54 protein-coding genes (2 of these 54 only partly in view) are annotated in these 57671 nt (G+C 61.9%); 27 read left to right on the top strand and 27 right to left on the bottom strand.

The annotated features are described in order from the left end of the window. On the top strand, positions 1-1458 hold the 3' portion of the coding sequence (locus V6M87_RS12385; protein ID WP_332876935.1) for a putative bifunctional diguanylate cyclase/phosphodiesterase. 1113 nt of this gene lie to the left of the window's left edge; the window shows 1458 of its 2571 coding nt (coding positions 1114-2571); the start codon falls outside the window, past its left edge; the stop codon is at positions 1456-1458. On the opposite strand, the gene V6M87_RS12380 is transcribed toward V6M87_RS12385, so the two are convergent. Then, positions 1445-2455 carry an RNA methyltransferase gene (locus V6M87_RS12380; protein ID WP_332876934.1) on the bottom strand — a complete coding sequence of 337 codons (1011 nt, stop codon included), beginning with the start codon at positions 2453-2455 and terminating at the stop codon, positions 1445-1447. The genes V6M87_RS12385 and V6M87_RS12380 overlap by 14 nt on opposite strands. A 17-nt stretch (positions 2456-2472) precedes the next feature. After that, on the bottom strand, positions 2473-3573 hold the full coding sequence (gene apbC / locus V6M87_RS12375; protein WP_332876933.1) for an iron-sulfur cluster carrier protein ApbC: 1101 nt from the start codon (positions 3571-3573) through the stop codon (positions 2473-2475). Between the two features lie 139 nt (positions 3574-3712). On the opposite strand from apbC, the gene metG reads away from it, so the two are divergent. From metG to V6M87_RS12340, 7 genes are all read left to right on the top strand, one after another. Continuing rightward, complete coding sequence (metG, locus tag V6M87_RS12370) at positions 3713-5872, top strand: methionine--tRNA ligase (RefSeq protein ID WP_442920584.1); 2160 nt, start codon at positions 3713-3715, stop codon at positions 5870-5872. Positions 5873-5949: 77 nt separating this feature from the next. After that, positions 5950-7266 carry an enoyl ACP reductase FabMG family protein gene (locus V6M87_RS12365; protein WP_332876932.1) on the top strand — a complete coding sequence of 439 codons (1317 nt, stop codon included), beginning with the start codon at positions 5950-5952 and terminating at the stop codon, positions 7264-7266. 86 nt (positions 7267-7352) lie between these two features. After that, positions 7353-7562, top strand: a complete 210-nt coding sequence (locus V6M87_RS12360; protein WP_332876931.1) for a DUF3460 family protein — start codon at positions 7353-7355, stop codon at positions 7560-7562. A 1-nt stretch (position 7563) separates the two neighbouring features. Continuing rightward, entirely contained in the window at positions 7564-8400 is an 837-nt protein-coding gene (locus V6M87_RS12355) for a segregation and condensation protein A (RefSeq protein WP_332876930.1), read from the top strand. 36 nt (positions 8401-8436) lie between these two features. Beyond that, entirely contained in the window at positions 8437-9276 is an 840-nt protein-coding gene (gene panC / locus V6M87_RS12350) for a pantoate--beta-alanine ligase (RefSeq protein WP_332876929.1), read from the top strand. Then, positions 9276-9818 carry a GNAT family N-acetyltransferase gene (locus tag V6M87_RS12345; RefSeq protein WP_332876928.1) on the top strand — a complete coding sequence of 181 codons (543 nt, stop codon included), beginning with the start codon at positions 9276-9278 and terminating at the stop codon, positions 9816-9818. The genes panC and V6M87_RS12345 overlap by 1 nt, the downstream gene beginning before the upstream one ends. 181 nt (positions 9819-9999) lie before the next feature. Continuing rightward, a complete protein-coding gene (locus tag V6M87_RS12340) occupies positions 10000-11997 on the top strand; it encodes a CocE/NonD family hydrolase (RefSeq protein ID WP_332876927.1) in 1998 nt (665 codons plus the stop codon). 235 nt (positions 11998-12232) lie between these two features. On the opposite strand, the gene V6M87_RS12335 is transcribed toward V6M87_RS12340, so the two are convergent. The 16 genes from V6M87_RS12335 to flhD form a co-directional block, all read right to left on the bottom strand. Then, positions 12233-12871, bottom strand: a complete 639-nt coding sequence (locus V6M87_RS12335) for a GNAT family N-acetyltransferase (RefSeq protein ID WP_332876926.1) — start codon at positions 12869-12871, stop codon at positions 12233-12235. Between the two features lie 12 nt (positions 12872-12883). Continuing rightward, a complete protein-coding gene (locus V6M87_RS12330; protein ID WP_332876925.1) occupies positions 12884-14092 on the bottom strand; it encodes an EAL and HDOD domain-containing protein in 1209 nt (402 codons plus the stop codon). Between the two features lie 79 nt (positions 14093-14171). Further along, positions 14172-14807, bottom strand: a complete 636-nt coding sequence (gene cheZ / locus V6M87_RS12325; protein WP_332876924.1) for a protein phosphatase CheZ — start codon at positions 14805-14807, stop codon at positions 14172-14174. A 2-nt stretch (positions 14808-14809) separates the two neighbouring features. Next, the gene (gene cheY, locus V6M87_RS12320) at positions 14810-15208 is read right to left on the bottom strand and encodes a chemotaxis response regulator CheY (RefSeq protein WP_332876923.1); all 399 of its coding nucleotides are present in this window, start codon (positions 15206-15208) and stop codon (positions 14810-14812) included. A 126-nt stretch (positions 15209-15334) separates the two neighbouring features. Beyond that, positions 15335-16402 carry a protein-glutamate methylesterase/protein-glutamine glutaminase gene (locus V6M87_RS12315; RefSeq protein ID WP_332876922.1) on the bottom strand — a complete coding sequence of 356 codons (1068 nt, stop codon included), beginning with the start codon at positions 16400-16402 and terminating at the stop codon, positions 15335-15337. Positions 16403-16428: 26 nt separating this feature from the next. Further along, on the bottom strand, positions 16429-17034 hold the full coding sequence (cheD, locus tag V6M87_RS12310; protein ID WP_332876921.1) for a chemoreceptor glutamine deamidase CheD: 606 nt from the start codon (positions 17032-17034) through the stop codon (positions 16429-16431). Positions 17035-17090: 56 nt separating this feature from the next. Beyond that, positions 17091-17945 (bottom strand): CheR family methyltransferase, encoded by an 855-nt coding sequence (locus V6M87_RS12305; RefSeq protein WP_332876920.1) that lies wholly within the window; start codon positions 17943-17945, stop codon positions 17091-17093. A 62-nt stretch (positions 17946-18007) separates the two neighbouring features. Further along, on the bottom strand, positions 18008-18505 hold the full coding sequence (locus V6M87_RS12300; protein WP_332876919.1) for a chemotaxis protein CheW: 498 nt from the start codon (positions 18503-18505) through the stop codon (positions 18008-18010). A gap of 3 nt (positions 18506-18508) precedes the next feature. After that, on the bottom strand, positions 18509-20710 hold the full coding sequence (gene cheA, locus V6M87_RS12295) for a chemotaxis protein CheA (RefSeq protein WP_332876918.1): 2202 nt from the start codon (positions 20708-20710) through the stop codon (positions 18509-18511). A gap of 48 nt (positions 20711-20758) precedes the next feature. Continuing rightward, positions 20759-21124 (bottom strand): response regulator, encoded by a 366-nt coding sequence (locus V6M87_RS12290; RefSeq protein WP_332876917.1) that lies wholly within the window; start codon positions 21122-21124, stop codon positions 20759-20761. 47 nt (positions 21125-21171) lie between these two features. Further along, positions 21172-21720: a chemotaxis protein gene (locus V6M87_RS12285; RefSeq protein WP_332876916.1), complete on the bottom strand. Its 549-nt coding sequence runs from the start codon at positions 21718-21720 to the stop codon at positions 21172-21174. A 28-nt stretch (positions 21721-21748) separates the two neighbouring features. Continuing rightward, positions 21749-22744 carry a flagellar motor protein MotB gene (gene motB / locus V6M87_RS12280; RefSeq protein ID WP_332876915.1) on the bottom strand — a complete coding sequence of 332 codons (996 nt, stop codon included), beginning with the start codon at positions 22742-22744 and terminating at the stop codon, positions 21749-21751. Between the two features lie 49 nt (positions 22745-22793). After that, complete coding sequence (motA, locus tag V6M87_RS12275) at positions 22794-23654, bottom strand: flagellar motor stator protein MotA (protein WP_332876914.1); 861 nt, start codon at positions 23652-23654, stop codon at positions 22794-22796. A 133-nt stretch (positions 23655-23787) separates the two neighbouring features. After that, entirely contained in the window at positions 23788-24486 is a 699-nt protein-coding gene (locus tag V6M87_RS12270; protein WP_332876913.1) for a class I SAM-dependent methyltransferase, read from the bottom strand. A 106-nt stretch (positions 24487-24592) separates the two neighbouring features. Further along, positions 24593-25171, bottom strand: coding sequence for a flagellar transcriptional regulator FlhC (gene flhC, locus V6M87_RS12265; protein ID WP_332876912.1), 579 nt, complete (start codon positions 25169-25171; stop codon positions 24593-24595). A gap of 55 nt (positions 25172-25226) precedes the next feature. After that, positions 25227-25544 (bottom strand): flagellar transcriptional regulator FlhD, encoded by a 318-nt coding sequence (gene flhD / locus V6M87_RS12260; protein WP_332876911.1) that lies wholly within the window; start codon positions 25542-25544, stop codon positions 25227-25229. 499 nt (positions 25545-26043) lie between these two features. Here flhD and V6M87_RS12255 point away from each other — a divergent pair, with 499 nt between their 5' ends. Further along, complete coding sequence (locus V6M87_RS12255) at positions 26044-26595, top strand: RBBP9/YdeN family alpha/beta hydrolase (RefSeq protein WP_332876910.1); 552 nt, start codon at positions 26044-26046, stop codon at positions 26593-26595. A gap of 14 nt (positions 26596-26609) precedes the next feature. On the opposite strand, the gene V6M87_RS12250 is transcribed toward V6M87_RS12255, so the two are convergent. Next, positions 26610-28058 (bottom strand): aminotransferase-like domain-containing protein, encoded by a 1449-nt coding sequence (locus tag V6M87_RS12250; RefSeq protein ID WP_332876909.1) that lies wholly within the window; start codon positions 28056-28058, stop codon positions 26610-26612. A gap of 134 nt (positions 28059-28192) precedes the next feature. Here V6M87_RS12250 and V6M87_RS12245 point away from each other — a divergent pair, with 134 nt between their 5' ends. Then, positions 28193-29095 (top strand): DMT family transporter, encoded by a 903-nt coding sequence (locus V6M87_RS12245; protein WP_332876908.1) that lies wholly within the window; start codon positions 28193-28195, stop codon positions 29093-29095. Positions 29096-29156: 61 nt separating this feature from the next. Here the strand turns inward: V6M87_RS12245 and htpG are convergent, their stop codons facing one another. Beyond that, entirely contained in the window at positions 29157-31079 is a 1923-nt protein-coding gene (htpG, locus tag V6M87_RS12240; RefSeq protein WP_332876907.1) for a molecular chaperone HtpG, read from the bottom strand. 121 nt (positions 31080-31200) lie between these two features. Here htpG and V6M87_RS12235 point away from each other — a divergent pair, with 121 nt between their 5' ends. The 11 genes from V6M87_RS12235 (at position 31201) to V6M87_RS12185 (ending at position 43103) form a co-directional block, all read left to right on the top strand. Then, positions 31201-31674, top strand: a complete 474-nt coding sequence (locus V6M87_RS12235; RefSeq protein ID WP_332876906.1) for a GNAT family N-acetyltransferase — start codon at positions 31201-31203, stop codon at positions 31672-31674. Positions 31675-31917: 243 nt separating this feature from the next. Next, a complete protein-coding gene (locus V6M87_RS12230; protein WP_332876905.1) occupies positions 31918-32379 on the top strand; it encodes a RidA family protein in 462 nt (153 codons plus the stop codon). Between the two features lie 123 nt (positions 32380-32502). After that, positions 32503-33702 carry an aminotransferase-like domain-containing protein gene (locus V6M87_RS12225; protein ID WP_332876904.1) on the top strand — a complete coding sequence of 400 codons (1200 nt, stop codon included), beginning with the start codon at positions 32503-32505 and terminating at the stop codon, positions 33700-33702. Between the two features lie 175 nt (positions 33703-33877). Then, positions 33878-35218 carry a diguanylate cyclase gene (locus tag V6M87_RS12220; protein ID WP_332876903.1) on the top strand — a complete coding sequence of 447 codons (1341 nt, stop codon included), beginning with the start codon at positions 33878-33880 and terminating at the stop codon, positions 35216-35218. Positions 35219-35267: 49 nt separating this feature from the next. Beyond that, complete coding sequence (dapC, locus tag V6M87_RS12215) at positions 35268-36479, top strand: succinyldiaminopimelate transaminase (RefSeq protein WP_332876902.1); 1212 nt, start codon at positions 35268-35270, stop codon at positions 36477-36479. Between the two features lie 21 nt (positions 36480-36500). Continuing rightward, entirely contained in the window at positions 36501-37328 is an 828-nt protein-coding gene (gene dapD / locus V6M87_RS12210) for a 2,3,4,5-tetrahydropyridine-2,6-dicarboxylate N-succinyltransferase (RefSeq protein WP_332876901.1), read from the top strand. A gap of 117 nt (positions 37329-37445) precedes the next feature. Continuing rightward, complete coding sequence (locus V6M87_RS12205; RefSeq protein ID WP_332876900.1) at positions 37446-38588, top strand: PilT/PilU family type 4a pilus ATPase; 1143 nt, start codon at positions 37446-37448, stop codon at positions 38586-38588. Between the two features lie 54 nt (positions 38589-38642). After that, positions 38643-38993 carry an arsenate reductase gene (locus V6M87_RS12200; protein WP_332876899.1) on the top strand — a complete coding sequence of 117 codons (351 nt, stop codon included), beginning with the start codon at positions 38643-38645 and terminating at the stop codon, positions 38991-38993. Continuing rightward, on the top strand, positions 38990-40126 hold the full coding sequence (dapE, locus tag V6M87_RS12195; RefSeq protein ID WP_332876898.1) for a succinyl-diaminopimelate desuccinylase: 1137 nt from the start codon (positions 38990-38992) through the stop codon (positions 40124-40126). Before V6M87_RS12200 ends, dapE begins: the two co-directional genes overlap by 4 nt. 12 nt (positions 40127-40138) lie before the next feature. After that, entirely contained in the window at positions 40139-41023 is an 885-nt protein-coding gene (prmB, locus tag V6M87_RS12190) for a 50S ribosomal protein L3 N(5)-glutamine methyltransferase (RefSeq protein ID WP_332876897.1), read from the top strand. A gap of 70 nt (positions 41024-41093) precedes the next feature. Further along, complete coding sequence (locus V6M87_RS12185; RefSeq protein ID WP_332876896.1) at positions 41094-43103, top strand: ATP-binding cassette domain-containing protein; 2010 nt, start codon at positions 41094-41096, stop codon at positions 43101-43103. A gap of 4 nt (positions 43104-43107) precedes the next feature. On the opposite strand, the gene V6M87_RS12180 is transcribed toward V6M87_RS12185, so the two are convergent. Continuing rightward, positions 43108-43566 carry a chemotaxis protein CheW gene (locus tag V6M87_RS12180; RefSeq protein WP_332876895.1) on the bottom strand — a complete coding sequence of 153 codons (459 nt, stop codon included), beginning with the start codon at positions 43564-43566 and terminating at the stop codon, positions 43108-43110. A 128-nt stretch (positions 43567-43694) separates the two neighbouring features. Between V6M87_RS12180 and V6M87_RS12175 the strand changes: the two genes are divergently transcribed. Both V6M87_RS12175 and arfB read left to right on the top strand, forming a co-directional pair. Beyond that, on the top strand, positions 43695-44738 hold the full coding sequence (locus V6M87_RS12175; RefSeq protein ID WP_332876894.1) for an HDOD domain-containing protein: 1044 nt from the start codon (positions 43695-43697) through the stop codon (positions 44736-44738). Next, complete coding sequence (arfB, locus tag V6M87_RS12170) at positions 44735-45133, top strand: alternative ribosome rescue aminoacyl-tRNA hydrolase ArfB (RefSeq protein WP_332876893.1); 399 nt, start codon at positions 44735-44737, stop codon at positions 45131-45133. Before V6M87_RS12175 ends, arfB begins: the two co-directional genes overlap by 4 nt. Before the next feature lie 9 nt (positions 45134-45142). Here the strand turns inward: arfB and V6M87_RS12165 are convergent, their stop codons facing one another. Then, positions 45143-47029, bottom strand: coding sequence for a flagellar assembly protein A (locus V6M87_RS12165; protein WP_332876892.1), 1887 nt, complete (start codon positions 47027-47029; stop codon positions 45143-45145). A gap of 249 nt (positions 47030-47278) precedes the next feature. Continuing rightward, the gene (locus V6M87_RS12160) at positions 47279-47587 is read right to left on the bottom strand and encodes a hypothetical protein (RefSeq protein WP_332876891.1); all 309 of its coding nucleotides are present in this window, start codon (positions 47585-47587) and stop codon (positions 47279-47281) included. A 347-nt stretch (positions 47588-47934) separates the two neighbouring features. Here V6M87_RS12160 and ompR point away from each other — a divergent pair, with 347 nt between their 5' ends. The 4 genes from ompR (at position 47935) to V6M87_RS12140 (ending at position 51658) form a co-directional block, all read left to right on the top strand. Then, positions 47935-48705 carry an osmolarity response regulator transcription factor OmpR gene (gene ompR / locus V6M87_RS12155; protein ID WP_442920583.1) on the top strand — a complete coding sequence of 257 codons (771 nt, stop codon included), beginning with the start codon at positions 47935-47937 and terminating at the stop codon, positions 48703-48705. Positions 48706-48794: 89 nt separating this feature from the next. Then, complete coding sequence (locus tag V6M87_RS12150) at positions 48795-50084, top strand: sensor histidine kinase (RefSeq protein WP_332876943.1); 1290 nt, start codon at positions 48795-48797, stop codon at positions 50082-50084. 134 nt (positions 50085-50218) lie between these two features. Then, on the top strand, positions 50219-51163 hold the full coding sequence (locus V6M87_RS12145; protein ID WP_332876890.1) for an alpha/beta fold hydrolase: 945 nt from the start codon (positions 50219-50221) through the stop codon (positions 51161-51163). Between the two features lie 114 nt (positions 51164-51277). Then, positions 51278-51658 (top strand): DUF4124 domain-containing protein, encoded by a 381-nt coding sequence (locus V6M87_RS12140; RefSeq protein ID WP_332876889.1) that lies wholly within the window; start codon positions 51278-51280, stop codon positions 51656-51658. A 5-nt stretch (positions 51659-51663) separates the two neighbouring features. Here V6M87_RS12140 and V6M87_RS12135 read toward each other — a convergent pair whose 3' ends face one another. From V6M87_RS12135 to V6M87_RS12120, 4 genes are all read right to left on the bottom strand, one after another. Further along, entirely contained in the window at positions 51664-54534 is a 2871-nt protein-coding gene (locus V6M87_RS12135; protein ID WP_332876888.1) for an EAL domain-containing protein, read from the bottom strand. A gap of 473 nt (positions 54535-55007) precedes the next feature. Continuing rightward, positions 55008-55787, bottom strand: a complete 780-nt coding sequence (locus V6M87_RS12130) for a hypothetical protein (protein ID WP_332876887.1) — start codon at positions 55785-55787, stop codon at positions 55008-55010. An 80-nt stretch (positions 55788-55867) separates the two neighbouring features. After that, positions 55868-56662 carry an ethanolamine ammonia-lyase subunit EutC gene (gene eutC / locus V6M87_RS12125; protein WP_332876886.1) on the bottom strand — a complete coding sequence of 265 codons (795 nt, stop codon included), beginning with the start codon at positions 56660-56662 and terminating at the stop codon, positions 55868-55870. Position 56663: 1 nt separating this feature from the next. Further along, on the bottom strand, positions 56664-57671 hold the 3' portion of the coding sequence (locus V6M87_RS12120; protein WP_332876885.1) for an ethanolamine ammonia-lyase subunit EutB. It continues 378 nt past the right edge of the window; 1008 of the gene's 1386 nt are visible here — the last part of the coding sequence; the start codon falls outside the window, past its right edge — the gene reads right to left on this strand; the stop codon is at positions 56664-56666.

Genomic DNA, 57671 nt, shown 5'->3' with positions numbered 1-57671 from the left:
ATCGCGCCGCCAAGCGCGGCCGGGAGCGACGCACACACGATGTGTGCCGAGGGCGCCCAGCGCGCGCGCCTGTTCGAGGATGCCCATGCCGACCTGCTGACCGGCCTGATGAACCGGCGTCTGTTGCGCGAGCGCCTGCAACACGCCATGCACCGTGCCGACCGCGGCAGCCGGCCCCTCGCCCTGCTACTCATTAATATCAACAAGTTTCGCGAGATTAACGAAGCGTTCGGCGTGGCAGCGGGTGATGCGGTGCTGGTGCACGCCGGCACCCAACTGCGTGGCGCCTTGCGTGAAGGCGACGCCGTCGCGCGCTGGGGCGGTGACGAATTCATCGCGGTGCTGGAAGATGTCGGTGACGAGCTTGCCGCACGCCAGGTCGCCACCAAGATCATCGAGCGCTTTGCGGCGCCACTGCCATTGGGAAATAGCGCCCAGCGCAATTGCTTCATTACGCTGAGCATTGGCATCGCCCTCTATCCGGGCGCGGATAGCAGCCTTGATGCCCTGCTGCGCCGTGCCGAACAGGCACTGGGACGGGCCCGCACCAACGGCGGACACAGCATCGACATGGCCCGCGGCGCTGGCACCGGACCGCAGGACGAACGACTGGCACTAAAAGATGGCCTGCGCACCGCGCTGGCCGAGAATCAATTGTTACTGGAATACCAGCCGCAAGTCGACCTGGCGACGCGCCGGGTGATCGGCGTCGAAACCCTGATTCGCTGGCAGCATCCGCAATTCGGCCGCATCGAGCCGGCGCGCTTCATCGGGCTAGCCGAAGAAACCGGGCTGATCGTGCCGATCGGCGACTGGGTCCTGCGCAGTGCCTGCGCCCAGCACCGGGCTTGGGTCGATGCTGGCTTGCCGGCCATTAAGATTGCAGTGAACTTGTCGGCGCGCCAGCTGAAAGACCCGGACCTGGTGACGCGCATACTGCAACTGGTGGCCCAGGCCGGCATTTCACCCCGCTGCCTCGACCTGGAGATCACCGAAGGCGTGCTGATGGATGACCTGGCGCGCAACCGCCGTACGCTCGCCGCCTTGCGCGCGGCCGGCCTGCAAGTGTCGATTGACGACTTTGGCACCGGCTACTCGAGCCTGAACTATCTGAGCGAACTGCCGATCGACATTTTGAAAATGGATGGCCAGTTCGTGCGCCGCCTGGGTGCGCCCGACTCGGACAAGCACGATGAGCGCACCACGCGCGCGCTGGCCATTGCCGGCGCGATCGTGACGATTGCGCACAAACTGGAATTGAAAGTGATTGCCGAAGCGGTGGAAACGGAAGTGCAGTACGCGGCACTGGCCCAGCTTGGCTGCGACCAGGCCCAGGGCTTTCTATTTCACCGGCCGATGCATCCCGATGCGGTGGCCGCGCTGCTGGTGGCGCGGCCGCGGCTGGTGGTCGAACGTGACCTGCCCATCGGCGACCTGACTGCGTTCAGGCTGCCTTGATGGCAATCACCCGGGCACGCAACTGGCCGCAGCCGCCGTCGACATCCTGCCCCGCCGAATCGCGCAGTTTGGTCAGCACGCCGCGCCCATGCAAGGCGCTGGCAATGGCTCGCGCCTTGTCCCAACTGGGACGGCGGAACGGTAAGTCCGGAATGGTGTTGTAGGGAATCATGTTCAGTACCGCATATTTCCCGCGCAACAGGTCGACGATGCCGTCCAGCTCATCGTCACCGTCGTTGACGCCGTCCAGCAAGGTCCACTGGTATTGCACAGGATAGCCGGTCAAGCGCGCATATTGCTCGCCCAGCGCCACCAGTTCAGCCGGCGCCAGGCGCGGTGCGCGCGGCAGCAGGCGTTCGCGCAGTGCCGGCTTGGTGGTATGTAGCGACAAGGCCAGCGCCGGCTTGACGCGGCCGGCGCCCAGGCGCTCGAACACGCGTGCATCGCCGACAGTCGAGAAAACCAGGTTCTTGTGGGCGATATTGCCTTCCACGCCAAGCAACTCAATGGCTTCCAGAACATTGTCCAGATTGTGGGCCGGTTCGCCCATGCCCATGAACACAACTTTTTTCACGAGACGGCGGCGCCGCGCCAGCACCACTTGGGCGACGATCTCGCCGCTGCTGACCTGGCGGATCAGGCCGTCACGCCCGGTCATGCAAAACTGGCAACCAACTGCACAGCCCACCTGGCTCGACACGCATACGCCATCGCGCGGCAACAGCACGGTCTCCAGACTTTGCCCATCCTGCAAGGCCACCAACAGGCGTGCAGAGCCGTCCTCGCCGGGATGCTCGCTGACGAGTGTCACCAGGCCAGCAAGTTCCGCGTCCAGCGCCGGCAGGCTTTCGCGCACCGCTTTCGGCAGGAAGTCGACCGGCTGACGCCGGCCGCGTTCGTGCGGCGCCACCTGCACCCAGTCGCGCAGCACGCGCTGCTCGTGCAGGGGCAAGGCGCCGAGCGCGCGCAGGCGCGCCCGGATCGAATCAATTTTCACAGCGCGATCTTCAAGTCTTAATCGTTCTTGATGACGATGGTCGGGAACTTGCTGGTCATGTCTTTCGCCTTCTCGGCGATCTTGACGGCAACCTTGCGCGCGATGTCGCGGTAGATCGCGGCCACCGGGCCGGTTGGGTCAGCGATGACCGTCGGGCGGCCCGAATCGGTCTGCTCGCGGATGGCCATCGTCAGCGGCAACGCGCCGAGGAAATCGACGCCGAAATCCTTGCACATCTTCTCGCCGCCGCCATGGCCGAAAATCGCCTCGGTGTGGCCGCAGTTGGTGCAGATGTGCGTGCTCATGTTTTCCACCACGCCGAGGATCGGAATGCCGACTTTCTCGAACATTTTCAAGCCCTTGCGCGCGTCCAGCAGCGCGATGTCCTGCGGCGTGGTGACGATCACGGCGCCCGTGACCGGCACTTTCTGGGACAGGGTCAACTGGATGTCGCCGGTGCCTGGCGGCATGTCGACGATCAGGTAATCGAGTTGCCGCCAGTTGGTCTGGTCAAGCAATTGCTGCAAAGCCTGGGTGACCATCGGGCCACGCCACACCATTGGCTCATCCGGGTCGATCATGAAGCCGATCGACGACACCTGCAGGCCGTGGCTTTCCAGCGGTTCCATGGTTTTGCCGTCATGGCTTTCGGGACGGCCGGACACGCCCAGCATCATCGGCTGCGACGGGCCATAAATGTCGGCATCGAGGATACCGACGCTGGCGCCTTCGGATGCGAGCGCCAGTGCCAGGTTGACGGCGGTGGTCGATTTGCCAACGCCACCCTTGCCCGAGGCAACGGCAATGATGTTCTTCACGTTCGGCATGATTTTCAGGCCGCGCTGCACCGTGTGCGACAGGATCTTCACCGTGACATTGACACTGATGTTGCCGGCGCCAGGCAGGGCCTGCAGCGCAGTGATCACGCTGTTGCGAATCGCTGTGATCTGACTCTTGGCCGGATAGCCCAATTCGATGTCGAGCGCGATATTCGTGGCACCTGCGGCGCCATCGACCTGGATGTTCTTGACCGATTTCATCGACACGAAATCCTTGCCCGTGTTCGGGTCGAGGACTTTCGATAGGGCCGCTTTGACGTCTTCTGCTGTGATGCTCATGGAATTCTCCGGGTAAGGTAGCGCGCAGTGTAGCGCAAAACCGCTTGATGCTTCCATCGAGGTCTGGAAACTGTGGCTGCGCAATTGGCAGCATCGACTGGTAAAATGCTTATTTCCAAATATCGATAAGCGCCACACCATGACCCGCAAGCTGTTCGTCACCACTGCCCTGCCCTACGCCAACGCCGCCTTTCACATCGGCCACATGATGGAATACATCCAGGCCGATATCTGGGTGCGGTTCCAGCGCATGCAAAAGGATGCCGGCGGGAACCGCAGCGAGGTGCATTTCGTTTGCGCCGACGATACCCATGGCACGCCCATCATGATTGCGGCGGAAAAGGAAGGCATCACGCCGCAGGAATTCGTGGCAAAAATCGCGGCCGGCCGCGCTCAGTACCTGGACGGTTTCCACATCCAGTTCGACAATTGGTATTCCACCGATTCGCCGGAAAACGTCGAGCTGTCGCAAGGCATCTACCGCAAGCTGCGTGACACCGGCCTGATCGTCACCAAAACCGTCGACCGCTTCTTCGATCCGGTAAAAGGCATGTTCCTGGCCGATCGCAATATCAAGGGCGAGTGTCCGAAATGCGGCGCCAAGGATCAATATGGCGACAACTGTGAAGTCTGCGGCGCGGCCTACCAGCCGACCGAACTGGTCAATCCATTTTCCGTGTTCACCGGCTCCACGCCCGTCATGAAGCCGTCGGAGCAGTATTTCTTCGCGCTGTCCGACCCGCGCTGCTACACCTTCCTCAAGGCGTGGCTGAATACGCCGGGCCGCCTGCAGCCGGAAATGGTGAATAAAGTATCGGAGTGGCTGGGCGAGGCCGGCGAAAAACTGGCCGACTGGGATATCTCGCGCGATGCCCCGTATTTCGGCATTCCGATTCCGGACGCACCGGGCAAATTCTTTTATGTCTGGCTGGATGCGCCGGTGGGCTACCTGGCCAGCCTGAAAAATTACTGCGACAAGCATGGCATCGACTTTGAGGCCTTCCTGAAAGATCCGGCCACCGAGCAAGTCCACTTCATCGGCAAGGATATCGTCTCGTTCCACCTGCTGTTCTGGCCGGCCATGCTGAACTTTGCCGGTCACCCGGTCATCGACAAGCTGAAAGTCAATGTACACGGCCACTTGACTGTGAATAACGAAAAAATGTCCAAGTCGCGCGGCACCGGCATTTCGCCGCTGCGCTACCTGAACCTGGGCATGAACCCGGAATGGCTGCGCTATTACATCGCATTCAAACTGAATGCGAAAGTCGAAGACCTCGACTTCAACGGCGACGATTTTGTCGCGCGCGTGAACAGCGATTTGATCGGCAAATACGTCAACATCGCCAGCCGCTGCGCCGGTTTCATTGCCAAGAAATTCGATGGCAAATTGGCCAGCGAATTGTCACTGAAATCGCAGGAATGGATTTTCAAGGCATTGACGTCGAACGGCGCCGAGCGCCAGGCCAGCATCGCGGCCAATTTCGAAGCGCGTGAATATGGCAAGGCGCTGCGTGAAATCATGGAAATTGCCGACATCACGAACCAGTTCGTCGATGAAAACAAACCGTGGATCCTGGCCAAGGATACCGATAAAAACGCCGAGCTGCATGACGTTTGCACCACCGCACTGATCCTGTTCCGCCAGTTGACGATCCTGCTCTCGCCGGTGCTGCCGCAGGTGGCCGCGCGCGTGGCGGAATTTTTGGGCGATGCAACGTACTCGTGGGCCGATACGCGCGGCGACGCGGTCTTCAATACCATGGTCGGCCGCACCATTGGTGCGTACAGCCATTTGATGCAACGAATCGATCCGAAAATGGTCGAAGAATTATTTGACAAGCCGGCGGCCGTCGCTACGGCGGCCGTCGCTACGGCGGCCGTCGCCACGCCGGCCATTGCTGCGGCAGCGCTCGACGCCGGTGACATCGAAGCCGGTGACGTCGAGGAACTGGCGCCCGAAATCGGCATCGACGATTTCACCAAAATCGATCTGCGCGTGGCGAAAATCGTCAACTGCGAACACGTCGAAGGTTCCAGCAAATTGCTGCGTTTGACGCTCGACGTCGGCGAAGGCAAGACGCGCAATGTGTTCTCGGGCATCAAGTCGGCGTACCAGCCGGAAGAGTTGATTGGCAAATTGACGGTAATGGTCGCCAACCTGGCGCCGCGCAAGATGAAGTTTGGCGTCTCCGAAGGCATGGTGCTGTGCGCGTCGGCAGCCGATGAGAAAAAGAATCCGGGATTGTATTTGCTCGATCCGATGGCCGGTGCAACGCCCGGAATGCGGATACGCTAACGTTATAATGCCGTCCTTTATTTGAACCAGGCGCCCGCGGGCGCTCCTTCAAACATTTTTATATTGGTGAACAATCCATGACCGACCTGACTTCCCTGCGCCACATTCCTCAAGCTAAGTTTTTCCGCAAGGGCGATGTGTTCGTCCTGTTCGGCGAGCTGTTCGGCCGTGGCTATGTGAACGGCCTCATCGACGAGGCACGCAAGGCCGGCATGACGATCGTCGGCATCACGGTCGGCCGGCGCGACGAGAACAATGCCCTGCGCCCCCTGGACGATGCCGAACTGGCTGAAGCCGAAGCCAAGCTTGGCGGCAAGATCATCAATATTCCGCTGATGGCCGGTTTCGACCTGGATGCCCCGGAAGGCGAGCAGAACCCGACCGAAATGCTGTCCGGCGTGACGCTCAAAGGCTGGCAGGAAGAAAAGCTCGACTGGGCAAAGATCGAGGCTTGCCGCACTGTCGGCGTGCGCCGCTTCACCGAATCGGCCACGCGCACGATGGCCGAAATCGACAAGCTGGTGCCCGATGGCGCCAACGTTTTTTTCGCGCACACCATGGCTGGCGGCATTCCGAAAATCAAGGCATTCCTGGCCATTGCCAACCGCATTTATAAAGGTCGTGGCGAGCGCTTCATGTCCTCGCGCGCCCTGCTCGACAGCGACCTGGGCAAGTTGATTTTGATGAACTTCGACGAAGTCACCGCCAACACGCTGCAGCACCTGATTTCCACCAGCGCCGCCATTCGTGAGCGCGTGCAGCGCACCGGCGGCCAGGTGCGCTATACGGCGTACGGCTACCATGGCACCGAGATCCTGATCGGCGGCCAGTACCAGTGGCAGACTTACACCAATTACACCCAGGGTTACGCCAAGATGCGCCTGGAATCGGTGACCGAAGCGGCATGGGCGCAAGGCATTCCGGCGACCGTCTTCAACTGCCCGGAAATCCGCACCAATTCGTCCGATATTTTCGTTGGCGTCGAACTGTCGCTGTTCCCGCTGCTGTCCGCCCTGAAAAAAGAAGGCGGCGGCGCATGGGCAGACCAGCAATGGGCGATTTGCCAGGAATTGCTGGGCGACGGCGTGTCGCTGCAATCGATCGTCGACACCATCGAGGCTTACAACAACGACGCCACCAGCGCCGCGTTCCGCAATTTTGCGGCCTGGCCGATGGATAACACGCCGGCCCTGGCCGACATCATGATCGGCACCTCGGAAGATATCACCAGCAAGCACAAGGATAAAAAGGCGCTGATTACCGACCACCTCAGCGCCCTGGTGCTGGAAGGCGCCGGCCCCTTGATGTTTTACGGCGCGGCCGAAAAGATTGCGCCGGTGCTCTGGCTGAATCACGATATCATCGCGCGTCAGTTGAATACCCTGCATCCTTGATCGAGCAAATAAGCCAAAACGGCGCAGCTTCCCATGTAAGATGGCTGGTTGCGCCGATGCGTTTTTACGTAGCCCTATAAAAGACCATGAAATTCTCCAAACAACATTCGCTGTACCAGTCCGAGCACACCAAGTTCATCGCCGACCTGAAAGCCAAAAATCCGCAAATTGATGCAGGCCAGGTGGCCGGCCGCGCACTGCTGTGGGACAAGGCGCCGACCTCGCTCGACGAGCAGGACCGCCTGAAGGCATCGCGCCTGGCGCAGCAAGCCTACGTCTACCAGAACAAAGGATAAGATGTTGCCGGAGGCGGCCGGGCAAGACGTGCCGGCCAGTGTCGAACCCGCAATCGATGTAGTCAGCATTGCTCGCCTCTATGGCGAGCCGCTGCTGCGCTTGCCGAACGACTTGTATATCCCGCCGGATGCGCTGGAAATCTTCCTCGACGCCTTCGAGGGTCCGCTCGACTTGCTGCTCTACCTGATCCGCAAGCAAAACTTCAATATCCTCGATATCCCGATGGCGCAGCTGACGCTGCAATATCTGAAGTATGTCGACCAGATCCGCCTGCACAATCTGGAATTGGCCAGCGAATACCTGTTGATGGCAGCGATGCTGATTGAAATCAAATCGCGCATGCTGCTGCCGCAACGCAACGATGGCCCGCTCGACGACGTCGGCGACCCGCGCGCGGAACTGGTGCGGCGCTTGCTGGAATATGAACAGATCAAGGTCGCGGCCTGGGAATTGAATGCCATTCCCCAGTTCGAGCGTGATTTCCAGCGTCCCGAACTATTTGTCGAACAGGGCCTCGCGCCGCCGCTGCCGGACGTTGAACCAGGTGATTTGCAGCGCGCCTGGATGGATGTACTGAAACGCGCGCGGCTGACCGAGCACCATCGGATCGGGCGCCAGGAGTTATCGGTGCGCGAGCACATGACCGCCATTTTGCGCAAACTGCAATCGACCCGATTCGTCGAATTTGCCGATCTGTTCGATGGCCTGGCCGGCGTGCCAATCGTGGTGGTGCACTTTGTCGCCATGCTGGAGTTGGCCAAGGAAACCCTGATCGAAATTACCCAGGCCGAACCGTTCGCGCCCATTTACGTACGCCTGGCGTATTCGCCGGCGTAAGCTATCCCCGCACCGTTAAGCATTGCTGAAAATCTTATGAAAATCGTTTCCTCTATTGAAGACTTGCGCGACCAGCTCAGCGGCCAGTTGCGCACCGCGTTCGTACCGACCATGGGCAACCTGCATGAAGGCCACCTGTCGCTGATGCGCCTGGCGCGCAAGCATGGCGATCCGGTGGTGGCATCCATTTTTGTGAACCGCCTGCAGTTCGGTCCGAATGAAGATTTCGACAAATACCCGCGCACCTTCCAGGCCGACGTCGAAAAACTGGAAAAGGAAGGCGTGTACGTGTTGTTTGCGCCGACCGAAAAGGATCTGTATCCGGAACCGCAGGAATTCCGCGTGCGCCCGCCAGACGACCTCGGCGGCACGCTGGAGGGCGAATTCCGTCCGGCCATGTTCACCGGCGTGACGACCGTCGTGCTGAAACTGTTTTCGTGCGTGCAGCCGCGCGTGGCCGTGTTCGGCAAGAAGGATTACCAGCAACTGATGATCATCCGGAACATGGCGCGCCAGTTCGCCTTGCCGACCGAGATCATCGGCGCCGAAACGTTCCGGGCCGAGGATGGCCTGGCGCTGTCGTCGCGCAATATGTATCTGTCGGAAGCCGAGCGTGCCGAAGCCCCTGCCCTGTACCGCGCGCTGAACTTTGTCGCCAGCGAAATGCGCGCCGGCCACCTCGACACGTTCGAGCTGGAGCGCCGCGCGATGCTTGAATTGACGTCGCGCGGCTGGAAGCCGGACTACATCTCGGTGCGCAAGCGCATCGACCTGCAGCCGCCGTCGGCGGGCGACCTGGCCCAAGGGACGCCGCTGGTGGTGCTAGCCGCCGCCAAACTGGGTAACACGCGCCTGATCGACAACCTGGAAATTTGATGCGTCCGACTGGCGCCGTCACCGTCACCCGCTTTGCGCCGCAGCAGTGGCTGGTCTACCGCGCCCTGCGCCTGGCCTCGCTGGCCGACGCGCCGGACGCGTTCGGTGCGCAACTGGCCCAGCAGCAGGAATGGCCGGACAAGCTCTGGCAGATGCGCCTGGAGGCGGGGATTTTTTCGGCAGACGCCTGCCCCTTGCTGGCCCGGTGCGACGGCGGCCCTGCCGGCCTGATCTGGGGCAAGCTGGAAGCGGCGCACGACCCCGACGGCGGTTCAACGGAGGCGCATGTCTACCAGGTCTGGGTGGCCCCGGCGTACCGCGGCCGCGCGGTCGGGCGTGCCTTGCTCGACGCCGTCATCGACTGGGCGCGCAGCAAAAACGCCCACGCCGTCAACCTGAGTGTGGCCCTGACCGCCAGCGCCGCCACCCGCCTCTACCGACGCGCCGGCTTCGTCCCCGTCGGCAAGCCCCAACTACTGCGCGACAGCGCGCTGTTACTGACGCAACCCATGCAATTGCTCCTGCACCCTTCCCAACAATGAGGGTCAGAGTCGATTTAATTCGTAATATTTCCAATTAATTTGACACTGACCCTCATTGTTTTGCAATATTTAATTAAACCTATTTCTCAAAAATTAGGGTCAGAGTCGAATTAATTGGCAACTTTTGAAATTTCCAATCAATTCGACACTGACCCTATTTAAATCCGCCTCGAAGGAATCCATGAAGCCAAGCAGCCTGCGCCTGTCCGTTCTATCCCTTTCAATGTTGTTGATGGCGGGCGGGGTGCAAGCTGCTGTTACCACCGCTGCGATGACGGATGCTGCCAAAGAAGCGCCCTGGAGCGTACGCGAGCATTACACCAAGTACGAGTACCAGATTCCCATGCGCGATGGCGTGCGCTTGTTCACTGTCGTCTATGTCCCCAAGGACAGCAGCAAGACCTATCCCTTCCTGATGGACCGCACACCCTACAGCGTAGGCGTGCGCGTAGGTGACGACTCCCACTACGGCGTGGATTACTATCCGACTTCGCTCGGCCCGTCGCACGACTTCGAAACCTCGGGCTATATCTTCGTACGCCAGGATGTGCGCGGTCGCTTTATGTCGGAAGGTGTGTGGCAAGAGATGACGCCGCACCGCAATACCCAGCGCACCCGTGGCCAGGGTGTCGAAAGCGAGGACATGCACGACACGCTCGACTGGCTGCTGAAACATGTCGCCAACAACAACGGTAAAGTTGGCATCAACGGCATTTCCTACGGCGGCTTTTATACCTCGAGCAGCATCATCGATTCGCACCCGGCAATCAAGGCAGCCTCGCCACAAGCGCCAGTTGCCGACCTGTACATGAACGACGATTCTTATCACGGCGGCGCTTTCATGCTGGCGGCGAACTTCGATTTCTATTCGGCCTTCACGGAAGAGAAGAATCCGACGCCGCTGCCCAAGAAGCGCGAGCAGTTCGACTACGGCACCAACGACGGCTATGCCTTTTTTCTGTCGCACCTGACCATGCCGAATATCGTCGCGACGCTCAACCCGAAGCAGCAGGCCTTCCTGGTCCCGACCATCGAGCATGCGACCTACGACGACTTCTGGAAAACCCGCAATATCTTGCCCCACCTGAAAAACATCAAGGCGGCCGTATTGACTGTCGGCGGCTGGTTCGACGCGGAAGATTTGCAGGGCACCCTGAGCACCTACCAGGCCATCAAGCGCCAGAACCCGGGCATCTACAATGGCCTGGTCATGGGTCCATGGGTCCATGGTGGCTGGGCACGCAACGATGGTGCCGCGCTCGGCAACGTCAAATTTGACGCCAACACGAGCGAGCAATATCGCAAGACCATCCTGTTTCCGTTTTTTGAGCAGCACCTGAAAGGTGCGCCCAACAAGAACACCGCGCAAGTGTATGCTTTCGAGACCGGCAGCAATGTCTGGCGCCAATATCCCACCTGGCCCCCGCAGCAGGCACAGCAACGCGAACTGTACTTCGGCGCCGACGGCACGCTGAGCTGGCAGCAACTAGCCGCATCGGGTAGTCAGGCATACGACGAATATGTCAGCGATCCTAAAAAGCCAGTGCCATACATCGCCTATTCCGCTACGGGCGTGCCGCAGGAATATATGGTGTCCGACCAGCGTTTCGCGTCGACCCGGCCGGACGTGCTCACCTACCGTAGCGCCGTGCTGGAAGAAGATGTGACAATTGTCGGTCCGGTGATGCCGAAGCTGTTCGTCTCGACCACCGGCACCGACGCCGACTGGGTCGTCAAGCTGATCGACGTCTATCCGCCCGCGTATCCGGAGAGCCCGACACGCGAGTGGGGCCGCGACGTGCCGCCGCCGGATGTCTCGATGGCCGGCTACGAACAGCTGGTGCGCGGCGACCCGCTGCGCGGCAAGTTCCGCAACAGCTTCGAACAGCCGACACCATTCACACCAGGCAAGATTGAATCCGTCAACTACAGCATGTCCGACGTCAACCACACCTTCCGCCGCGGCCACCGCATTATGGTACAGGTGCAAAGTTCCTGGTTCCCGCTGGTGGACTTGAACCCGCAAACTTTTGTCGATATTCCGCACGCCAAAGCCGAAGATTTCCAAAAAGCGACGCAGCGCGTCTTCCGTGCGCCAGGAATGGCATCTGGCGTCGCCGTGCAAATTTTGCCGAGTGTAGTTAAGAACACCAATACTAGCCAGCCCGCGCCACGCTAATTCTCTCGAGCTATTGCTCAACAATTCGACACTGACCCCAATAATTCTTCGCCAAAATCAGTTGCAAAAGAATTAGGGTCAGAGTCGATTAATTTTGCAATTGATTCCGAATAAATTCCTAACGCGAATTCAATTCACGGCGTAAGTAACGGATCAATTGCTCAATAATTCGACTCTGACCCTCATTAAAAAGCAGGGGGATTTGGGCAATTGCGCAATAATTCGACACTGACCCTCATTGGGGAAGGAAGGCGGTGGCGAACGGTGCAAGGATGCGCCAGCCAAGGTGGGTGTAGAGGGCGGCACCCATCTCGGTGGCGACCAGAAGGCGCTCGGTACTGGCGGCCTGGGTGGCCAATCGGTCCAGAGACAGCATCACGGCAGTTGCCAGCCCCAGGCGGCGATGCGCCGCGTCGGTGCTGATGCGGTCGAACACGGCCGTGCCGGCATTGAGGGTAACGCGGCCGCTTGCCGCCACGGCACCAGCGCCGTCGATGACGTCGATGACGTACGCCGCGTGCTCGACTGTGAGTAGCGTGGTGTAATCCGCCGGTAGCGCTGCCGCCGACTGCATCGGGCCAGAATGCGTCATCAGGTAGCGCTGCTCCTCGATCGACCATCGCTCTGGCAACGCAGCGCGCAAGGTGGCGCAATCGACCGCGGCTTTGACGTAGATAAATGGATCGTGGATCGCGTCAGCGCATGCGCGCAGGGCGGCACCAGCATCGGCAAATACGTGGCGGCGCTGCTGGTCGGGCCAATCTACGTCGACCCGCTGCCCACCGCCCTCATGCCTCGGCAGCGGGAGGCCGCGCGAGCGGCTCCAGCCGGTCAGCCAGCGCTGCAGCAGGTCCAGGTCGCATGGCGCGGACACCGTCCCCTGCCGTCAGGCGCTGACGCTCTGGGCCCAGGCCAGGGCCGACAAGTGTGCCTTGTTGACCTCAAGTGGCGTGATGTTCAGCATCCTGGCCAGCGAGGCGACCAGGTTCGAATTGAGTTCACACGCCTCGGCCAACGCCAGGTACGGCCCGTATTTTCCGGCACGGGTGAGCAAGGCCCGCACCACTTCGTCAGGCAGCTGGATGGTATCGAGCACTTCCTTCATCGGCAGGCCCAGCAGGCGATCGAGCAGCGAGAACATGCCGGCCACGAACAGGTTTTCGGACTCGCCGCGGCCCAGTTCGGTCGCGCCCAGCAGCTCGGTCAGGCGGCCGCGCACGACGGCCGTCTCCATCAGCACCGGTGAATAGCCGCTGGTACTGGCCGTGGCCAGCAATAGCACCAGCCAGCGATACAGCGGCGCATAGCCGAGCATGGAAATCGCCTGCTTCAAGGACTGAATTTCGCGCGTCGCGCCAAAGCCCGCCGAATTGATGAAGCGCAGCAGCTTGTACGACAGCGCCGGATCGCGCTTGAGAACGTTTTCCAGCTTGTTAATGTCTTCATTGGCCTGCACCATTTGCATCAGTTGCAGGATGATGCCCTGGGCCGGATTCATGCCCTTGACCGGCACGCCGGGCCGCGGGGTCAGGTGCAGCTTGCCAACAAAGGCGTCGAGACCCAGCGCCGCGCAGGCATCGAAATCTGCCCAGGTTGACACCGGCCGACCGACCATCCGCACCGATGATTGCTTGGCCGCCGCGTACGCACGCGCCTGGGCGCCCACATCGGAGCCGGAAAACTGCACTTCCAGGTAAGACGCACTCTGATGCAAATTGGCGCCAAGGTGGCCGATATCGCTGCCGCGGATCGAGATGCCGACCCCGCCGGCGCGCAGGCCCTGCACCGCCGCGAGCACGTCGGCATTGGCCAGATCGGTCGCCTTCATCGTCAGCACGGTGCGTTCCGGTGGCAGCGCGAACAGCGCATCGGTCGACAGCATCGCGGGCACGGCATCGAGAAACAGGATCTTGTCGCGCAGCAGCCAGCCGCGTTCTTCGTCATTGACGTGCTCGGCAACGAAGCCGACCAGCGCCTCGAGGTCGGCATCGCGGATGTTTTGTTGCGCGTTCTGCTGCCAGGACAGTTCGTAGCCGATCACCCTTTGCTTTGGATCGAGCAAGGGTTCACGCACAATGAAATTCGTGTGATGCATGGTCAGTTTGCCTGGTGAAACGTAGGTGGGAACCACCGGAGAACGGTGGACAGCGTGGCCGGAACCATCCGGCACGCGGTCAGAAGCCGAGGCTGTCGAGCAGGTCGTCAACTTGGCCCTGGTCGGCCACGATATCGGTTTTTCCTTCTGGATTGATCTGCGGGCCGTTCAGCAAGCCGTTGTCGAGCTCGCGCCGCACGTCTTCCGGCGCGAAATCGACCAGCATCTGCACCAGCTGCTTCTCGAGCGTCTGGGTAATCGCAGCAACTTTGCTGATCACTTGCCCGGTCAGATCCTGGAAATCCTGCGCCATCATGATGTCCATCAAGTGGGCTTTGGTACCGCTGACGGCTGCGCGCGATGCGTCGAGCTCGGAGACCGTGCGCAGCGCCAGTGCGCGCCAGGGAGCGTTCGCGTCAGCATCGCTGTCGAGCATGGCCTGCCACTGGCCGCGTAAATCGGTGGCGCCCTGTTCGATCGTATCCTGCAGCGGCATGGCTGCATCAGTGGCATTGAGCACTTTTTGCGCCGCTTTTTCGGACAGGCGCGCCACGTAATCGAGGCGGCTGCGGGCGTCGGGAATATCGCTCGCGGCTTTCTCGATCAGTTTGTCCAGGCCAAGGCCGCGCAGGCTTTCGTGCAGCGCGCGCGTCATGTGGCCAATCCGGCTCAGGACTTCATCGTGCGAAGTAGCCGCGGCCTGCTGCTCGCCCATATTTACGCTCCAGCTTTTTCGAGTTTTTCGAAAATCTTGTTCAGTTTTTCGTCCAACGTGGCGGCGGTGAATGGCTTGACCACATAGCCGTTTGCACCGGCCTGCGCCGCGGCAATAATGTTTTCTTTTTTCGCTTCAGCAGTGACCATCAATACCGGCAACTTGCACAGCGCTGGATCGGCGCGAATCTGCTGCAGCATCGTCAAGCCATCCATATTCGGCATATTCCAGTCCGACACCACGAAATCGAAGGTTTCGCCGCGCAGCTTGGCCAGTCCCTGGACGCCGTCTTCAGCCTCGTCAACGTTGGCGTAACCCAATTCCTTCAACAGATTTTTCACAATGCGGCGCATTGTTGAAAAATCGTCCACTACTAAAAAACGCATTTTTGGATCAGCCATGAATTACTCCGTTGATTCTTTTACTCTGGTTATCGATAGACTTCGGCGTGCGATTAAGCATCCCTAAGCATAGCAGTTTTGTTGCCCTACGGCGATAAAACAACGCCGAAAAGCATGTCGAAGGGATCAAACGCGCAACGCTCTGCCGCCTTGTGTTGCCAAGTGATTAAGGACCATCCCCGGTAATGCACGCAGTGCGCCAATTTCATGATGCGCATTCAACAAGATCGCTTCGCGCGGCATGCCGAACACGACACAGGACGCTTCGTCCTGTGCATAGTTATACGCTCCTGCCTCCTTCATTGCCAGCATCCCCGCTGCGCCGTCCTTGCCCATGCCGGTCAAAATGACGCCAACCGCGTTCTTGCCGGCGGCAATCGCAGCCGAACGGAACAACACATCGACGGAAGGCCGGTGCCGGTTCACGGGATCGGTCTGTTCAATTTTGGTGACGTAATTGGCGCCCGAGCGGCTCAGCAGTAAATGCGAATGGCCTGGCGCGATATACGCGTGCCCCGGCAATACCCGTTCATTTCCGGCAGACTCGACCACGCTGATTTTGCAGAGCGAATCGAGCCGGCGTGCAAACGATGTGGTAAATCCTTCCGGCATATGCTGGGCAATCAAAATGCCCGGGCAATCCGATGGCATTTGCATCAGGAATTCGCGAATCGCTTCGGTGCCGCCGGTGGACGCGCCGATAATGATCAGCTTCTCCGACGAGGTCAGCGGATTGCGCAAGGCCGGCAGCGCGGTCAGCGGCGCGGCCGGCTGCACGCTGCGCGGGGCAATGCGCGCACGCGCGGCGGCGCGAATTTTATCGGAAATCAGGTCGGTATATTCGCGCATGCCGCTCTGGATGGAGATTTTGGGCTTGGTAACAAAATCGACCGCGCCCAGTTCCAGCGCGCGCATGGTAATTTCGGAACCGCGCTCGGTCAGCGACGACACCATCACCACCGGCATCGGACGCAAACGCATCAGTTTTTCGAGAAAATCCAGTCCGTCCATTTTCGGCATTTCGACGTCCAGCGTCAGCACATCCGGATTGGTCTTTTTAATCAATTCGCGCGCCACCAGCGGATCGGGGGCTGTGCCCACCACTTCCATGTCTGGTTGGGAATTGACGATCTCGCTCATCACGCTGCGAATCAGCGCGGAATCGTCGACGATCAATACTTTGATTTTATTCATGCTGCGTCTCTATCTTATTGGGTTCGTCAAAACAGGTCGACTTCGCCACCCACCGGTGTCGATTTGAGCTGCTTGGCATAGGCCTGCTCGCGCTGGACCAGCGTGTCGTTGTGGGTCTGGGTGAGTTTTTTGACCAGTACCTTGCCCGTGCGCGGGAAAAAATACACCTTGCGCGGCCAGATATCGTTCAGATCTTCCGCCACCACGCGCATTTTTTCGGTTTTCAGGAAATTCAGGACAAAGGCAGCATTGCGTTCGCCCACATTCATCGCAGAAAAACCACGCAGCACGGCGCCGCCGCCGAAGACTTTCGCCTCCAGGTTTTCGCGGCGGGCGCCGGCTTTCAGTAAATCGTTGATCAGCACTTCCATCGCGTAGGTGCCGTAACGCATCGACGCCGACACCGGGCTGTTGCTGTCGCTGCCACCGCCATCGGGCAACATGAAGTGATTCATCCCGCCCAGGCCGCTCACGCGGTCGCGGATGCAAGCCGACACGCACGATCCGAGCACGGTGACGATCAGCATATCTTTGTTAGTGAAATAATATTCACCTGGCAAGATCTTGGCGGCGTCGGTGTCGAAGGTGCGGTCGTAATAAACGTTGGTCGCGAAATGCTTGTTTGAATCCATGTTCGAGGCTCGGTGGTGCGCAGCGCCTCGCGGCGCGGCGGGTGTTGATGCCTGGATCAGGCGGCGCGGCTATTGAGTTCGTACACAGTTTTACCACGTAAGCGCAGCGCATCGGAGACGTACAGGAAATTTTCCGAGTGACCCGCAAATAACAAGGCGTCGGGTTTCATCAGCGGCACAAAGCGCGACAAAATCTTGCGCTGCGTGTCTTTATCAAAATAAATCATTACGTTACGACAAAAAATCACGTCGAACGGGCCTTTCAGCGGCCAGCCATCGGCCAGCAAATTCAAGGGCTTGAAGGTGATCAGCTGGCGTAGTTCAGGCCGAATACGAGCCAAGCCTTCCTGGGCACCCTTGCCGCGCAGGAAGAATTTTTTGGCCCGGGCCGGGTCCATCTTGTCGAGGCGGTCCATGCCGTAGACACCGTCCGCGCCGGTGGCCAGCACGTTCGTGTCGATGTCGGTAGCAATAATCTGCACCGGCGGCGTCAAGGTGTTGAAGGCTTCGCAGAGGGTCATGGCGATCGAATACGGCTCTTCGCCGGTGGAGGCGGCAGAGCACCACACTGTCAATGGCTCACCGGCGCGCGGGCGCACGCGCAATGCATGTTCTGCCAGCAAGGGGAAGTGATGCGCCTCACGGAAAAACGACGTCAGGTTGGTCGTCAGCGCGTTCGTGAACGATTCCCACTCGGCATCCATGCGCCCGGCTTCGAGCGCATCGAGATAAGTGACGAACGACACGATGCCGGTCGCGCGCAGGCGCCGCGCCAGGCGGCTGTAGACCATTTCCTGCTTGCTGTCGGCCAGCGAAATGCCGGCGCGCTGGTAGATCAGCCCCCGCACGCGCTCGAAGTCGCGCCGGGTGAAGTCGAATTCCTTGACAGTTTCCTGTTTATTTTGCAGCACGGTGTCTTGCCTTTACGTTGCTTGTCGCTGCGCGGAACTGTTCATGTACCACGACGCCGGACTTATGCGGCGATGTTGTCCATCAAACCCATTTCGCTAGAAGACATCAGTTTGTCGATGTCCATCAAAATCAGCATGCGTTCGTCGATGGTGCCGAGGCCAATCATGTAGTCGGAATTGAACGCGGTGCCCATTTCCGGCGCCGGCTTGATCTGGTCCGGCATCAGGGTGGTCACGTCGGAGACGCTGTCGACCACCATCCCCATGATGCGACCGCCGATATTGAGGATGATCACCACCGTGAACTGGTCGTACACCGGCGTGCCCAGCTTGAACTTGATGCGCATGTCGATGACCGGAATGATGATGCCGCGCAGGTTGATCACGCCCTTGATGAATTCTGGCGCGTTGGCGATGCGGGTGACCGCTTCGTAACCGCGAATCTCTTGCACCTTCAAAATGTCGATGCCGTACTCTTCGGAGCCAAGGGTAAAGGCGAGAAACTCGCTACCGGCGCCGTCGTGGGCTTCGGACAATTTGTTGCTGGTCTGGATGGACATCTTTTATTCCTTTGTGTGTAACAGTGTTAAAACGCCGGGGTCGTTGACCGTCGCGTCGCCGGCCAGCTGACGCGACGAGCGCAGCAAGGCCGAGACATCGAGGATCAGCGAGACGCCGCCGTCGCCCAAAATGGTGGCGCCGGAAATGCCGGTCACCTTGCGGTAATTCGATTCAAGATTTTTTACCACGACTTGTTGCTGGCCTACAAGTTCGTCGACAAACAGGGCCGCCTTGCGTCCTTCCGTCTCGACGATCACGCAAATGCCCTCGCACGGATTGGTGTAGCGGGCGTTAATGCCGAACATCAAGTGCAGCGGCACCAGCGGCAAGTATTCGCCACGCACCTTGATCACGCTCCCGGTTCCGGCGATGTCCTTGACATCTTCCGGCTTCGGTTGCAACGATTCAATCACAAAACCGAGCGGCAGGATATAGACTTCTTCGCCACACCGGATCGACATGCCGTCGAGAATGGCCAGCGTCAGCGGCAGCGATATCGAGATCGTCGTGCCGAACCCGGCCGCCGAGCGAATGTCGACCACGCCGCCCATGGCCGTGATATTGCGCTTCACCACATCCATGCCGACGCCGCGGCCAGACACATCCGTGACCTTTTCCGCGGTCGAGAAACCGGGGGCAAAAATCAGTTGCCAGACCTCGCTGTCGGGCATCGTGTCGCTGACCGGCAAACCATTCTGTTTCGCCTTGGCAAGGATGCGCTCGCGGTTCAGCCCGCCGCCATCGTCGGCCACTTCGATAATGATGTGGCCGCCCTGGTGGACTGCCGACAGGAACAATCGCCCGTTTTCCGTCTTGCCGGCAGCGGCGCGCGTGGCCGGCATTTCAATACCGTGGTCGATGCTGTTGCGCACCAGGTGCGTCAGCGGGTCGACGATGCGTTCGATCAGACCCTTGTCGAGTTCGGTTGCGGCGCCATTCGTGATGAAGTCGACCTTCTTGCCCAGCTTGGCGGCCAGGTCGCGCACCATGCGCGGGAAGCGCGAGAACACGAAGTCCATCGGCATCATGCGGATCGACATCACCGCTTCCTGCAGGTCGCGCGTGTTGCGGGTGAGTTGTCCGATTGACGCCAGCAGGCGTTCGTCCTTCATCGGGTCGAGGTGCTCGCTGCGCTGCTCGATCATCGCCTGGGTGATGACCAGCTCGCCGATCAGGTTGATCAATTGATCGACCTTTTCCACCGAGACGCGGATCGACGAGGCTTCCGCGCCGCCCGCCTTGTCTTCCTTGCGGCGTTTTTCGCCGGTCGGTTCGACCACTTCGGCCACTTCCAGCGCTGCCGGGCGTGGTTCGAGCGCTTTCGCGAGCAGCGGTTCGGCCACGATGCCGGCTTCGGCGCGGATCAATTCAATCGGCTGGAAAAAGCCGTAACCGCGCTCGTCTTCAGTGCGCAAGTCGGGCGCTGGCGGGGCCTCGTCCGTCAAGTCGAAAAAGCCGAAGCCCTGATCCGCTTCGACCCGGGCGCGCTCGGCGTCTTCGATGGCGCGCTGTTCCGGCGTGAGGGCCGGCGCTTCAAAAATTTTCAGCTGGTCGGGATCGAGCACGAACGAGCAGATCGCGACGATGTCTTCGAGCGACTCGTGGGTCGTGACGATCAACGCGCTGCGTCCGCCGTCGAGCGGCGTTTCCGACACGCGTCCCAGCAAGCCCAATTCGGCCACCAGTGCGCTGATGTCGCGCGTTTCCACTTTCGGCAATTCAATCCGGTAACGGCGCGCGCCCTCACCGGGCGTCAGGGCCGGCGCCTGCACCACCTGCAGGAACGACGGCGCCACCGCGACCGGGGCGGCGACGACGTCTTGCGACAGCTCCTGCAGCATCATGCGCACGTCGGCAACGGCATCCTGGTCGACGTCGGCGCCGTTGCGGTGCCCGTCAAGTTGCATCTTGAGAATATCTTTGGCGGCCAGGAACGCGTCGACGTGGACACCGGTCAGGGCCATTTCGCCCTTGCGGATACGGTCGAGCAAGGATTCGAGGATGTGGGTGACCTCGGTCATATCGGTCAGGCCGAACGTCGACGCGCCGCCCTTGATCGAATGGGCGGTACGGAAGATGGCGTTCAGATCTTCGGGATCGGGATTGGCCACGTCGACGCCCAGCAGCAGCCGCTCTTTTTCGGCGAGCAGCTCCTCGGCTTCATCGAAGAAGACCTGAAAAAACTGGCTGATGTCGATCGTCATGGCGTCAATCCGGGATTGCGTGGCAAGCTCATGGGCAGGCGCACCGGATTAGCCGATGACTTTTTTGACCACTTCGATCAAACGCTGCGGGTCGAACGGCTTGACCAGCCAGCCGTTGGCGCCGGCCGCACGGCCCTTCTGCTTCATTTCGTCCGACGATTCGGTCGTCAGCATCAGGATCGGGGTCTTGGCGTAGTCGGGCAGCTCGCGCAGGAGCTTGATCAGCGACAGACCGTCCATGCGTGGCATGTTCTGGTCGGTCAGCACCAGGTCGACCGCCTGCTGACGCGCCTTGTCCAGGCCGTCCTGGCCATCGACCGCTTCGATCACGTTGTAGCCCGCCGCCTTCAGGCTGAAGGCGACCATCTGGCGCAGGGAACTGGAATCGTCGACTGCGAGAATTGTTTTTGCCATGGTGGTGATGCTCCTGTTGATTATTCTTGGTGTGGATAGTTAGCGGCTCAGAACAGCTCGATGTCGCCACTGTCCAGGTGTTGTTGGTTGACCGACTTGCGCAACACGCTGCGCAACTCTAAGGACTGGATCGCCAGCGCCATGCTGACCTTGCCGAGGCGGTCGACGATCTCATCGTTGCCGGTATCCGGCATCAGATCGTCGCCATGCGCACTGAGCGTGCCGAGGAAGTCGCGTAAACCTGTTACGCGTTTCAGCGTGCGGTCGATCAACTGGCTCGTCATGTCCTGGAATTGCATGCTGGTGATGGCCGAGTTCACGTGTGCGCCGATTTCACCCGACATGCCTTGCAGGCGCGCGCTGTCCTCGTCGCTGACGGTGCCGCCGGCCAGCAGCCGGTCGATGCTGCTCTGGCGCGCACCGACCGTGTGGTGAATCGCCATGAAACTGGACGTCAGGCGTTCGACCGCTTCCTCCAGCAGGCGTTCGGTCTGCATCAAGTCGGTTTCCACTTCTGTCAAGTGACGCCCGCCATGGGCGGACACGCCCGATAGCAGGCGCTTGACGTGGGAACCGAGTATTTTTTTTCTGGTCATTCTTCTCTCCAGTCCGCTCAACCGACTGTTATTTGACGGCGGCAACTGCCGCCACCACTTTGGCCACATCCGGCGCGACGGTCGCGGCGGCGTTTTTTGTACTGGCAGGCGCATCGGCGTCATCATCGGACGATCTGTCGGTGGCGACGTCGATGGTGGAGCCGTCGCGGATCACTGCTTCTTCCGTTCTCTTGTTCATCACCACAATGCTGATGCGCCGGTTGATCGGGTTGAACGGGTCGGCCTTGTCCAGGTTGGCTGCGGAGCCGAGACCGACAACGCGCAGGATCTTGCCGTCACTCATGCCGCCGACAATCATCTCGCGCCGCGACGCATTCGCGCGGTCGCTCGACAATTCCCAGTTGCTGTAGCCGGCATCGCTCGAGTACGGCGTCGAATCGGTGTGGCCGGACAGGCCGATCCGGTTCGGCACTTCGTTCAACACGATGCCCAGCACATGCAAAATTTCTTTGGTGTACGGTTGCAATTGGGCCTTGGCCAGTTCAAACATCGGGCGGTTCTTTTCGTCGACGATCTGGATCCGCAAGCCTTCGCTGGTGATGTCGAGCAAGAGTTGATTCTTGTATTTCTTGAGCAGCGGATTGGCTTCGATGGTCGCTTCGATGCGCGATTTCAGCGCTTTCAGGCGCTCCGCTTCTTCCTTCTGCAGGGCCGCCCTGGCCGCCTTCAGATCCGCAGTTTTTTTCTTCGGTGTATCGATATCGCCCTTCTTGGTCTGGCCATCGCGCGCGGTGATATCCTTGCCGCCGCCCTTCAGGATCGAGGTGCTGTCGCCGCTGCCGGACCCGCCCGCCATCGCCACTTTCAAGGGCGTTTTGAAGAACTCGGAAATCCCGTTCATGTCGCCCTTGGCCGTCGATCCGAGCAACCACATCAAGAGAAAGAAGGCCATCATCGCGGTCACGAAGTCGGCATACGCAATCTTCCAGGCCCCGCCGTGGTGACCGCCGGCGGTTTTCTTGATGCGCTTGACGATAATCGGGCGCAAGCCTTCATCGGACATGGCGGCTCCCGGCGACGACGATCATATGGAGGGTCAAGGTCATCACGGCTTATTTGCTCTTGGCTTTCTTGATGTGATCTTCCAGTTCGGCGAAGGTCGGGCGTTCGGTCGAATACAGTACCTTGCGGCCAAATTCGACCGCCAGTGCGGGCGCGTAGCCGTTCAGGCTGGCCAGCAGCGTCACCTTGACGCACTGGTACATCTTGGTCGACTCTTCCAGCTTCTGTTCCAGCAGCGACGACAGGGGACCGACGAAACCGTATGCCAGCAAAATACCAAGGAAGGTACCGACCAGCGCGTGCGCAATCAGCATACCCAGTTCGGACGGCGGAATACCGACCGATTCCATGGTGTGCACCACGCCCATCACCGCCGCCACGATACCGAAGGCCGGCAAACCGTCACCCAGCTTGGCGATGCAATGCGCCGGGACCGCACCCTCATGGTGGTGGGTTTCGATTTCATTGTCCATCAGGTTTTCGATCTGAAAGGCGTCCATGTTGCCGGAAACCATCAAACGCAAATAATCGGTCATGAATTCGACGATGTGGTGATCGGACAGAACCCCTGGATACTTCGAGAACACGGGACTGGCTTCCGGCGTTTCGATGTCGCCTTCGATCGACATCAAGCCCTCTTTGCGCACTTTCGACAGCACGTCGAACAGCAGCGACATCATTTCCATGTACAGCTCGCGGTTGTAGCGCGAACCCTGGAGCAGGGTCGGCATCGCTTTCATGGTGGCCTTGATGGATTTGCCGTTATTGCCGACAAAAAACGCACCAAGCGCCCCGCCACCGATCATCAGCAGCTCAAGTGGCTGAAACAGTGCCGCGAGGTGGCCGCCCGCCATGGCAAACCCGCCAAATACGGAGCCGCAAACGATAATGTAACCAATTATAACTAGCAAACGACACTCCCATGGACACGGGCGCCTTGGCAACCCGCCAAGCTCAACAAGTTGAACTCAGTAAATATTTACGTAGGGAACTAGATTAGCGTGAGAATAGCCCTGAGGCAAGAAAAACTCCCCCATGTGTCTCCTAAAAGTCCCAAACGTAGAGACTGGCACCATTGTGTGTAATAGGAATGACAAGGTCTGGCGTGCGCTCGGCAATAACGAATTCATAACTCATCAGTTTGCTGCCCGTTTTCATCTCTGCAAGGCACTTGGCATACAGCGCGGGCATTGCCGCCGGTGAAAGATAACAAAAAACCACATCGAAATCGGCAAAATCGAAGCTTTCGTAGTCGCCGCGGACGAAGCGGGCGCGACTTGCAGTCAATGCTGCGCGCAACCAGCTGACGAACCACGGCAGCGGCGCCAGTTCCACGCCGGTCAGGGTCGCATCGGGGCGCCGCCGCGCCAGGTCAAGCGTAAAGCCACCCAGTCCGCTGCCGATATCGATCACCTTCAGCGGGCGACCGGCGGGCAACAACTCAGCGACGGCGCGCCAGACGCGCGCGCCGGAGGCCCAGTACGGCACCTGGGTGCGGAAGGTGGACCAGAACACGGCCAGCAGAACCATGAAGATGGTCAGGAACAGCCAGGAAGGAAGCGCCAGCGCATGCGCGCCGAGCAGCGCCAGCGGAAACAGGCACTGGATCGGCAGCCACCAGGCGGCCAGGCCGCGCCAGCGGGTCACCAGCGCGGCCAACAGCCCCTGGATAACGGCGGCGCTGGCATAGGAAGGGTGGAAGCCGGCACGGGCCAGCAGCCAGACGCTGATCAGCGTCGGCACGAAAGCGGCGCATTGGAGCAGGAACGCCTGCACGGCGGGAGCACGCCATATACGCAAAAAGGCGGGATTCACATCCCGCCCTTCGCCTGACCAGTTCTCGACGCGCTCACGCCAGTGCGAGCGCCGCCGCTGCCGCTGCCGCTGCCGCTGCCGTGGCAGCTTCTTTCGATTTGCGGGTCTTGCCGGCGCGCGAAGGCATGTGGCACAGACCGCAGACGTAACCGTTGTTCAGATCGAGTGTGTCGACCACATATTTGCCCTTGCACTTGTCGCAGCAGGCCAGGCTCAGCATGTCGCTCTGGAAGAAACGGACCAGGGTCCAGGCGCGCGTCAGCGACAGTAGCGGCTCTTCGCCCGGTTCCGGCGGCATTTGCTCGAGGTACAGTTTATAGGCCTTCATGACGGCTTCGATGCCGCTGGCGCCTGCGTACTGGACCAGAAATTTGTGGATATTGATGAACAGCGAAGCGTGGATGTTCGGCTGCCAGGTGAGGAACCAGTCGGTCGAGAAAGGCAGCATGCCTTTTGGCGGCGACATGCCGCGCAGTTCTTTATACAGCTTGAGCAGGCGTTCGCGCGACAGCGAGACTTCGGTCTCAAGCAATTGCAGGCGGGCGCCGAGTTGGATCAGTTCGATGGCCAGCTGGATTTCCTGGGCTTCCGATACCACGCTTTTTTTGCTCATGTTCGCTGCTCCTGTATGACTTGACGAATAACTGATCGAAACCGGCTTGACGCTGTCAGGCGATTTCTTCGACCGGCTGGCCAGCCATCAGGATGGCGGCGTGCGACTGGGCCAGGGAGCGGTCCTTGTTGTAGTTCGTCAGCATCGACAGGATCGCGGTGTCGTCGAAGCGGAAGCGGGCCAGCATCATGTTGCCGCCGGCGAGTTTCAGGATTTGCGAGTTGCTCATGCCTTCGATCAGTTCGGCGATGTCTGCCGAAATGCCGAGACGGAAGATTGCAGTCACCTTGTCGGCACGGATCATCTGCTGGGCCAACATCAGGTAGCTCAGGTTAGCGTCGCGGATCTCAGCCATCATGTCGTTTGCAGTCATTTCCATCTCCCAGTCATTCTGTTGATCCTGGCGCTGTTTGTATTGCCAGTGAGACAGATTGTGACTGTGCGGAAACTTCAGCGGAAGTGGCAATGCTCTGTATTTTACGTCAGCAAACGACGGATAGCCCCATAGGGGTTTGTCTGACATGCAGGGTTGCATCAGGGGCGCGCCCCTATGAAAACGAGGCGGAAACAGCAGGAGATTTTCGTGTTGCCGGGGGTAAATCACGACCAGCGCACCGGGAACTTATTTCAATTAACGTCAAGCTTTAGGGAAACTTTAGCGCTTTTGAGAAATATTTTTCGCAAATTTACGACGCTTTACACGCTCTTCCCCGTATCTCAATACCTGTAACGGCACCGCGCGCAGGAACTTTAGGGTCTTTTTGAAGTTTTTTTAAAAAATTTTGAAGCCGGCGCACTGTTCACGCGCGATGGATCCCCGCCTGCGCGGGGAGTCGTGCAATATGGCTCATTCGACACTTTTGCGAGGGCACATGAAAAACAATGTACTGGTCGTCTCCGGCTTGTGGGATTCGGGGCCGCAACACTGGCAGACCCACTGGATGACGGACCACCCTGACTGGAACAAAGTTGCCCACCGTGATTTCGCGGCACCCCAGCGCGATGAATGGGTGGCCGAACTCGATGCCGCCATCGCTGCCTGCGACGGCCCGCCCATCCTGCTGGCGCATAGCCTCGGTTGCATGCTGGTGGCGCAGTGGGCATTGTCCGGGTCGGCGCTGCAGGTGGCCGGGGCAATGCTGGTGGCGCCGAGCGATGTCGAAGCCGCTTCCTACCCGATCGACGCCAACGGCTTCGCACCAGTGCCGATGGTGGCGCTGCCCTTCCCCTCGCTGCTCGTGGCCAGTACCAATGACGAATACGCCGACATCACGCGCACGCGCGCATGGGCGCGCGCGTGGGGAAGCGAACTGGTCGAAATTGGGGATGCCGGGCACATCAATGGCGATGCGGGCTACGGGCCGTGGCCCGAGGGCGTGGCGCTGCTGGCAACGTTTACTGGAAAGCTGGCGCGCGCCGGGTAAGAAGGCGCGACGTTTCAGGACCCGCCCAGCTCCCGGTCGAAAAAGCGCACCACGGCCGGTTCGTCGAAGCATGCAAGATTGAGGCGCGTGCGCGTGGACGGCAACTGGCGCGGCGAAAACAGGCAGCCTGGGGCCAGCAACAGGCCATCGGCCATGGCCCGCTCTGCCAGAACGACGGTGTCGCGACCGGTGTCGGCCCAGACGAAAATGCCGGCTGCCGGCGTACTGTCGAGCCGCAGACCACAGCGTTCCATCTGCCGCAGCGCCTTGGCGCGCACGGCGTCGAGGCGGCCGCGCATGCGCTCGAGGTGCTTCCGGTACAAGCCCTCCGACAGGATTTTATACACCACGCGCTCGCCGATATCGCTGGTGCTGAGCGTGGCCAGCATCTTGCGGTCGGCCAGTCGCAGCGCCCATTCGGGCGAGGTTGCGATGAAACCGAGGCGCAGATTGGCCGCCAGGGTTTTCGAAAAGCCGCCCAAATAAATTACCCGCTGCAACTGGTCCAGCGCTGCCAGGCGCGTCGGCGACTGCATTGCGCCACCCGGATGAAGGTCGCTGTAGATGTCATCCTCGACGATCGTGAACCCGTATCCTTCGGCCAGGCGCAGCACCTGGAACGCCTTGGCTGCCGACAGCGACCCGGAAGTCGGGTTATGCAGCACCGAGTTGATCACGTACAGCTTGGGGCGGTGCTGCGCAGCCATCGCCGCCAGGTAGGCCAGATCAGGTCCGTCGGCCAGACGTGGGATGCCGACCACGTTCAAGCCCATCTCCGTGAACGAACCGAACATCAGATACCAGGCCGGGTCATCGACAAAGACCGTGTCGCCGGGCCGGGTGAATTCGCGCGCGACCAGGTTCAGCGCTTGCGTGACGCCGACGGTGGTGACGAATTGCTCGGGCGCTGCGCCAATATCCAGTTCGGCCAATTTTCTCTGCAATTGCTGGCGTAAGGGCAAAAAACCTTGTGCGGCGCCGTAGTTGATCAGGAGCTTGCTGCTTTGCCGACTCAGCGCGCGCAGCGCCTGCGCCAGCATGTCGCCATCCATCCACTCGGCCGGCAGCACGCCGGCGCCGGGCATGTTGGCCGAGGGCATTTGCCGGAAGGTATTGCGGATCAGCCAGACGACGTCGATGGCCGGCGCGGCGGCCGCGCTTGCGGCGCCGTCGGCTGCTGCTGCCGACCCCGTGCCGGTGTTGCGCGGTGACCGTTCGCGCACGAAAAACCCGGCACCGCGGCGCGACGTCAGGTAGCCACTGGCGACCAATTTGTCGTAGCTGGCCACCACCGTGAAGGCCGATACGCCGTGGCTGGCGGCGAACTGGCGGATCGATGGCATCCGCGCGCCGCTGCGCAGCAATTTATCGTCGATGCGGGCCGCAACCAGGCGGACGACCTGGTCGATCAGCGATTCGCCGGCGCCGCGCAGCAAGGTGCCCAAGGGCGGTGTACTGGTCATATCACCATCACAGGTTATGGATTAAGTGGAAAAGTGTATTGCAACTGTACTTGGATTGTCGCTTAGCATAGCCCTGCGACTTACCTCACGCAATCACTTTTCTGAAAGCCAAGATGCCACATCAATCCCCAGCAATGACAATCTCCGCCGCAGGACTGCCCGACGAAACCCGTGGCATGCTGCTGGGTCTGACGGGGGTGCTGATTTTCAGTCTCACATTGCCGTGTACACGGCTGGCCGTGCGCGAACTCGATCCGGCCTTCGTGGCCCTGGGGCGCGCGCTGGTGGCGGCGGTCCTGGCGGGCGCCTGGCTCTGGTGGCGCAGGGCGCCGCTGCCGCCACGTACCGCAGCGCTGCCACTGGCAGCGGTGGCGCTGGGCTGCGTGCTGGGCTTTCCCTGGCTCACCTCGATTGCCATGGGTACCCTGCCGGCATCCCATGGTGCGGTCCTGGTTGGCGTGTTGCCTTTGACGACGGCAATCTGGGCCGCGCTGCTGGGGCGCGAGCGGCCGTCCGGCGGGTTCTGGCTGATTGCCCTGGCCGGCGCAGCGGTGACGGTCGGTTTCGCCCTGCGCGAGGGCGGCGGCAGCCTGCACGGGGCCGACGCGCTGATGCTGCTGGCCATCCTGCTGGGCGGGCTCGGGTATGCGCAAGGCGGGCGGCTCGCGCAAGCGCTGGGGGGCCAGCAAGTGATCAGCTGGGCGCTGCTCCTGGCAGCCCCTTTCGCGCTGGCGCTGCTGCTCGTGCTGGCATGTTCCGGCCACGCCGCCCTGCCAGCGGCCGGGGCGGTGGCGTGGCTGGGATTCGCCTACGTGTCCGTGTTTTCGATGTTCATCGGGTTCTTTTTCTGGTATCGCGGCATGGCGCTGGGCGGCGTGGCGCGCGTAGGCCAGACCCAGCTCTTGCAACCGTTCCTGAGCTTGGCCGGGGCGGCCCTGCTGCTGGGGGAGCCGCTGGCGCTGGCGCAGTGGGGGTGCGTGCTCGCGGTGATCGTGCTGGTGGCAATGGGCCGGAAGATGGCCGTGCGGCGGGGCTGAGCGGCCGCCCAATTGAAAAGGCCGCATCGCTGCGGCCTTTTTTTAGCAGAACTGAATTGCTTTACTTGGCCGAATTGGCCAGCAACATCTCGTTCATGCGGCGCACGAACGTGGCCGGATCGCTCAGGCTGCCGCCTTCGGCCAGCAAGGCCTGGTCAAACAGGATGTTGGCCCAGTCGCCGAATGCGGCGCCGCTCGCGTCTTCATACTTCAGGCGCGTCACCAGCGGGTGGTTCGGATTGATTTCCAGAATCGGCTTCGATTCCGGCGCATCCTGGCCGGCCTGCTTGAGCATGCGCAGCAGGTTGCCCGACAGTTCATTTTCATCGGCCACCAGGCAGGCTGGCGAATCGGTCAGGCGGAACGTGACGCGCACGTCCTTGGCCTTGTCGCCCAATGCCGCTTTCATGTGGTCGACCAGTTCCTTGTACGAGGTTTCGGTCTCGGCATGTTCCTTTTTCTCGGCTTCGTCTTCCAGGCCGCCCAGGTCGAGGCCGCCCTTGGCCACCGAAACCAGTTCCTTGCCATCGAATTCGTTCAGGAACGACAGCATCCACTCATCGACGCGGTCGGTCAGCAACAGCACTTCGACGCCCTTCTTGCGGAAGATTTCCAGGTGCGGGCTGTTTTTCGCCGCCACATAATTTTCACCGGTGACGTAATAAATCTTGTCCTGGCCTTCTTTCATGCGGCCGATATAGTCGGCGATGGCCGTGATTTGCTCGGCATTGTCGTTGGCGGTGGAGGCAAAACGCAGCAGCTTGGCAATGCGTTCCTTGTTGGCGGCATCTTCGCCGACGCCTTCTTTCAATACCTGGCCGAATTCCTTCCAGAAGGTGACATATTTATCCTTGCCTTCCTGCTCATCGGAATTCGCCATTTCTTCCAGCATGCCCAGCACGCGCTTGGTCGAGCCTTCGCGAATCACTTTGACGTCGCGCGACTCCTGCAGGATTTCGCGCGAGACGTTCAGCGGCAGGTCGGCCGAATCGATCACCCCTTTGATGAAGCGCAGATAAGCCGGCATCAATTGTTCGGCGTCGTCCATGATGAACACGCGTTTCACGTACAGCTTGATGCCGCCGCGCTTGTTGCGGTCCCACAGGTCGAACGGCGCGTGGCTCGGCACGTACAGCAGCTGGGTGTATTCGCTGCGGCCTTCGACGCGGTTATGGGTGTAGGCCAGGGGCGCCTGGAAATCGTGCGACACGTGTTTATAGAACTCGTCGTACTGCTCCTTTGTCACGTCGGCGCGGTTGCGCGCCCACAGTGCCGATGCCTGATTGACGGTTTCGAATTCGTCGGTGACGATGGTCTTTTGCTGTTCTTCGTTCCATTCTTCCTTGCGCATCATGATTGGCAGGGAGATATGGTCGGAATACTTCTGGATGGTCGATTTGATCTTCCAGGCCGACAGGAATTCGTCCTCACCGTCGCGCAGGTGCAGGACCACGTCGGTGCCGCGATTGGCTTTTTCGATCGATTCGACGCTGTAGTCGCCTTCGCCGTTCGATTCCCAGCGCACGCCTTCCGACGCGAATTCACCGGCGCGGCGGGTATTCACGATGATTTTGTCGGCCACGATGAAGCCGGAATAGAAACCGACGCCGAACTGGCCGATCAGCGCGGCATCGGCCTGCTGATCGCCCGACAATTTGCCGAAGAATTCCTTGGTGCCCGATTTGGCGATGGTGCCGAGGTGCGAGATGACTTCATCGCGGCTCATGCCGATGCCGTTATCGGAGATGGTGATGGTGCGCGCTTCCTTGTCGAAGCTGACCTTGATCTTCAATTCATGGTCATTGCCGTACAGCGCATCATTGTTGATGGCTTCGAAGCGCAGTTTATCGGCGGCGTCCGATGCGTTCGAAATCAGCTCGCGCAGGAAAATTTCCTTGTTCGAGTACAGCGAGTGGATCATCAATTGCAGGAGCTGTTTGACTTCTGCTTGAAATCCAAGGGTCTCTTTTTCGGCGACGGCCATGTTGTTTTCCTCTAAGGGGTCAGGTTGTATTGATTGAAGCAATATTGGGGGATGACCAACGATTTCAAGGGCGGCAGATGAATCTCCGTGGAAACGCCGGCGCTCCTCTAGAATGTGACCCATGAAAACCCGCATCCGCCGCTACCGCCCCGCCGACCGCAAACAGGTTCTGGCCGCCTTCCGCACCAACGTCCCGGACCATTTCCCGGCCTCGGAAGAGAGCTGGTTGCGCGCCTGCCTGGACGATCCCGACGGGCCGCTGTTCGTGATGGTCGAAGGCAAGGGCAAACAGCAGCAAGTGATCGCATTCGGCGGCTACGAAATCTCGCCGTTCTACCACCTGGCCACGCTGGTGTTCGGCCTGGTACGCGCCGACCGCCACGGCGCCGGCCTCGGCCGCGCGTTGCTGAACCACCGCCTGCGCCACATGACCAAGAGCAAGCACCGCCCGCGTTACGTCACCGTCGACACCCACCCCCACACCGCCGGCTTCTTCGAACGCTGCGGCTTCATCGAAATTGCCCGCTGGCCCGGTGGCTACCGTTCCGGCCGCGACCGCGTCGACCTGCGCTTCGACCTCGACACCCTTAATTAGGGTCAGAGTCAAATTAATTGGAAACATTACCAAACAATTCGACTCTGACCCTAATTCTTTTGCAACATTGCAAATAAGTTATTGCTCAACAATTAGGGTCAGTGTCGAATTAATGAGCAACTTCGCAAATTGCCAAACAATTCGACTCTGACCCTACAGTTGGTTCTGGGGGCAGGCAGCGGTGGGCAGCGCGGCGGGCAAGTCGTACAATGGCGACTTTACTGAACCTGCCCCGGGAATCCCATGTCCGTCACCGAAAAACTCCAAGCCCTGAACATCACCCTGGCCGCGCCGGCCACGCCCGCTGCTGCATATGTCATGTATGTCCAGACCGGCAATCTGATTTTTCTGTCCGGCCACATCGCGAAAAATGCCGATGGTTCCGTGAACGTGGGCCAGCTGGGCAAGAACAAGACGACGGACGAAGGCAAGGCCGCCGCGCGCGCCATTGCAATCGACCTGATGGGGACGCTGCAGCAAGCCGTCGGCGGCGACCTCGCGCGCGTGACGCGCATCGTCAAGGTGATGAGCCTGGTCAATTCCACGCCGGACTTCACCGAGCAGCACCTGGTCACCAACGGCGCCTCCGAACTGCTCGGCGAAGTCTTCGGCGCCGCCGGCAAGCACGCCCGCTCGGCCTTCGGCGTGGCCCAGATTCCCCTCGGCGCCTGCGTCGAGATCGAAATGATTGTCGAAGTGGCGTAAGCACGCCGCAACGCCCCCTTTTCGCGGCTCGCGCCCACCCGGCACGGTCCGCCCTTTCGGCTGGCCTACCCGGCTGGCCTGCACAGACCGCCTACCGATGCGGCCCTTCTTGATGAGACACATATGAAAATCGACAATCCCAACCCGATCCAGTGGCAATTTTCGGAACGCGCCAGCCAGCTGCAAAGCTCGTTCATCCGCGAAATCCTGAAAATCACCCAGCGCCCCGACATCATTTCGTTTGCCGGCGGTCTGCCTTCGCCGCTGACCTTCCCGGTCGAACGCATGAAAGCCTCGTTCGACAAAGTGTTGTCGGAGAACGGCAAAGTCGCGCTGCAGTATGGCCCGACCGATGGCTACGCGCCGCTGCGCGAGTGGATTGCCCATTCCCTGTCCAACGAAGGCGCCCGCATCGCGCCAGAACAGATCCTGATGACCTCGGGCTCGCAGCAGGCGCTCGATCTGTTGGGTAAAGTATTAATCGACGAAGGTTCGCGCGTGCTGGTGGAAACGCCAAGCTACCTGGGCGCCCTGCAAGCGTTTTCCGTCTACCGCCCCGAATTTGCCTCGGTCGAGACCGACGACCACGGCCTGGTACCGGCCTCGATCGACGCCGTGGCCGAAGGCGCGCGCCTGCTGTACGCGCTGCCGAATTTCCAGAACCCGACCGGTCGCAGCCTGTCCGTCGCGCGCCGTATCGAGCTGGTGGAGACCTGCGCCCGCCTGGGCCTGCCGCTGATCGAGGACGATCCGTACGGCGCCCTCAGCTACAAAGGCGCGCCGTTCCCGAAAATGCTGTCGATGAACCCGGACGGCGTCATCTACATGGGCTCGTTCTCGAAAGTGCTGACGCCCGGCATCCGCCTGGGCTATGTCTGCGCCCCGCTGCCGCTGGTGCGCCGCCTGGAACTGGCCAAGCAGGCCGCCGACCTGCACACCGCGCAACTGACCCAGATGGTGGTCTACGACGTCATCAAGGACGGCTTCCTCGACGAGCACATTCCGACCATCCGCACGCTCTACAGCCAGCAGTGCCAGGCCATGCTCGACGCGCTGGACGAATTCTTCCCGACCAGCGTCCACTGGACCCGCCCCGAAGGCGGCATGTTCATCTGGGTCACCTTGCCGCAAAGCATCGATGCGATGAAGCTGCTCGACCAGGCACTGGCGGCCAAGGTGGCGTTCGTGCCCGGCGCGCCGTTCTACGCCAACGCTCCCGAAACAAATACCCTGCGCCTGTCGTTCGTCACCGTTCCACCTGAACGTATCCGTGAAGGCATTGCGATTTTGGGCAAACTGATCACGGCCAACCTGACTGAGTGATCAATCAACAACATCGTTGCAAAAATATCCATTGAAATAAAACGGATTCAACTTTATTTAACTAAAAGTTGTAACGCTGCAACGAAAATATGTAGACAAAAAGAAACAATTATTACCTTTATGTTCAGGGGGCTTGTATGATTGAGAACAAACCCGATCAGCCGAGCGCCCCTGGATGTCCATCCCCCTCTTGCCTGCAGCCGTCATTAACGCATCGCGCCAGCATGCCGTGCTTCTCGTCGATGACGAAGCCAGCCACCTGGGCGTGTTGCGCACCACCATGCTGCAGCAGGGCTACCGGACCTTCCTCGCCACCTCGGGCGAACGCGCGATCGACATCGCCCAGCGCATCAAGCCCGACCTGATCCTGCTCGACGTGGTCATGCCAGGCGTCGACGGCATCGAAACCTGCCGCCGTCTGAAAGCCCACCCGGCCACGGCGCGCATCCCGGTTATTTTCATGAGTGCGCGTACCGATACCGACGACGTCGTCGCCGGTTTCGACGCCGGCGCGGCCGATTACATCAACAAGCCCTTTAAACTGGGCGAAGTGTGCGCGCGCGTGCGCTCGCAATTGCTGATGCGCTCGGACGCCGACAGCCAGCAGCAGCAAGCCGAGCGCCTGCGCCTGATTGTCCACGGCATGGACGAAGGCCTGATGATCATCGAAGCCAACGGGCGCGTCCAGTACAGCAACCCGGCCTGCGAGCGCCACCTCGGCTACGAGCACAGCGAACTGGACGGCGCGACCCTCGGCCAGTTGCTCAGTCCCGGCGTCACCCAGGAATACCTGGCCTATTTCGCCGCCTGGAGCGCCGACCCGGAAACGGTGCACCCGCGCGGCGCGCGCGAAGTGCAAATCCGCCGCCGCGACGGCAGCGCCCGCGCGATGGACCTGACGCTCACGCCCATGTACGCCGGCGAGCCGCTCTTCATTGGCCTGTTGCACGACATCACGCACCACAAGCAGTCCGAGACCGCCCTGCAGCGCGCCGCCCTGCTCGACCCGCTGACGAAAATCGCCAACCGCCGCCATTTCGACAGTTTTTTTGAAAAGGAATGGCTGCGCGCGATCCGCTCCGGCGAGCCGCTCTCGCTGGTGGTCATCGACGTCGACCATTTCAAGCTCTATAACGACAAGCTGGGCCACGCCGCCGGCGACGCCTGCCTGCGCAAGGTCGCCGCCGCACTGGAATCGCACGCGCTGCGCCCGACCGACATCGCGGCGCGCTATGGCGGCGAAGAATTCGTGCTGCTGTTTGCCGAAACGGGCGCCGAGACCGCGCTCAAGCTGGCTGAGTCGATCCGCGCCCACGTCGAATCGCTGGCACTGCCCAACCCGCGCTCGAGCACCTCGAACTGGCTGACCATCAGCGTCGGCGTGGCCACCATGGTCCCCACCCAGCGCGACGAAGTCGAAGCATTTTTCGTGGCCGCCGACCGCGCCATGTACGAGGCCAAGGAAGCCGGCCGCAACCGGGTCGTGGCCGCCGACATGCGGGCCAGCGTTCTGTAGGAAGCACGGCGCTATAATGCGGTTTCCCTTGCACCGACTGGCGACCTTCGTGAATCCACATCTCGAGCAACTGCACCCCTACCCGTTCGAAAAGCTGCGCCTGCTGTTTGCCGGCGTTACGCCTTCCGCTGCCCACACGCCGATCAGCCTGGGCATCGGCGAACCGAAGCATCCGACGCCCGCCTTTATCCAGCGCGCGCTGACGCAGCACATCGCCGGCCTGTCGAGCTACCCCAGCACGCATGGCAGCGACGCACTGCGCGAAGCCATCGCCCACTGGCTGCAGCGCCGCTACGATGTGCCGCCCCTGAACCCGGCCACCATGGTGCTGCCGGTGAACGGCTCGCGCGAGGCGCTGTTCGGCATCGCCCATTGCGTGGTCGACGCCAGCAAACCCGATCCGCTGGTGCTGTGCCCGAACCCGTTTTATCAAATCTACGAAGGCGCCGCTTACCTGGCCGGCGCCACCCCGTATTTCGTCAACTCCGACCCGGGGCGCAACTTCGCCTGCGATTACAGCAGCGTTCCCGGCGCCGTCTGGGAACGCGTGCAGCTGCTGTACCTGTGCACGCCTGGCAACCCGACCGGCGCTACCCTGTCGCTCGACGACTGGCGCACGCTGTTCGCGCTGTCCGACCGCTACGGTTTCGTGATCGCCTCCGACGAGTGCTACTCCGAGATCTACCACGGCGCCACGCCGCCGCTGGGCGCGCTGGAAGCCGCGCACCAGTTACAACGCAGCGGCGGCGAGCGTCCGTACACCAACCTGGTGGTGTTTTCCAGCCTGTCGAAGCGCTCGAATGTGCCGGGCATGCGCTCCGGTTTCGTGGCCGGCGACCCGGTCGTGCTGAAACAGTTCCTGCAATACCGCACCTACAGCGGCGGCGCGATGGCGCCACCGGTGCAGAGCGCGTCGATCGCGGCCTGGGGCGACGAAGCCCACGTGCAGGAAAACCGCGCGCTATACAAGGAAAAATTCAACCTCATCACGCCGCTGCTGAAAACCGTGATGGACGTCGAGCTGCCCGACGCCGGCTTTTATTTGTGGGCCGACGTCAGCCGCACCAAGTTGTCCGACACTGCCTTCGCCAAGCGCCTGTACGCCGAATATAATGTCGTCGTCCTGCCCGGCAGCTACCTGGCGCGCGACGCGCACGGCATCAATCCGGGCACCAACCGGATTCGCATGGCGCTTGTCTCCGACGTCGACGAGGGCCTGGAAGCGGCCCAGCGCATTGTCCAGTTCTGCCAACAACTCTGATTTATTACCTGTAGACCTACCATGACCCAACAACTGCAAAGCATCATCGACACCGCCTGGGAACAGCGCGCCGACATCAACCCAGCCAACGCATCCGCCGAAGTGCGCGATGCGGTGGCCCACGTGATCGCCGGCCTGGACGACGGCACCTTGCGCGTGGCGCAAAAAACCGGTGCCGAGTGGGTCGTCAACCAGTGGCTGAAAAAAGCCGTGCTGCTGTCGTTCCGCCTGGAAAACAACAGCGTGATGGCGGGCGACGGCACCATGCAGTACTACGACAAGGTGCCGACCAAGTTCGCCAACTACACGGCCGAGGATTTCGCCAGAGGCGGTTTCCGCGTGGTGCCGCCAGCGGTGGCCCGGCGCGGTTCGTTCATCGCCAAAAACGTCGTGCTGATGCCGTCGTACGTCAACATTGGCGCTTACGTCGATGAAGGGTCCATGGTTGACGCCTGGGCCACGGTCGGTTCCTGCGCCCAGATCGGCAAGAACGTCCACCTGTCCGGCGGCGTCGGTATCGGCGGCGTGCTCGAACCAATGCAGGCCAACCCGACCATCATCGAAGACAACTGTTTTATTGGCGCGCGTTCGGAAATCGTCGAAGGCGTGATCGTCGAAGAAAACTCGGTCATCTCGATGGGCGTGTATATCGGCCAGTCCACCAAGATTTACGACCGCGCCACCGGCGAAGTGACGTACGGTCGCGTGCCGGCCGGCTCCGTTGTGGTGTCGGGCAATTTGCCTTCCGCCGACGGTTCGCATAGCCTGTACTGCGCAGTGATCGTCAAACGCGTGGATGCGAAGACGCGCGCCAAGACCGGCATCAACGAGTTGTTGCGCGGGATCTAAATAGCGTTGTTACGGCGCCGCATTTGCGCCGTACAAAGTTGTACCAGTGTAAGCATTTCCGTATAGTCGACCAAAATTGCCACCGGCAGTGAGTTGCAGCACCTCAGGAGAAACACGATGGCAATGGAACGACTATTCCAGCTAATGAAAGAGAAGAACGCGTCGGACATGTTCTTCGCAGTCAATTCGCCGGTACATATCAAGATCCACGGCAATTTGATCCCGATCAACCAGCACAAGCTCGGACAGGAAAACATCGTCTCGTTGCTGGAAGAAATCACGACGCCAGAGCAGATGGCTGAACTGGTCGAGAACAATGAGCTCAATATGGGGATCTCGGTGCCCAACCTGGGTCGCTTCCGCCTGTCCGCCTTCCGCCAGCGCGGCAGCATTTCGGCGGTATTCCGCTTCGTGCCGGCCGTGATTCCGCCACTGGCAGACCTTGGCCTGCCGCCCGTGCTGTCCGAACTGATCATGGAAAAACGCGGCCTGATGCTGGTCGTGGGCGCCACCGGTTCCGGCAAATCGACCACCATCGCCTCGATGCTGGACCATCGCAACGAATTGCGCGCCGGCCATATCCTGACACTGGAAGACCCGATCGAGTACCTGTTCAAACACAAGAAATCGATCGTCAACCAGCGCGAAATCGGCAGCGACGCGACCAGCTTCAGCGTCGCCCTGCGCAACTCCATGCGCCAGGCGCCCGATTGCATCCTGATCGGCGAAATCCGCGACAAGGAAACCATGGCCGCGGCGCTGGCGTACGCCCAGTCCGGCCACCTGGTGCTGGCCACCCTGCATGCCAACAACAGCTACAACGCGCTGAACCGCATCATCAGTTTTTACCCGATCGAAAACCGCCCGGCGCTATTGCAGGATTTGTCCTCAAGCGTGAAAGCCATCATCTCGCAACGCCTGATCAGGGCTGCGGCCGGCGGCACCCGCCACGCCGCTGTCGAAATCATGGTCAACACGCGCTATGTGTCGGACCTGATCGAAAATGGCGATATCGGCCAGATCAAGGACGCGATGGACCAGAGCCTGTCGCCCGGCTCGCAATCGTTCGAGACGGCGCTGGTGGAGCTGGTGCAGTCGGGCCTGGTCACGCAGGAAGAAGCGCTGGCCAATGCGGACTCCGCCACCAATTTGTTGTGGCTGCTTAACAACGGTCCCGACAGCAGCAAGAAAGACACCGCCGCACCCGTGATCGAAGACCCGACCGCGACGTCGTTCACCGAGTTCACGCTCAACAATTAAAGTACGACGACCGGGCCAGGCGCCCGGTTACTATTTCTTCTCCCCGAACCCGCAATGACCATCACCCTCTACGGCATCCCGAATTGCGACACCGTCAAGAAAGCCCGCACCTGGCTGCTTGAAAACGGCGTCGACTTCACTTTTCACGATTTTAAAAAGCAGGGTCTGGACCGCGCCACCGCGGCGAGCTGGCTGGAACAGCGCGACTGGACCGTGCTGGTCAACCGCAAGGGCACCACCTGGCGCAACCTGACCGATGCGCAGAAAGCCGCCGTCGTCGACCACGATACGGCCCTGGAACTGATGCTGGCCACGACCTCCGTCATCAAGCGTCCGGTATTGGCGGGCGCCGGCGCGCTGCAGGTCGGGTTCACGCCGGACCTGTACGCAAGCGTTTTCAAATGATGGACTCCCCTACCCTGGCGCTGGCCAAGTCCCTGATCGCCCGCTCGTCGGTGACGCCGGAGGACAAGGATTGCCAGGCGCAGCTGATCGCCCTGCTCGAACCGCTCGGTTTTGTGTGCGAGACCATCACCTCGAATGGCGTGACCAATCTGTGGGCGCGGCGCGGCAGCGCGCGGCCGCTGTTCGTCTTTGCCGGCCACACCGACGTGGTGCCCACCGGCCCCGCCGCGCAGTGGGCGTCTGAACCGTTCATCCCGACCGAGCGCGATGGCAAGCTGTATGGCCGTGGCGCAGCCGACATGAAAACCTCGATCGCGGCGATGGTCGTGGCATGCCAGGAATTCGTGGCCAGCCATCCCGACCACCACGGTTCGATCGCCTTCCTGATCACCAGCGACGAAGAGGGACCAGCCGTCGACGGCACCGCCATCGTCTGCAAACTGCTGGAACAGCGCGGCGAGACGCCCGACTATTGCGTGGTCGGCGAGCCGACGTCGTCAAGCACCCTGGGCGACATGATCAAGAACGGGCGCCGCGGTTCGCTGTCCGGCCACCTGGTCATCAAGGGCATCCAGGGCCACATCGCCTATCCGCAACTGGCCCGGAACCCGATCCACCAGGCCGCGCCCGCGCTGGCCGAACTGGCCACCGAGGCCTGGGACACCGGCAACGCCTACTATTTGCCGACTTCCTGGCAAATGTCCAACATCCACGCCGGCACCGGCGCGAACAACGTCATTCCCGGCGCGCTGTCGATCGACTTCAACTTCCGCTTTTCCACCGCCAGCACAGCCGATGAACTCAAGGCACGGGTGCACGCGATCCTCGACAAACACGGCCTCGAATACGAGCTCGCCTGGACCCTGTCCGGCCTGCCCTTCCTCACGCCGAAAGGCAGCTTGTCCGACGCCTTGTCGAGCGCAATCTTCGACGAGACGGGCGTGACAACGGAATTGTCGACCACCGGCGGGACCTCGGATGGCCGCTTCATCGCCCGTATCTGCCCGCAGGTGATAGAATTCGGCCCTCCGAACGCCAGCATCCACAAGATCGACGAACACGTCGACCTGCGTTTCATCGATCCGCTTAAGAATATCTACCGCCGCACGCTGGCGCTGCTGCTGGCCCAATAAGTAAAGTCAACAATGAATCCGACACCATTCCAAACGCCGCGCGACCTGCTGCGCTACGCCGTTTCCCGTTTCAATGCGGCCAAGCTGTTCTTTGGCCACGGCAGCGCCGAAGCCTTCGACGAAGCCGTCTACCTGATCCTGCACACCCTGAAGTTGCCGCTCGACCGCCTCGACCCCTTCCTCGACGCGCGCCTGCTGCCCGACGAAGTGACGCAAGTGCTGGTCGTGATCGAACGGCGCGCCGTCGACCGCGTGCCGGCCGCCTACATCACCAACGAAGCGTGGCTGGGAACCTACCCGTTCTACGTCGACGAGCGTGTGCTGGTGCCGCGCTCCTTCATCGCCGAGCTGATTCCCGAATTTTTCAGCCCGTGGGTGGAAGATCCGGATGCGGTGCAAAACGTGCTGGAACTGTGCACCGGCTCGGGCTGCCTGGCGATCATGCTGGCCGACGCCTTCGGCAACAGCGTCGTCGATGCAGTCGATATCTCGACCGACGCGCTGGCGGTGGCCCAGATGAACATCCGCAAATACGAACTCGATGGCCGGGTGAACCCGATCGCGTCCGACCTGTACCAGAACGTCCCGTTCAAAAAATACGATGTGATCGTCTCCAACCCGCCGTACGTGAACAGCGCCTCAATGGGCAAGCTGCCGCCCGAGTACCTGGTCGAGCCGCAGATTGCGCTCGCTGGCGGTGAAGACGGCATGGACCTGGTGCGCCTGATCGTCGCCGGGGCCGCCGAGCGCTTGACCCCTGACGGCATCCTGATCGTCGAAATCGGCAACGAGTACGACTACGCGGAAGCCGCGTTCGGCCACCTGGGCCTGACCTGGCTGACCACCAGCAGCGGCGACAACGCCGTGTTCCTGCTGCGCGCCGACCAGTTACAGTAACCGCGAATAACAATAAACCTCCCACGCGCGCCCTTGCCGGTGCGCGCTTTGAATCTCCCTTAAAGACCCCATGATCCGTTTCCTGAATGTTAGCCTGATGCGCGGCACCAAGCCGTTGCTCGAGAGCGTAGACCTCACCCTGAACCCCGGCGACAAGATCGGCCTGATTGGCGCGAACGGCGCCGGCAAATCCAGCCTGTTCATGATGCTGCGCAACGAACTGCATCCGGACCAGGGCGAGATCGACTTCCCGGCCAAATGGCGCATGGCCTACGTGGCCCAGGAAACGCCGGCGCTGGACCGCGCCGCGCTGGAATACGCGATCGACGGCGACGCCACCCTGCGCAAACTCGAGGCAGAACTGGCCCGCCTCGAAGCCCTGCCGGACAACAATGAAAACGGTATCGCCATCGGCAATATCTACAGCGCGCTGGCCGATGCCGATGCGTACACCGTGCAGTCGCGCGGCGAACAACTGCTGCTGGGCCTGGGCTTCTCGATCGAGCAGATGAACCAGCCGGTCGCGAGCTTCTCGGGCGGCTGGCGCATGCGCCTCAATCTCGCGCAAGCGCTGATGTGCCCGTCCGACCTGCTGCTGCTCGATGAACCGACCAATCACCTGGATCTGGACGCGATCATCTGGCTGGAAGACTGGCTCAAAAAATACCCTGGCACCCTGATCATCATTTCCCACGATCGCGACTTCCTCGATGAAGTCGTGAACGTGATCGTCCATATCGACGAGCGCAAACTGAAACGCTACACGGCCAACTATTCCGGCTTCGAGCGTCAGCGCGCAGCGCAAATGATCCTGGCCGCAGGCGCCCTCGAAAAGCAGACCCGCCAGCGCGCCCACCTCGAGTCCTTCGTCAATCGTTTCAAGGCCCAGGCCTCGAAAGCGCGCCAGGCCCAGAGCCGCATGAAGGCACTGGCCAAGATGGAAGAACTGGCACCGCTGCGCGCCGCCGCCGAATTCAGCTTCGAATTCCGCGAGCCGCTGGCCGCGCCAAATCCGCTGCTGGTGATGGAAGACGTGAATGCCGGTTACCACATCAAGGATGAACACGGCGACGTGATTGGCGACAAGACCATCGTCAGCAATATCAAATTCTCGCTGCAGATCGGCCAGCGCATTGGCCTGCTGGGTGTGAACGGCGCCGGCAAATCGACGCTGATCAAAACCATCGCCGGCGAACTGGCACCGCTGACCGGCGACGCCACCATGGGCAAAGGTTTATCCATCGGCTACTTCGCCCAGCACCAGGTCGAGATGCTGCGCCACGACGAGTCGCCGCTGTGGCACCTGTCGAAAATCGCCCCGACCACGCGCGAGCAGGAACTGCGCAACTTCCTGGGCGGCTTCAACTTCCCGGGCACCATGGTCACCAGCTCCATCGCGCCGTTCTCCGGCGGCGAAAAGGCGCGCCTGGCCTTGGCACTGATCGTCTGGCAGCGCCCGAACCTGCTGCTGCTCGATGAACCAACCAATCACCTCGATCTCGAGACCCGCGAAGCGCTGACGATGGCGCTGGCGCAGTTCGAAGGCACGCTGGTGGTCGTCTCCCACGATCGCCACCTGCTGCGCGCCACCACCGACCAGTTCATCATCGTTGCCGACGGCCGCCTGCAGCCCTTCGACGGCGACCTGGACGACTACAAGGACTGGCTGTTCCAGACCAAGCTGGGGAAAGGCACCAACGTGCTGCCGGCTGCGGGCAAGGACAACAAGACCGCCTTCCCGGCCGCGCCAACCATCGCCGATGTTGCCAACACCGCTGTAGCACCGGTCGTCGACAAGAAGGAACAGAAACGCCAGGACGCCGAGCAGCGCCAGCGCGTGACCACCTTGCGCAAACCGCTCGACGTCAAGATCAAGACGCTGGAGACGCAGATCGCCAAACGCAACGAGCAAAAAGCGCTGGTCGACGCCGCGCTGGCCGTGCCGTCGATCTACGACGCGGCCAACAAGGCCAAGCTGAAAACGGTGATGGCGGACCAGGCCTATTACACGAAAGACCTGGCCCAACTGGAAGCTGAGTGGCTGGGATTGCAGGAGCAGCTCGAAACGCTGCTGGCCTAGGTTTTCACACCAGGCAGTCGGTCTTGTGGCGGCCGATCGCCATCAGGCGGTCGATGTCGACCAGGATCAGGCGCCGCCCGTCCACTTCGCCCAGTCCCAGCAGGTAGTCGGCCGGCGCCGTGCCGTCGCAGCACGGCACCGCCCGGATCTGGTCGGCACGCAGCGACACCACGCCGTTGACCCGCTCCACCACCATCGCCATGACGCAGTGCGACAGCGTCAGGATAATCACCTCGCTGTTCGGGTCATACGGGAGCGGGTGGCCGGCAAAGGCGGCGCGCATGTCGACGATCGGCATGATGACGCCGCGCGCGCGGCCCACCCCCGGCACCACCTGCGTGCCGTCAGCGAAGCGGTCGAGCGCATCGAACTGGCATAGCTCGCGCACCTGGCGCTCGTCCAGGCCATATTCCTGTCCGCCCAGGGTGAAACTCAAAAACGCTTGTGTATTGTCAATTGACATGGCGCGCCCCTCCCATTTGCATCTGCCATCGTAAGGGCGGCGTATACCCACGGTTTGACGAGGCTCAAAGTTTCCAAGAGCGAATGGAGCAGATACAATGGTTCACATACTAAATAGGAACGATAACGATGTTCAAGTGGTTGCAGCAGTTGTTCAATGGCCCGGCGCGTAGCGCCGCGGCTCCGGCACGGCACCCTGCGCCTGGCCCTGCTGTTAGTAAAGCGCCGCCGTCGGCGACTGCGCGACCCGTTCGGCGCCTGGTGTCGTTCGAGCAGGCCGACCGTGTCAATAGCGTGTATGACAGCTGGCTGTTCGAACGCACCGAAGAAAGCGGCCTCGACCTGTCGCCGCTGGAAAGCCAGGCGCTGGACGCACTCGCCGCCATCGTTTCCTCCCAGCAGTCCGGCGCGGCGCTGGTGCGGCGCATGCCCGGGCTGATTCCGCAGCTGCTGCAAAGCCTGCGCAGCGACACGTTTTCGGGCGCCGCGCTGTCGCGCACCATTTCCAGCGACGTGGTGCTGGTCGCCGCCGTGGTGCGGCTGGCCAATACGGCCTACCAGGGCACGGCGAACAGCATCACCAGCGTCGAGCACGCGGTGATGCTGATCGGCCAGGAAGGCTTGCGCCAGCTGATCACCAGCGTCGCTTTCCGCCCCATCATCGACATGCAGTCCGGGCATTACACGCGCAGCCTGGCGCCGCGCCTGTGGGAGCACGCCGAACGCTGCGCGGCTGCCAACCGCGCACTGGCCGAAGAGCTGGGCATCGACCCGTTCGAGGCCTTCCTGGCCGGCCTGGTGCAGAACGTCGGCATGATCGTCGCACTGCGCGTGCTGGATCAGGTGGCCAGGAACGATCCTTCGCTCGGCGCCGAACTGTTTTGTGCGCAGCTGGTGCGCGACGCGCGCGCGCTGACCTGCAGCATCGGGCGCGAGTGGCACTTCCCGGAGAACGTCACGCGCGCGCTGGCCGAGCAGGAAGGCCTGCAAAAAGGTGCGCAACTGTCGCCGCTGGGCCAGCTCCTGACCCTGAGCGATTACCTCGACAAGGTGCGCGAGCTGATCGCGCACGGCCGCCTGGGCCATGCCGACCCGGCGCTGTTTGCCGGCTTGCCGGCGTATGCGCCACGCCTGTCGGCGGCGCTGGCGCCGCCGCCCGAAGTCCTGCCGTGACGGTGTTCCTGAATCCTGCCGAAGTCGAACTGTCCGCCATCCGGGCCCAGGGTCCGGGCGGCCAGAACGTCAACAAGGTATCGTGTGCGGTGCATGCGCGCTTCGACATCAACGCGTCGTCGCTGCCGGCTGCGGTGAAGGAGCGCCTGTTGCGCCTCGCCGACAGCCGCGTAACGCAGGACGGCGTGCTGGTGCTCAAGGCACAGCAATCGCGCAGCCTGGAGCAGAACAAGGCCGACGCGCTGGCCCGGCTGCAGGTGTTGATCGATGCGGCGGCGGTGGTGCCGCTGCTGCGGCGCGCCACGCGGCCCACCCGTTCGTCGCAGCGCCGGCGGCTGGACGGAAAAACCAAGGATGGGCAGGTGAAGGCCCTGCGCGGCAAGGTCAGCGACTAGCAAATAGCATCAGGTCGCGCTGGTCCAGTCGAACGCCCCACTACTTCCTCCGTATAACAGCGCCGACAACGCCGCCGTGCGCAGGCGCGTCTTGATGTCGCGCGGCGACAGGTCGTAGGCACGTGAGCCGTCCGGACTGAACGGCAGCGTGCGCACCTGGGTATCGCCCCGCAGTTCGCCGATTTTCACCGACGAGACCAGGTTGCTGTCGGTGCGCTGCTGAATCAACTTGTCGATCAGGGCCTGGCCCGCCTGCTGCTCGGTCTCCGCAGCCTTGGCATCGAGCGAGACCTTGCCGATGGCTTTCAGTTGCGGGCCCACCGCGATCGCCATTTGCTGGAACGTCGGCAGCTGCTCGGCGGTCAAGGTGATCTCGTTCTTGCGCACCTTCGAGGCCAGCGTCACGTAGCGGCGCACCTCCGGCTCGCCGGTCATGCGTTCCACTTCGGCCTTGCATTGGGCCGCGCGCTCGGCGAACTGCTGCACGCGCACGCCTACCTGCGCGATGACTTCATCGATCTTCGCGCAATCGGGCCACAGCGCCAGCACCAGCATTTCGCTGTCGCGCCGCGGCGCGCTCGATTCGACCGTGACCTGGCGCCCGGCCAGCGCGCAGCCTTCGGCCTGGCCGACGCTCACTTCGTTGCCGATGATTTCGCAGTTCACCGCATGCCCGACCCGCACGCGGGTGCCGGAAATGACGCAGTTCTCAGCGCGCTGCAGGGTGACGGTGCCGTCTTTGGCCTGGATCACCGCGCCCGATGCCACGCCTTCGATGGTGATGTCGCCGCGCTTGTTGGTGGCGCTGCCGCCGACCAGGTTACGATTGAGTAAAACCAGGCCGCCGCGCGAAATGATCTTGCCGAACACGTCGGCGTGAATCGTGATGCCCTCGCCTTCGATGACGCGCATCTCCTGCACTTCGCCGAATTCTTCGTAGTCGCCGGTCAGCTGCAGGTTGCCGGTGGTGCGCGAACTGACGCCGTCCCGGCTGATGATCTTGGCGTCGATCGAGATTTGTTGAGTGGCCGGATCGACATTCAAAAAACCGGGGCGCTGCGCCACCAGAAATTCGCCGCCGCCAGTGCGCTCGACCAGAGTGCCGCTGCCGGCCATCGGCCCCAGTTCGACATCGGCAGGCACGGGCGCGGCAATCGGCGCACCCGACAGCTCCAGGCCGCGCGTCCCGGGCTGGGCCGGCTGTTTTTTCAGCAGGCGCATGCCCGGCTTGATTTGCGGGAAGCGGTTCTGGAACGACATCAGATCGAGCTTGCCGTTGGCCATCTGTCGTGGTGCGTCGCTGCGATGCAGGTCGCTGGAGACTTCGACGATCTGGGCATCGACCCCGGGTGCCGGCGCCAGGCGGCTCGCCACCAGTACCAGCCCGGCCGCGCCTTCGCTGGCGAGCGCGGCGCGCACGGCGCCTAGATCAATGCCGAAGCGCACGCCCTTGCCCCACAGGTGGGCCACAAACTCGTCGATGTCCAGGCGCGCCGGAGCTGGCTGGCCAGGACTGGTGGCACTGTAGGCGAACACCGGTTCGAAGGTGTAGTCGGCCACGCCGTCGCGGATGCGCGGGTCGCGGTAGAGGCCGCGACGCGCCGGATCGAAGCTGGCAATCCCGGTGGCAAACGGGACCAGGGTGTCGGCGCCCGCCATGCGCGCCAGTTCCGGGCCGACCCCGTACAGCAGCCGCATCAGTACCGCGTAATCGAGCCCGGTGAAATAGCGGCCGGATTGGATCAGGCGGTCAATATCGGCCAGCAGCACCGCGCCACCAGACATCGGGTCCGCATACACCGCACCATCGCGCTGCACGATGCTGCCATGGGCAACGCCGGCAGATGCCGCGGCGACGGTCGGTTCAGGGGGAGCAACAGCAAATTCAGTCGACACAACGAGACTCCAGGGAGAACATGTTTGCAATGGGCCCGTGCCAAGGATGCGCTCGGGACATGGTTACTTTCAGCGTAGCATGTTGTCCCTGTTAAATAAACTATTTGTAATCAAAACGCGGGCACCATGAGACACGCAGCACAACATTGCAGTGTGGCGCTGGCGCAATCGACGAGATTGTGGCAAATGCGACACCGCCGCCGGGCCCGGTGGGGCGCTGGCGGCGGCAAAGAGTTCTAACGGAACAGGCTAGCGGCGCGGCGTATTCGGGTACAAGTCAACCCCGGCTTCGTTGATCTGGCGGCGCAGGTCGCGCCGCTCGTCCGGTGTCATGCGCCCGCTGCGGCGCTGTGCTTCGGCGCTGCGTTCCTGCTGCTGGCGATGGGCGTCATCAGCACGGTCGCGCAACTCGAAGCGCGGGGCGTCCTGGCGCTGGTCCTGGCGCCCATTGCGCTCGCCTCGCTCATCGCGCTGCTGCGGCAAGTCTTCCTTGCGAAAACCGCTCCGGTCCTGGGCCTGGACCGCGCCCAGCGCGCTCAATGCGCTGAAAGCGAGCACGCACGCCAAACCGACACGACGCGCACGTCCAACTGACGCAACACGGCCACACACATTCGCGCGTACTGATGCAGTCACTCCGGTGTGGTCGTTATTCATAAGTACTCCTCTTCCGCGATGGCCGATAAACGGATAAGCTCTATGCACTTGACGCCTGCATGGAACTTGATAAACACGCTTCTCTTCGGCTGGATCCCAGTGTACGGGCGATCGTTTTGAGGTGTAAGCCTGATTGGGTAAAGTTTGTAACAAGGTGTAATGGCTGGCAACTCGGCGCGAATTGGCTGCCGTTGCGAGCGATAAGACGTTACCATAACCGATATGAATCTGACAAACTTGACAGCAATATGAATCCGACTCCGACTACGGGCAACAACACTCCGGGCAATGTTCCGGCCACTCCCACCGCGAAGATCATGGTCGTCGACGACGATGTGCGCCTGCGTGACCTGTTGCGGCGTTACCTGACCGAGCAAGGCTTCGCGGTGGTTACCGCGGAGAGCGCGCCGGCCATGAACAAACTGTGGCTGCGCGAGCGCTACGACCTGCTGGTGCTGGACCTGATGCTTCCTGGAGAAGACGGCCTGTCGATCTGCCGCCGCCTGCGCGGCGCCGGCGACCAGACCCCGATCATCATGCTGACAGCCAAAGGCGAAGACGTCGACCGCATCGTCGGACTGGAGATGGGCGCCGACGACTACCTGCCCAAACCGTTCAACCCGCGCGAACTGGTGGCCCGCATCGGCGCCGTCCTGCGCCGCAAGGGACCGGACGAAATCCCCGGCGCGCCATCCGAAACGCCGCAAAGTTTCGAGTTCGGCCAGTTCGTCCTCGACCTCGGCACGCGCACACTCAAAAAAGCCGGCGAGACCGTCCCGCTGACCACCGGCGAATTCTCGGTACTGAAAGTGTTTGCGCGCCATGCACGCCAGCCGCTGTCTCGCGAAAAGCTGATGGAACTGGCGCGCGGGCGCGAATACGAAGTGTTCGACCGCAGCCTTGATGTGCAAATTTCACGCCTGCGCAAACTGATCGAACCCGATCCATCGTCGCCGCTGTACATCCAGACCGTCTGGGGCCTGGGCTATGTCTTTATCCCTGAAGGCCAGCCACGCTAGTGGGTGCGAGGCTCAACGCATTCGGCTTTCCGGCGCTGTCGGAGCGCCGCAACTGGTTCCGCAGCGGCCTGTTCTGGCGCACCTTCTTCATGCTGTCGGTGCTGACGATGCTGTCCATGGCGTCATGGATCGGCATGCTCAATCGCGTCCAGCGCGAGCCGCAGATCCAGCAGACGTCGGAACTGGTGGTCTCGGTCGTCACCATTACCAAGGCGGCCCTGACCCATTCCGCGCCCGAACTGCGGCGCGAGCTGCTCATCGAGCTGGTATCGAACGAAGGCATCCGCATCTTTTCGCTGCAGCCGACCGACACCATCGAACCGCCCCCTGCGAATACCTTGATGCCGGAGATCGCCGCCAGCATCCGCAGCAAACTCGGCGCCGACACCCGCATTTCGAGCCGGGTGAACGGCAACGCCGGGTTCTGGATCAGTTTTAAGATCGACGAAGACGAATACTGGCTGATGCTCGAGCGCGAGCGCCTGTCCGGTCTGTCCGGCGTGCAGTGGCTCGGTTGGGCCGGGGTGGTCGGCGTGTTGTCGGTACTCGGCGCGGCGCTCATTTCGAGCCTGGTGAATTTGCCGCTGGCGCGTCTGACCGCGGCCGCGCGCGCCATCGCAAAAGGCGAACGACCGGCGCGCCTGCCCGAAAAAGGATCGCAGGAGATCATCGAAGCGAACCGCAGTTTCAACCAGATGGTGGAAGACCTGGCGCAGGTCGAAAAAGACCGCGCCGTGATTTTGGCCGGCATCTCACACGACCTGCGCACGCCGCTCACACGCATGCAGCTGGAACTGGAAATGGCCCCGCTCGACCGCGAAGCGCGCGAAGGCATGCAATCGGATATCGCCCAGATGGACGCCATCATCGGCCAGTTCCTCGACTACGCCAAGCCGACCGACGCCTCCAGTTTCGTGCCGGTGAACCTGTCGGAACTGCTCGAGGACAGCGCGCGCGAAGCTGCGCGCATGCCGGGCATGCGTGTCAAGACGGCCATCACACCCGATATTTCGGTTCTCGGCAACGCGACCGACTTGCGTCGCGTGCTCAATAACATTGTCGAAAACGCGCGCCGCTACGGCACCACACCCGGTCTTGAGGTTGTCGAACTCGATTTCGGCTGCGTCGTCAAAGTCAATGGCAACGGCAAGCGTGCCGTGGTCACGATCCAGGACCACGGCACCGGCGTGCCAAGCGATCAGATTGAGCAATTATTAAAACCGTTTACACGATTGGACACCGCGCGCGGCCAGGCCAATGGCGCCGGGCTCGGACTGGCCATCGTGAACCGCGTCGTCAGCCGGCATGGCGCCGAACTGACGGTGCGCAATCGCGAGGGGGGCGGCTTGTTGCTGCAACTGGCGCTGCCATTGGCATGAATTGGCACTGGCACTTTAATGCTTGGTGAATAGAACTAAAAGGAAGTATTCTTGCAGGATTCATCGCATCAAGAGTATGTCATGCCAGTTTACGTCCTCCTGTTAGCACGCCTGCCCGCCATCGCGGCGCAACGATGACGGTCCTGTACGTCGTCCTGCTGGTTATCCTCGCCCTCATCGGCGCGGTGTATGGACTGAATAAATTTGCCCCCGGCGTGGCAGCCCTGGCCGGCCTGACCATCGAGCGGCGCCTGGCCCGCCTGGCGTGGGACAGCGCCCGCATTCCGGGCGCAGAGATGCCCTATCTGGAAGGCGGCCGGGGCGAAACCATCGTTCTGGTGCACGGCTTTGGCGCCGACAAGGACAACTTCATTCGCCTCGCCGTCCACCTGACCCGGCACTACCACGTGGTGATTCCGGACTTGCCGGCCTTCGGCGAAGCAAGCCGCGATCCCGATGCTGACTATTCGATCGCCGCGCAGGCGAGCAACCTGCACGCTTTCCTCTATAAACTGGGTCTGGACCGGGTACACCTGGGCGGCAGTTCGATGGGCGGCTTCATTGCCACGGAGTTTGCTGCACGCTATCCGGAGCGGGTCGCCAGCCTGTGGCTGCTCAGTGCCGCCGGCACCGCTGCCGGCCTGAACAGCGACCTGGAACGCCAGTATCTGGCCACCGGTCTGATGCCCTGGCTGGTGCAGGACCTGGCCTCGTTCGAGCGCTTGCTCATCGCCACCACCGCGCGCCCGCCGTTCCTGCCATCGAGCACGCGCCGCCGCCTGGCGCTGCGCGGCGCGGTCGACTTCGAGCTGCACCAGCGGGTCATGCGCCAGTTGCAGGATTCGCCCTTCCTGGAAGCGCGCTATTTCCGCATCGAAGCGCCGGCGCTGATCGTCTGGGGCACGCTGGACCAGATCCACAATGCGGCCGGCGCCGATGCGCTGCAGGCGATCATGCCCAACAGCCGCGTGATCCGCATGCCCGGCATCGGCCACCTGCCCATGGTAGAGGCGCCGCGCCGCTGCGCGATCGATTACCTGGCATTCCTGGCAGCGCTGCCCCGCCCCGGCAGCGACTGACACGCTGCAGTTGATTGTTTTTTTGACAGGTTTTTATCGGTAATGGTGTAGCAGCGAACATACCCGCACGCGGCTAAAGCTCAGAATGGCTCCATTGAAATCTGGAGCTCTGCCATGAAACGCCACGCCTTAACCAATTATTTGCTCCTTGCCGCCGCAGCCGGCGCATTTGCCTTGCCTGCGGCGCAGGCAGGCGGCGCCATCAACAAGTGCATCGACGGCACCGGGCGCGTCACCCTGACCGACCAGGTCTGCGATGCGCACACCGTGACGAGCGCGATCGTGGTCCCTGGCACCCAGGCCGATGAAGCAGTCCTGCCCGCCAGTGTGCCGGCACGCGCAGTCGCTGTGCGCCAGGCGCGCTGGATGCCGGCCGCCGGCCCCGTGCTCGCGCCACATGCGGCGCTATCGGGCGACATGGCCACGCTCAGGCAGGCGCGCGTTCAGCTGCTGTTGCAGGATGCGGCGCCGCGCACCCGCTTGGCCGCCCGCTAGAACACTCAGGCCCTGACGCTGTCGGGCGCTGGCAGTTGCGTCAAGGCGCCGGTCATGAAACTACCCGACGACGGCGCTGTGAGGATGGCGTCCAGTGTCTGGGCGCGTGCCACGGCGTCGCCCTGCACGTAATCGACGCCCAGCTGGACCAGCGTGCGCACCGTGGCGTCGTCGCGTGCGGCGCAGGCGATGGTTTTCATGCCCAGGTTGCGCGCCAGGTGCACCATCGCCTCGACGATGGCGGCGTTGGCAGGATGCGCATTGATGGTGGCAATGAAGCTGCTGTCGATACGCAGCAGATCGACCGGCAACGCCTTCAGGTAAGAGAACGAGGTGTGAAACGCGCCAAAGTCGTCGAGGGCGATCTTGACGCCGAATACGCGCACCTGGTCGATGAACTGGCGGATATTTTCCAGGTCCTGCAGCACAACCCGCTCGGCAATGGCCAGGCACAAGCGGTCGGCCACCTGCACGTGGCGCCGCAGCATGATCATCAGGTCCTGCACGAAATGCTCGTCGTTCAGGGATGCACCGGACACTCTCATCAGCACGAACCGCATCGCCGGCAAGCACCCGGCGTGGCGCTCCAGCCATTCGAACGTGGTGCCCAGCACCCAGCGGTCGATCACGCCGGCACGCCCGCTTTTTTCGGCTGCGGCAATCACCGGACCGGTGCCGGCGATGCCGCCATCCGGCGCATGCATGCTGAGCTGGACCTCAACGTCGAGCGACGCATACGGCGCCGCCACCGCCATGATCGGCTGCATGTCGAGGAACAGGCCCTCCGTGGCTTTGGGCCCGGACAGGCGCGCCACCAGTTTCGCCTCGGCCTCGCGGGCATGCGCCACCAGGCCGCTGCCGGCTTCGTTGCGGGCCGTGCGGCAGGCTCGGTCGGCACTGACGATGGCGTCGGCCATCGTCATCCCCGCTGCCACGGCAATCAGGCCGAGCGAGGCGTGCACGGTAAAGGCTTTCTCGCCCACCAGGTAGGGCAAGCTACCGATTCGTTCGACGACCGTGCGGCACATCATGGTGGCCGATGCGGTAGTGGTATCGGGCATGATCACCAGGAAGGCATCGCCGCCCAGGCGTCCCACATGTTCGCCACCGGCCAGCGAGGCCGTCATCCGTTCGGCGACCTGCTTGAGGACCTCGTCACCGGCCGCATGGCCATATAAATCGTTAACCAGCTTGAAGCGGTCGAGGCTAAGAAAAGCCATTGCCAGCGGGCGTCCGGCAGTCAGTGCGGCGCAGGCCGCATCGAACGCGTCTTCGATGCCGCGCCGGTTGAACACGCCCGTCAAGGGATCGTGGTGTGCCATGGTGCGCAGCTGGGCAATTTCGCGCCGCACTTCGGTGATATTGTCCAGCACACCTGCGATGCGATTCTGCGCGAGCGTGGCGCGCACCACGAAGCGGCGGCCACTGGCGAGCTCCGCGCGCTGCTCCACGTCCATTTCCACATGCTGCTGCGCGTGCAACAGGGCGTGCAGACGCAGCCATGATTCTTCGCTGAACGTCTGCTGCCAGGATGGGTGGGCGCTGGCCCGCGCGGGATTGCCCAGCATGGCCCAGAGTGCGGGGTTGGCGTTCAGGAAGCGACCGTCCGGGTCGAGCGTGAACAAGCCGGCCGGACTGGCGTCCCAGGTTTCGCCGAGCACAGCCTGGTCCGCCATGCGCCGCGCGATCACGCTGCGCATGCGTTCGGCCACCGCAAGCGCCGCAAGCAAGCTCGACGCCAGCGCCGCATTGACGCTGTCGATCACCCCGTCGAACTGGGGCAGATCGAGGGCGCCGGCAACGATCCCGGCGATGCCCGACGCGAAGGCGACTGCCAGCGACGCGGCAAAATACAGCGCCACCGGCGTGCGTGCCACGAACACGATGCGCACCAGGTCGAACGTCAGCAAGCCCACGCCGATGACGATCATGACCCACAACACGGGCACGAACAGGTTGTACGGCAGCACGACGGCGGCCAGCAGCGTCGGCGGGATCATCCACTGCACCATGCGCAACGGCAGCCGCTGGCGCAGATTGACCATATACGCGCCGAGCAGCATCTGGTAGAGCGTCAGCGTCGAGATGCCAAACAGCACGACGACGATCGCGCGGCTACCCATCAGCCACGGTGATGGCACCAGCTGGCCCAGCCACTGGGTGTCCCAGCCGGCCGTGAGCGCGCCGATGCGCAGGTTCAGGATCATCCAGCCGGCAAACACCACATACAGGGCCTGGCGCTGGATGATGGCGATGATGACCAGGACCAGCGCCAGCACGATCATGCCGCCGTCAAGCAGGCCCGATTTGCGGTGAAAGCGGTCGATTGACAGAGAGAACTGTTCGGCCGGCCATTGCGCCACACTCAGGTAGCCGGGACCGGCGAAGCTGGCGCGGCACAGCAGCCGGGCTGGCAGAAACGGCAGGCGCAGGGCGAATCCTGCTTTTGCCGAGAGCATGGGCTGGTACGGCACGGCGCGGAAACTTTCGCGCGTGCCGGTACCGAGCAGCGTCATGCCATTCGTATCCCAGCAGGCAATATCGACGGCGTGGCGTGACGGAAATTCGATCACTTCCGGTCCGCCCACCCGGTGCACGGTATCAAAGCTGAACCAGAACGGCGCGCCGCCCAGGTGGGTGTGGAAACCCTTGACGGCCGGTTGCGCCTGCAGGCGCGCCAGCGCTGACGCCGGTGTGCTGCTGGCAGCGTCTTCCGGCAAGACGTGAATCGTGAGCGGAAAATTGTCGTTGAACTGATACTGGTCGTGCCAGTACAACAATGCCCACAGCGACACCAGTCCGATTCCAACGGGAATCAGGTAAATGGCGGAGATGCGTAGCAGCGACGCCAGCCACTGCTGGACACGGACGGGCATGCTGGCGCGCTTCTGCTGCAAAGGTGAATACATTGGCGTTATCACAGACTACTCATTTGGTTATTGCAAAAACTCAAGTGCAACGCGTTTTTGCAAGGATAACGTATTTAAAGTCATGCCGCGACGCAATGTCTGCATAGAACAGCACATTGCGGGTCAGGGCGCCTTGGGTCGAACGCGGCTTGCCTGCAAGCAGCCCAGTCTGACTCTATGAAGTGCAATAATTGGTGGTTGTGTGCATACAACTGGGCGGTCACAATCGTGCATTGGCACGCTTCCGGCATCCATGCGGCAGCGTGTTATTCGCGTGGTGAACAGACACCTGAAAACAGGCGGTGGGATGGCGATGACCGGTTGCCCATCGGCCTCTGAAAGCTGGGACCGGATGGGGACTGCGGGAGCAGTCAGCACCGCAGTCGGGCACCGTGGGGGCAGGCGCGCCGGTCAGCAGGATCGCGGCAGCCTGCGCCAGATCACGGCGCATCGGCGCCTGGCTTGCTCTCGTCCGCATACTCGAGCGCGATCAGCGTGTCGTCAGGATAGGCCTTGTCGCCCGCGGGCGCCTCGTACCCCATCCCAAAGTCGCTCAGTTCCAGCGCGATGCGTTTCTCGCCCTGGATCAGCCAGGCCGCTTTCAGCTTGCGCGGAACATTGGTGGAAAAATGCACTTTTTCGACGCCGCACCAGTCGCTGGTCAGCAGGATCGAATTGACCAGGGCGCGGACCCAGAACGGCACCTCCGCCTTGATGACAGCCACCTCCACCCGGCATTCGAGTCGCAGGTCGCCCAGGCGGCGCATATTGGTGGGCACCCCGGCGCTGAATACATCGGCCTGCCAGCGATACGCGCCCTCGTGCTTGTTGAGCAGCAGGTCGCCGTTTTCCTTGCGCGCTTGCTCGTTGCGCGGCAAGACGAAGGAGTGGTCAGCCGCCAGCGGCAGTGGAATCGAGCCTTCGTTGAGCGCGATGCGCAATTTGAGATCGTCCAGGTCGGCATCCGGATTGCCGGACTTGGCGCGCAGCCGGAACCGCACTTCCGGCGCGGCCGGCGCCAGCGCGTGCTCGTCCTCGAAGGTGTCAAGGCCAGCCAGCATGGCGCGGTAGGTCTTCAGTTCCGGCGCGCGGATGTCCTTGACCACCACCTCGCGCGGCGCGCCCGGCTCCGGCTCGGCCAGGGCCCACGGTGCGGCCAACAAGGTACTGGTGAACAGCGCGGCAAGCGCAAGGCGCAGGTGAACAGGTGGGCGAAGCATGGCATCCTCTGGTTGGTGTGGTAGTTAACTATAACACCAAGCATGTGGAAAAAGCACGGAAATAAGTGACTTGTGGTTTGCTACAAAAGAAAGCGTGGCTGTCCTGCATTCAGGCGGGATGGGGCGGCCTCGGTTTCGTCTTTCAGGCCGACGCCGGACAGGCCGCGGCGGCGCGCTTCGGACAACAGGTAGTGCAGTGTATGCGCGGCGTCCGCATACGCCAGGCCGGCCGGACGCACATTCGAGATGCAGTTGCGGCTACTGTCCGGCAGGCCGACGCGCGGCTGCCAGGTGACGTACAAGCCCATGCTGTCGGGGGAACTGAGGCCCGGACGCTCCCCCACCAGCACCACCACGGCGCGCGCCCCCAGCAGCTGCGCCACCTCGTCGCCGAGCGCCACCCTGCCCTCGCGCACGATCACCGGTGGCGCGATGGTCCAGGCATCGTGCTGCAGGCGCGCCAGCAGCACTTCCAGGAAGGCCACGGCATTCTGCTCGATGGCCAGCGCAGAGAGGCCGTCGGCGATGACGAAGGCGAGGTCATACAGTTCGCCCGCGCCAGCGCCGAGCAGCGCGCGCGAGGCGGCGTCGAGTCGGCGCCCGAGGTCGGGACGCTGCAAATAGGTGGCGCGATTTTCCGCGGCGCTGTGCAGCAGCAGCGCCGGCGCCAGGCCGGGCAGCGTGGCCAGGCGCGCCGCCAGCGCGGTTGCATCAAGCGTTTGGTGTACAGCATCGCGCGCCTGCGCGTGGGCCAGCTGAAAATCGAGCTGCGCCGCGGTGGGCTGGCTGATGCCGGCGCGACCGAGCGCGATGCGCGCCGCGGTGAACTGGCGCAACGCCTGCCAGGGATTGTCGGTGACCGGTGGCTTGGCCATCTCAGGGCAGGCGCAGCAAGGCGGCTTGAAAGGACGGCGGGATGGCGCTGGCGAGCGTCGCGTCGGCGCTGAAAATCTGCATCGCGTGCAGCCATGCTTCGAACTGCGGGGCCGGCTTCAGATGCAATACGCGCCGTACGTACAGGGCGTCGTGGAAAGAGGTGCTCTGGTAATTGAGCATGATGTCGTCCGAGCCGGGGATGCCCATGATGAAATTGCAGCCGGCGCTGCCGAGCAGCGTCAGCAACACATCCATGTCGTCCTGGTCGGCTTCGGCGTGGTTGGTGTAGCAGACGTCGCAGCCCATCGGCAGGCCGAGCAGCTTGGCGCAGAAGTGGTCTTCCAGGCCGGCGCGGATGATCTGCTTGCCGTCGTACAGATACTCCGGGCCGATGAAGCCGACCACGCTGTTGACCAGCAGCGGCTGGAAGCGACGCGCCACCGCGTAGGCGCGCGCCTCGCAGGTTTGCTGGTCCATGCCATGGTGGCTGTTGCCCGACAAGGCGCTGCCCTGCCCCGTCTCGAAATACATCACGTTGTTGCCGACCGTGCCGCGGCCGAGCGCCAGCGCCGCCTGCTGCGCCTCGGCCAGCAAGGCCAGGTCGATGCCAAAGCCGGCGTTCGCCGCCTGCGTTCCCGCGATCGACTGGAACACCAGGTCGACCGGCGCACCGCGCTCGATCGCGGCAAGCGTGTTGGTCACGTGGGTCAGCACACACGACTGGGTGGGAATGCCGTAGCGGCTGATGATATCGTCGAGCATGCCGACCAGTTTGATCACCTGCGCCACGTTGTCGGTGGCCGGATTGATGCCGATGACAGCGTCGCCGCTGCCGTACAACAGGCCGTCGAGGATGCTGGCGGCGATGCCGGAGGCGTCGTCCTGCGGGTGATTCGGCTGCAAGCGCGTGGCCAGGCGTCCGGGCAGGCCGATGGTGCTGCGAAAGCTCGTCACGACGCGGCATTTGCGCGCCACCAGCACCAGGTCCTGGATGCGCATGATTTTTGA

This window comes from Massilia sp. S19_KUP03_FR1 (genome assembly GCF_036688685.1).
Lineage (GTDB): Bacteria > Pseudomonadota > Gammaproteobacteria > Burkholderiales > Burkholderiaceae_D > JALYUM01.
Note: the sequence above shows the minus strand (reverse complement) of the source record. Positions and strands in the feature narration are given on the sequence as shown.

What these genes read in the sequence shown, in the direction of transcription:
- apbC (WP_332876933.1), bottom strand. Translation starts at nt 3,573, where the DNA reads ATGAGCATCACAGCAGAAGACGTCAAAGCGGCCCTATCGAAAGTCCTC.
- metG (WP_442920584.1), top strand. Translation starts at nt 3,713, where the DNA reads ATGACCCGCAAGCTGTTCGTCACCACTGCCCTGCCCTACGCCAACGCC.
- V6M87_RS12365 (WP_332876932.1), top strand. Translation starts at nt 5,950, where the DNA reads ATGACCGACCTGACTTCCCTGCGCCACATTCCTCAAGCTAAGTTTTTC.
- V6M87_RS12360 (WP_332876931.1), top strand. Translation starts at nt 7,353, where the DNA reads ATGAAATTCTCCAAACAACATTCGCTGTACCAGTCCGAGCACACCAAG.
- V6M87_RS12355 (WP_332876930.1), top strand. Translation starts at nt 7,564, where the DNA reads ATGTTGCCGGAGGCGGCCGGGCAAGACGTGCCGGCCAGTGTCGAACCC.
- panC (WP_332876929.1), top strand. Translation starts at nt 8,437, where the DNA reads ATGAAAATCGTTTCCTCTATTGAAGACTTGCGCGACCAGCTCAGCGGC.
- V6M87_RS12345 (WP_332876928.1), top strand. Translation starts at nt 9,276, where the DNA reads ATGCGTCCGACTGGCGCCGTCACCGTCACCCGCTTTGCGCCGCAGCAG.
- V6M87_RS12340 (WP_332876927.1), top strand. Translation starts at nt 10,000, where the DNA reads ATGAAGCCAAGCAGCCTGCGCCTGTCCGTTCTATCCCTTTCAATGTTG.
- V6M87_RS12330 (WP_332876925.1), bottom strand. Translation starts at nt 14,092, where the DNA reads ATGCATCACACGAATTTCATTGTGCGTGAACCCTTGCTCGATCCAAAG.
- cheZ (WP_332876924.1), bottom strand. Translation starts at nt 14,807, where the DNA reads ATGGGCGAGCAGCAGGCCGCGGCTACTTCGCACGATGAAGTCCTGAGC.
- cheY (WP_332876923.1), bottom strand. Translation starts at nt 15,208, where the DNA reads ATGGCTGATCCAAAAATGCGTTTTTTAGTAGTGGACGATTTTTCAACA.
- V6M87_RS12315 (WP_332876922.1), bottom strand. Translation starts at nt 16,402, where the DNA reads ATGAATAAAATCAAAGTATTGATCGTCGACGATTCCGCGCTGATTCGC.
- cheD (WP_332876921.1), bottom strand. Translation starts at nt 17,034, where the DNA reads ATGGATTCAAACAAGCATTTCGCGACCAACGTTTATTACGACCGCACC.
- V6M87_RS12300 (WP_332876919.1), bottom strand. Translation starts at nt 18,505, where the DNA reads ATGTCCATCCAGACCAGCAACAAATTGTCCGAAGCCCACGACGGCGCC.
- cheA (WP_332876918.1), bottom strand. Translation starts at nt 20,710, where the DNA reads ATGACGATCGACATCAGCCAGTTTTTTCAGGTCTTCTTCGATGAAGCC.
- V6M87_RS12290 (WP_332876917.1), bottom strand. Translation starts at nt 21,124, where the DNA reads ATGGCAAAAACAATTCTCGCAGTCGACGATTCCAGTTCCCTGCGCCAG.
- V6M87_RS12285 (WP_332876916.1), bottom strand. Translation starts at nt 21,720, where the DNA reads ATGACCAGAAAAAAAATACTCGGTTCCCACGTCAAGCGCCTGCTATCG.
- motB (WP_332876915.1), bottom strand. Translation starts at nt 22,744, where the DNA reads ATGTCCGATGAAGGCTTGCGCCCGATTATCGTCAAGCGCATCAAGAAA.
- flhC (WP_332876912.1), bottom strand. Translation starts at nt 25,171, where the DNA reads ATGAGCAAAAAAAGCGTGGTATCGGAAGCCCAGGAAATCCAGCTGGCC.
- flhD (WP_332876911.1), bottom strand. Translation starts at nt 25,544, where the DNA reads ATGACTGCAAACGACATGATGGCTGAGATCCGCGACGCTAACCTGAGC.
- V6M87_RS12255 (WP_332876910.1), top strand. Translation starts at nt 26,044, where the DNA reads ATGAAAAACAATGTACTGGTCGTCTCCGGCTTGTGGGATTCGGGGCCG.
- V6M87_RS12250 (WP_332876909.1), bottom strand. Translation starts at nt 28,058, where the DNA reads ATGACCAGTACACCGCCCTTGGGCACCTTGCTGCGCGGCGCCGGCGAA.
- V6M87_RS12245 (WP_332876908.1), top strand. Translation starts at nt 28,193, where the DNA reads ATGACAATCTCCGCCGCAGGACTGCCCGACGAAACCCGTGGCATGCTG.
- htpG (WP_332876907.1), bottom strand. Translation starts at nt 31,079, where the DNA reads ATGGCCGTCGCCGAAAAAGAGACCCTTGGATTTCAAGCAGAAGTCAAA.
- V6M87_RS12235 (WP_332876906.1), top strand. Translation starts at nt 31,201, where the DNA reads ATGAAAACCCGCATCCGCCGCTACCGCCCCGCCGACCGCAAACAGGTT.
- V6M87_RS12230 (WP_332876905.1), top strand. Translation starts at nt 31,918, where the DNA reads ATGTCCGTCACCGAAAAACTCCAAGCCCTGAACATCACCCTGGCCGCG.
- V6M87_RS12225 (WP_332876904.1), top strand. Translation starts at nt 32,503, where the DNA reads ATGAAAATCGACAATCCCAACCCGATCCAGTGGCAATTTTCGGAACGC.
- V6M87_RS12220 (WP_332876903.1), top strand. Translation starts at nt 33,878, where the DNA reads ATGTCCATCCCCCTCTTGCCTGCAGCCGTCATTAACGCATCGCGCCAG.
- dapD (WP_332876901.1), top strand. Translation starts at nt 36,501, where the DNA reads ATGACCCAACAACTGCAAAGCATCATCGACACCGCCTGGGAACAGCGC.
- V6M87_RS12205 (WP_332876900.1), top strand. Translation starts at nt 37,446, where the DNA reads ATGGCAATGGAACGACTATTCCAGCTAATGAAAGAGAAGAACGCGTCG.
- V6M87_RS12200 (WP_332876899.1), top strand. Translation starts at nt 38,643, where the DNA reads ATGACCATCACCCTCTACGGCATCCCGAATTGCGACACCGTCAAGAAA.
- dapE (WP_332876898.1), top strand. Translation starts at nt 38,990, where the DNA reads ATGATGGACTCCCCTACCCTGGCGCTGGCCAAGTCCCTGATCGCCCGC.
- prmB (WP_332876897.1), top strand. Translation starts at nt 40,139, where the DNA reads ATGAATCCGACACCATTCCAAACGCCGCGCGACCTGCTGCGCTACGCC.
- V6M87_RS12185 (WP_332876896.1), top strand. Translation starts at nt 41,094, where the DNA reads ATGATCCGTTTCCTGAATGTTAGCCTGATGCGCGGCACCAAGCCGTTG.
- V6M87_RS12180 (WP_332876895.1), bottom strand. Translation starts at nt 43,566, where the DNA reads ATGTCAATTGACAATACACAAGCGTTTTTGAGTTTCACCCTGGGCGGA.
- V6M87_RS12175 (WP_332876894.1), top strand. Translation starts at nt 43,695, where the DNA reads ATGTTCAAGTGGTTGCAGCAGTTGTTCAATGGCCCGGCGCGTAGCGCC.
- ompR (WP_442920583.1), top strand. Translation starts at nt 47,935, where the DNA reads ATGAATCCGACTCCGACTACGGGCAACAACACTCCGGGCAATGTTCCG.
- V6M87_RS12150 (WP_332876943.1), top strand. Translation starts at nt 48,795, where the DNA reads ATGCTGTCGGTGCTGACGATGCTGTCCATGGCGTCATGGATCGGCATG.
- V6M87_RS12145 (WP_332876890.1), top strand. Translation starts at nt 50,219, where the DNA reads ATGACGGTCCTGTACGTCGTCCTGCTGGTTATCCTCGCCCTCATCGGC.
- V6M87_RS12140 (WP_332876889.1), top strand. Translation starts at nt 51,278, where the DNA reads ATGAAACGCCACGCCTTAACCAATTATTTGCTCCTTGCCGCCGCAGCC.
- V6M87_RS12135 (WP_332876888.1), bottom strand. Translation starts at nt 54,534, where the DNA reads ATGCCCGTCCGTGTCCAGCAGTGGCTGGCGTCGCTGCTACGCATCTCC.
- V6M87_RS12130 (WP_332876887.1), bottom strand. Translation starts at nt 55,787, where the DNA reads ATGCTTCGCCCACCTGTTCACCTGCGCCTTGCGCTTGCCGCGCTGTTC.
- eutC (WP_332876886.1), bottom strand. Translation starts at nt 56,662, where the DNA reads ATGGCCAAGCCACCGGTCACCGACAATCCCTGGCAGGCGTTGCGCCAG.